Origin of the sequence: Frondihabitans sp. 762G35, from assembly GCF_002074055.1 — a bacterium.
Lineage (GTDB): Bacteria > Actinomycetota > Actinomycetes > Actinomycetales > Microbacteriaceae > Frondihabitans.
Genome location: NZ_CP014619.1, coordinates 3,293,925 through 3,349,328 on the forward strand (window position 1 = coordinate 3,293,925; position 55,404 = coordinate 3,349,328).

Sequence of the window (55,404 nt, forward strand, 5' to 3'; positions counted from 1 at the left end):
CGGCGGAGCACGTCGTCGAGGAGACGTGCGTCGCGGACCCTTGCGAAGGCGAGGCGCTGCCCGTGGACGGGTGAGCGGCGTCGGTCGTTGGAGTCGACGGGGCGGTCGTCGACGGGGCCGCGGCTTCTCCCGCGGGGCTCGTCGCCGAGGCGGGCGACGTCGGAACCGGGACGGTCGTCCCGTTCGTCGTCCGCGCCGAGCAGCCGGTCAGGGCTGCACCGAGCGCGAGCGCCGAAGCGGAGAGGGCGAGGACTGTGGAGAGGCGTTTTCTCGAGGTGATGTTCATGAAGACAACGATCACAAGGAGCACATTAAGCGAGCGTGAGGTCGCCGGAGGGCGGAGTCGCCCGGGTGACCCTATGATCGGCCCGTGCGAATCGTCCGGACGCGGTACAAGGTCCTCTACCTGCTCGGCTTCGGCGCGATCGGCTTCGCGCTGAGCGCGCTTCTCAATGCAGTCGACGGGAGCGGCCTCGCGGCCGCCGTCGCGTCGATCCTGCTGAACGGCCTCCTGGTGGTCGCCGTGCGCTGCTTCCGGGTCCCCGAGGAGGACATCGCGGCACCCCGTCCGTGGTGGCGGATGACGGGCCGCCCGACGGCAGGGTTCCTGCTCGGCACCGTCTACGGCCTCTCCGGCCTGGGTTACGCCGTCTTCGCCGTCCTCGGCCGGCTCCCCGCGGCGACGACACCGGAGGAGGCGGTGCAGGGCACGCCGTTCTTCGTCGTCGTGGACACGCTGATCGCCCTCGCCTGGGCCGTCCTCTACCTCCGGTCGTCGCGCCGGCTGGCCCGCGTGGGCGGCCCCGCCGTCGACTTCCCGGCCGATCGGGTCGGCTTCGGTGGTTCCGTCGTCGACGAGGGGCGCTGAGCGCGGTGCCGAAGGCCGTCTCCCTGATCCGCTCCCCGTCCCTGTACGGAGGCGTCGAGTACGCCTACGCCGCCACGGCTCCGGCGAGCGCGCGGCTCGTGTTCCTGGCCGGCTCCTGCCCCCTCGACCGGAACGGGGCGACGGTGGCTCGCGGCGACGTCGCGGGCCAGGCCGCGGCCTGCCTCGCGAACCTGGTCACGGCCCTGCAGGATGCGGGCGCCTCGCTCGAGGACGTCATCAGCACGCGCATCCTGGTCGCCTCCACGGACCGCAGCGACCTCGGGGCTGCCTGGGCCGTCGTCCGCGAGGCGTTCGGCGAGCACGACGTGCCGAGCACGCTGCTGGGGGTGACGGTCCTCGGCTACGAGGGGCAGCTTGTCGAGATCGAGGCGGTGGCGGCGGTCTCCGACTGATGCGCGGTGGGCGAGCGTCGGAAAGAGCGGTCTTCTCCGCCGCAGAGCGGCCCCTGCGGCCGGTTTCGACCGGAAAGACCACGATTTCCGCCGCGCACCCGAGCGTGCCCAGCGCGTCCCCCGTTCTGGGGACGCACGAGCGTCCCCCCGGGGGCCCCGCGCTGCTACCGTGATCGAACCGCGCGCGATCACCGCGCGGAATCCTCGCTCGGGGTGGGTCGGAGCGGTCGGAGACGTGCTCGACTCACGCCGAAAGTAGTGTCCTGCCCGTGAAGAGCTCCGCTTTTTCCCGCCGTCTCGCCGTCCCCGCCGTCCTCGTCCTGAGCGTCGGCGGAGCCGCCTTCGTCGCCGCGCCCGCGGTGGCGGCGCCCACGACGCAGGAGGCACCGGTCACGGCGAGCCCCGCCGCGACGCCGACCGCGACCGCGACCCCGTCGACCGCACCCGCGCCGACGTCGGCACCGGCCCCGACGCCGACCGCAGCCGCGCGCCCCGGCGCCACCGCGACTCCTGCGGCCCGCGTCGCCGCACCGACGGACCTCGCGCTGACATCCCCCACGCTCGACGCCGATGGCTCCGTCCGCGTGACCGGCGACCGCGTCGTCACGCTGGAGGGCCAGGCCCCCGTCGGCTCGAAGCTCCAGGTCACGAACGGGAACGGCGACGTCATCGCCCGCCTCACGACGACCGCGACGACGTTCTCGATCCCCCTCACCTTCACCACCGACGACGGCTACCAGCAGTACCTCAGCCTCTTCGGCACCAGCGGAGCGAAGCAGCTCACCGAGGTCGACTTCGTGGTGGTGTTCGACGCCCCGACGAGCGCCGTTCCCGCGATCTCGACTCCGTCGGGCGAGACATACCAGACCGTCCCCGCACCGTTCTCCGACGGCACGCCCAACGATCGCGTGGTCCTCGAGGGCACGGGAACCCCCGGCGAGAGCATCTTCCTGTACGTCGAGAGCGACGACCCGTTCTCCGACTACAGCGGCGGTCAGTGGGACGACATCACCGTCGACGACAACGGGAACTGGTCGGGCGACCTCTTCGTCGACTTCGGCACCGTGTCCGTGACCGCCACCCAGGCGAAGATGAACGAGAACTACGAGGAGACGACCGTCGAGTCGGACCTCTCCCCGGCCATCACCTTCACCGTCGATCGCACACCCGGCGCGATCCTCCCGCCGGTGATCTCGACCCCGAACTACGGCGACCTCCCCTTCTCGGCCGACTTCAACCCCGGTAACGGCAGCTACTCCTTCACGACTTGGTCCCCCGCGAGCGCCACACGCGTGTCGGCTCCGGCTCGCACGCAGCACCCGCTCTCGCAGGCCGCCAAGCTGACGGCGGAGCGCAGGATGCAGACCCGCGCGCAGCACCCGGACACCGCCGTCACCCCGACCCAGTCCGCGGTCCGCACCCTCTCCGCGCTGGCCCGCGTGTCGGCCCCGCGCGACATCGATTTCCCCGACACCCTCGACGAGCTCGTCGAGAAGTACGGCATCCCGGTGAAGGGCGTGCCGAGTGCCACCGCCGTCGGCAAGGTCGACATGACCGTCTCGGGGACCGGGACGCCGGGCAGCGACGTCGTCCTCTACGAGGAGAAGGCCCAGCCGGCCCTCGACTACCTGCAGGGCCTCTACCCGACCCTCTTCGCCGACGCCGGCCAGGGCGCGCCGCTCGAGCCGGTGGGCAGGAAGCTCCTCGCCCCCGCGGCCGTCGGCACCGGGGATCCTGCCGCGACGTCCGACCTCCCCACCGACGACGGCACGATCCGCGTCGGCGCAGACGGCACCTGGACGGCGACCCTGTCGCGGGTGCCGGGCAACTACCTGCTCACCTCGTTCACCACCCGTAACGGCGGTGCGGCGACCGCCGACTACTCCGTCGCCGGGAAGGTCAGCCTGGTCCACCTGACGGGGACGCCGCGCGCGGTGGCGGTCGCTCCGGCGGCTGTCACGCAGCTCGCCTTCACCGGGTCGAACCCGGGCTCGGCGATGGCGTGGGCCCTCGGGGCTCTCACCGCGGGTGGGGCGCTTCTCGCAGCGGCCCGTCGTCGGCGCCACCGCGACTCCTGAGCACCACCTCGGCGGCGTCGATCCCGACGTCGCCGGGCGCCGCGAGGTCGCGGTCGAACACGCGTCGGACGGAGTTGCCGGCGAGGTCCTCGAGGCGCACGTCGACGTGCAGGGCATGCGGCGCGGCTCCGGAGGCGGGGACGAAGGTCCAGACGCGGGCCTCGGGATCGAGCGACGCCGCCCCGGGGGTCGCCAGCCCGTGCTCATCGGTCGCCCAGAGGCAGCGGAGCGCCAGCACGGGGTCGAGGGGGCGGTCGAAGACGACGTTCAGGGCATCCTGCGGGCCTTCGGGCCAGGTGACCTGCCAGCGGGCGGGATCGAGGCGGGTCCGGATCGGCGGGGCGACGCGGTAGGTCCGTCGCACCTCGCTCACCAGGCTGGCCCCCGTCGCGTCGCGGATCGTCGCGTCGACGACGAGCGTCACGCTGCCGCCCTCGCGGAGCGGCGGCCCGGCCTGCACGTTCGGCTGGAGGCCGCGCTTGATCCGCCCCGGCTCGAGCAGCACGGTGAGCCGGCGGCGGTCGCGGTCCCAGAGTTCCGGCGGCATGTCGAGGAGCGTCCCGGCCAGCTCTCCCCCGGCCTCGTCGAGCAGCCGGAGCCGCCCGGACGCCGACCCCTCCTCCATCGGTGCGGAGAAGGTCACGGCGAACCGCAGGATGTTCTCGGGCACCTCCCCGACGGAGGGCTCGATCCGCTCGACGACGGTGGTCGGCGCGGCCACGGTGTCCGGGACGACGACGCGCCCCAGCTCCCGCCAGGCCGAGCCGGGCCCGGCCTGCCGCGCGACGACGGCGAACCGGGTTCCCGGAACCGTGGCGAACCGGGGGGTGAACCTCGCCTCGTCGCCGTCGCTCACCCAGGAGCCGGCGGTAACCACCAGCTCCTGCCCCAGGTCGAGCGCCCCGACCGGCACGACCGCGATGCCGTCAGGGAGGTGGGCGCCGCGGACGACGACGGTGCCGTCGCTCCAGGACGCGTCGATCCCGCTCAGAGGTCGGCCGCGCGGAAGGTGTGCAAACGGGTGTCGTCGCCGGTCGCCTGGACCACGACGACGCTTCCGCGGTCGAGGTTCGCCATCCAGGTGACTCCCGGGTGGTCGAGGCTCTCGCGGGGGATGCCGAGCGAGTGCTCGGGGTCGGAGAGGGGGAGGTCGAGATGCTCCTGCCCGTCGATGGACGCCGCCGGGATCTTCAGGAGCGGGTGCCGCGTGTTCGAGACGAGCAGGAACTCCTCGCCGTCGCGCTCGTAGGAGACGATGCTGAACGGCTGGTTCATCGGGCCGAGCTCCGCGACCGTGCGACCGCGGACGAGTCCGCCGCCCCGCAGCGCATCGACCGGGAAGGAGACGACCGGCGTGCAGGTGTAGGTGGCCAGGATGCTCGAGCCGCCGTCGAAGGTCGTGAGCGCGCGGATCGGCGACTGCGTCTCGTACTTGCCGTGGTCGACGTGGAAGATCTCGACCGACGTCTCCGTCACCGCCCCGTCGAAGGGATAGGCGACCTGGCGGAGTCGGGAGGTGAACTCCTCGTTGCTCAGGCCCGCGACGACGAGGGTGCCGTCGAGCCAGGCGAGGTCGGTGATGCTGGACCGCTGGAGCGGCACCTGCGCGATGTCGAGGGTGACGCCGTGGATCTCACGCGGCGCCGAGGCCGGATCGGTGCCGTCCAGCCAGACGTCGGTGCGCTCGTCGTCGGCGGCGGGGGCGTCGTCGAGGGCGAAGGAGGTCGCGGGGAGGTCGTCGAGCTCGACGACGGTCAGGTCGCCGTCGCCGGTGGCGCGGACGATGGCCGTACCCGCTTGCGCGCCGCGTCCGCGCGCGACCGAGAGGTACACGTCGCGGGTCGCAGGATGCACGGCGAGACCGCGCACGACCGCATCCTGCCGCTCGACCCCCAGGAGCGCGGCGAGCTTCGTGCCGAGCCGTTCGACGGCGACCTCCGCCGCGTCGCCCGCGCCGTCCGCTCCCGCGTCGCCCGCGCCGCCTGCGTCAACCGGCAGCTCGAACGCCACGATCGTCGCGCGCGCGACGTCGGCGGCGAAGAGGACGGCCGTTCCGTCGGGCGAGACGTCGGGGCGGAAGAGCAGCGGCCCGGCGGAGGTGAGGGTGCCGGTGGTGGTCGCGGTGTCGATGTCGGTCAGGGTCAAGGGGGGCCTCCCGCCTCGCGGCGGGTCGTGCTCCCGCGGGAGGGATCCGCCTGTTCCGGGCGGGGGCCGGGCGGCCCTCGCCGATCGCGTGAAGGCTACGCCCCGGTCCTGTCGCGGCGCTCGGCGTCCTAGCGGGCGAGCGTCTCGCGGGGCAGCTCGCCGAACCGGTCGACGTACGACGCCGAGAACCGGCCGAGATTGCCGAAGCACCACCGACGGGCGACCTCCGACACCCGCGTCTCGCCGGGTCGGCCGGAGAGGAGGTCCTGGCGGACGCGATCGAGGCGCACGGTGCGCAGGTAGCCGGTCGGGGACGCACCGAGGTGCTCGCTCATCTGGGCCTGCAGCGAGCGCGGGTGGAGTCCGGAGGCGACGGCGATGTCCGCCGACGTGATCGGCTCGTCCGCGTGCGCGTGGACGTACTCGGCGGCCAGGCGCAGACGTCGGGTGCGCTCGGTGCGGATCGCGACGGGCACGTCGACCGCGCGCCAGGGGAACAGGTCGAGGAGGGCGAGCACCAGCAGGGTCTGCGCGGCGAGCCGAGCGGCTCCGGACGACCCCTCGGCGACGATGATCGGCGTCACGTCGCCGAGGACCTTCCGCCAGGCGGCGAGATCCTCGTCGGAGGGGACGGCGTCGTAGTCGAAGACGATCCGCTGGGACGGCCCGCCGTGCCGCTCGGCGGCGATGTCCTCGAGGAACGTCGCGTCGATCTGCACGATGCCGTGCCGGTGCGGCGTCATCGCGAACGAGAACGACGTCTCCGTCGGCGTGAGGAACGGGCGCGCACCGACGCTGGTCAGCTGGCCCCGGGGGTAGTCGATCGTCACGGAACCGGCCTGGAACCACGACACGACGTAGTCGCGCGACCACGGGATGACGCCCTGCAGGTGTCCGCGGAAGGTGCCGGTCTGCACGCTCAGCCGCGCGTCTCCTGCCGTCGCGAACCGGTAGGCGAAGTCCCCGGACGCCGGCCGCGCCCGGAACTGACGCCCGTCCAGGGACTCCTCGAGCTGGCGACGGGCGCCGTCGATGTCGTCCCCGGACCAGGAGCCGCGCAGAAATTCGGTCGCAGGAGTCACGGGGTGATCGGCGAACGCAGCCGGGACGCCGGGGTCGGCCGGTGTCGCGGGCCTGTCCTCGGGGATCTGCTCGGGGGTCGTGTACGTGTCGGTCATGCTCGTCGCTCCTGATCGCGCCCACCCGGCGTCGCACGGTGGTGAATCGTGGCCGAGATGAAGTCGCTGACCAGGATGCCGCAGCTGGCCGGCATTGTCTCCCCCCAGTCCGCGTTACGCGGGACCGACGATGTACCCCGAGCCGGAAGGCCGTGGCGCCTCGGCCAAGGACTCCGCCATCGCCGAGAGTCCGTGCTCGAGCCCGGCCACCTGGGTCGCGTCGAGCCCGGCGGCCGCCCCGGCGATCGCCGCTTGGAAGGCGGTGTAGGTGGTCTCCATGATGCGGTGCCCCTCGGGCGTCAGCTCGAGGAGGAGGCTCCGCCGGTCGCTGGGGTTCTCCGACCGCGTCAGCAGGCCGCGACCCACGAGGGCGGTCGTCACGGAGGTCACGGCCGGGGTCGACATCTCGAGGAACTCGGCGAGAGCCTTGGGAGTGACGCTCCGTCCCTCCGCGACCCGAGAAAGGGCCCGGAGCTCCGTGCCGGACACGCCCGCATCGGCGGCCAGCGTCTTCCGGACCGAGTCGAGAGCGCGGAGGAACTCCTGAGCCGCACCCGGCAGCCCGCCCAGGGTGTGCGTGTCTCCGATGAGGCGATAGACGGGGGGCTCCTCGCTCGGGCCGTCCGTTTCGGGTCGGGACGGCGGTCCGTCACTTATACCGCTCGGAAATTCTTCGAGCAAGGCCCTTTACTCCAGATCCGAGTAGTTCGACAATGTAGTTGTTCCATGTTGGAGGTAACCCGACGAGGGCCACCTCACAGTCCTCGTTCCGATCTGTTCACGGCTGGAGGACGATCCGAAGAATCGTCACCGCACCCGGAAAGATCCGGGTGTTCCGATCATGTCGCGAACGAGCGTGCCGTTCGCCTCGGTGTCCGCACCTGATCCTGAAGCGGTTGCCGAGATGCGCTTTCTCGTCGCCACTCGTCCCGATGACCCCTACATCGGCTCGGCCCATGGCACGGCGCATCACCCCGACGGCACCGAGGTGCCGCGGCCGCCCGAGGTCGCGGCACCTCCCCTCACCGGTTCGGGACGCGAGGAGGCTCCCCGTGGGACGAATGACCTACTCCGCGATCCCCGTCGAGATCGACGACCGTCCCCTCCGGCACCTGGAGATCGTGATCGGCTCCAAGCTCCGCCGGCGGGAGGCGTTTCTGTTCTCCTGGCGGGAACGGCCGGAGTTCGGCAGCGGAAGGGGCGCCCTGTGGGTGGCGCCCGGTGTCCCGCTGCGATTCAGCTATTCGACGCACTCCGCCGGGGAGATCAACGAGCGGTGGCTCCGAGACCTCGAGATCGCGGCGAACGGCCCGCGCGGTCTCGGCCTGACCGCCGAGCCGGCGTACCCTCCGTCGCGCCGCTGACACCCGGCCCGGCTCAGCGGACGGGGTGCGGATCCGGGACGCGCTCCCGCGAGCGCAGACCGATCCCCGACACAGCCGCGCTCACGACGAGGAGCACCACCACGACGACGATCACCCGGTGGAAGCCCGGCACGGTCAGGACGCCGCCGGTGATGACGCCGACGAAGGCGATGGCGACCAACCCCGCCACGCGGGCGATCGCGTTGTTGACGGCGGAGGCGATCCCGGCCTCGTCCGCCCGGACGTCGCCGAGGACCATCGACGTGAGCGGAGTGACGGTGACGGTCATCCCGAGGCCGAACAGCAGGACACCGGGCAGGATCTGCCACCACACGTCGAGCGGTTCGCCCACGCGGAGCATCCACGCGAATCCCCCGGCCGTGATGAGCGGGCCGACGGTCATGAAGACGCGCGGTCCGAACCGACCGGACCAGACCCCGATCCTGCTGGAGAGGGCCAGCGACAGCAGCGTGATCGGCAGCGTCACGAGGCCGGAGACCGTGGCCGGGAGATGGCCGATCTCCTGCACGACCAGGGGGATCATCAGCGTCGCGAGACTCACGGACGCGTAGATGCCGGCGGTCGCGAGGTTGCCGACCGCGAATGCCCGGACGCGGAAGAGCCGCAGCGGCATCATCGGGTGGGCCGCGCGTCGCTCCCAGAGGACGAAGGCGACGAGGCAGAGCACGCCGACGACCAGCGCGGTGACGACCAGCGGGTCGCCGAATCCGATCCGCGTTCCCTCGATCAGGGCGAACACGGGGCCGGCGAGACCCAGGGCCCCCAGCACGGCGCCCGGCACGTCGATGTGCGTCGACCCGTCGACGCCGCGGTGGGCGTCCTTCGGGAGCCTCGCGACGAGCAGCAGCGTGAGGGCGGCGGGCAGCACGACGATGCCGAAGACCCACCGCCAACCCAGCGAGTCGACGAGGGCGCCGCCCACCAGCGGCCCGACGAGGAAGGCGACGCCGGTCCACGCGGTCCAGGTTCCGATCGCCTTCGACATGGCGACCCCGGTGAAGGTCGCCGTGATCAGCGCGAGGCTCGACGGGACCAGGAGGGCTCCGGCCACCCCCTGGAGGGCGCGGGCGGCGATCAGGAGCTCGGCGTTCGGGGCGAAGGCCGCCAGGAGCGACGTGGCGGCGAATCCGATCAGTCCGGCCGTCAGGATGCGCAGCCGCCCGAAGAGGTCGGAGAGCGATCCCGCCACGAGCATGAGCGACCCGAGGGTCAGGAGGTAGGCGTCGACGACCCACTGCTGGAGGGTCACCCCTCCCCCGAGGTCGCGCGCCAGGGCGGGCAGCGCCACCGTCACGATCGACCCGTCGAGGAAAGCCACGAAGGACGCGAGGATCGCCACGACGAGCACCGTGCGTCGAGCGTCTCCGGTCATCCGCTGTCTCCCTCCGCCCGTCGGGGCACGTGCTCTCGGGGCCGTCTCGATCCGGTCGTCCCGGACCAGTATGAGCCGCGGCACCGTCCTTCCGGCGGGAACGTCCGTGCCTCACACTGGCAGCGTGAAGTGGATCGACGACATCGGCCGCGGCGACTGGCTCCGGGAGCGCATCACCGACGACGGCCGCGGCGTCCCGACCGTGGCCGGGAGCGGGTGGGAGGCGTCCGCGCGCATCCCGCACCCGGCGGAGGCGTCCGGCGACGGCACCGCGGCGGGCGCGGCACCGGAGGGGTGGCTGGAGCCGCGGCTCCTGCGCTCCCTCGCCTCGCTTCTCGAGGCGGCGACCTCGACGCCCGACGACGTCACCGTCGGCGTCTGGAACGGCTTCGCTCGCACACGGGAGGGGTCGTCGACCGGTCGCGGCATCGTCATGGTCGAGGGGGACGCGCCGGATGCTCAGCCCGCGCCGACCGCGGCCGAGCGGGATGCCCTCATGGAGCGGCTCCTCGCCGAGGCGAACGCTCGACTGCGGGCGGGCATCCTGCCTCTCGGGCCCGCGGGCACGTTCCTGGAGCTGCCGGGCCGCGAGTACCTCCTCGGGCCGGCCACCGTGCGCGATCTCGCTGACCTCGCCGAGCACGACATCGACCTCTCGGACGGCCTCCAGCTGATCTGGCCCGCCGACCACGCGTGGCTCGTCGCCAGCGACATCGACCTCGACGTGACCATCGTGGGTGGTTCGGCGGCCCTGATCCGGCGGATCGTCGCGCACCCCGACCTTCCGGCGATCGAGGTGCCCGAGGAGGACGGCTCCGACCGCGCTAGGGTGACCGGATGTGGAAGCCGCTGACCGCCGAGCACGAGCCGATCCGCGACGCCGAACTGGCACTGCTCTCCTCGAGCGTGCGACACGACCGGGAACGCCTAGCCGACCTCCTCGCCCCCGACTTCGCGGAGATCGGTCGCTCGGGACGACGCTGGAACCGGGACGAGATCGTCGCGTCCCTCCGTGACGAGGCGCCTCGCGACGTGCCCGACACCTCCGACTGGTCGTTCAACCGGGTCGGCCCCGACCTCGTCCTCGTGACCTACGTCATCCGTCGCGGTGACGAGACGAGCCGCCACAGCTCCCTGTGGCAGACGCCCGGCCCCGTCCTCCGGTTCCACCAGGGCACTCCCGTTCCCGGGCACTAGACGTCGCCACGGCTGCGAGATCGATCTCGGGGCGTGCCGCTCCGGAGCGTCGTGTCGCGGTCACTCCGGGCTGGCGAGCGCGAACGCCCTCCACATCTGGTCGGGTCGTGAGATCAGGCACTGCATGCCCAGAGCAGCACCGCCGACGTCGTCGTGTGCCGAGTCGCCGATCATCAGACACTCGCTCGGGTCCGTGCCGAGCAGATCTGCTGCACGTTGGAAGATGCGCGGGTCGGGTTTCACATACCCGACCTCATAGGAGAGGACCACCGCGTCCAGTGCGGAGGCGATGCCCCAGCCCGAAAGTGCGGGGCGTATGTCCAGAGCGATGTTCGAAACGATGGCCAAGCGGATCCCCGCCTCAGACGCTCGGCGAACGAAGTCCGCCGCGCCGTCGTTCAGCACCCACTGGTTCGGCATCGTCTCGTAGAGAGCGCGGGCCAGGTCGACGGGGACCGCTCCGTCGTGGCTCAGCGTCGACACGAAAGCCTGCCGGTGCACTTCGGGGTCGAGATCCCAGTCCGCGGCGGGGAACGACTTCTTCGCATCGCTCCAGACGTTGCGCAGTCGTTCGACGAGCACCGGCCGTGAGGAAGGACGGCTCGACGTCAGCGATCCTGCATCGTCGACCCATGTCTCGAACGATCGCACGACCGCCGTCGTGTTGTGGAAGTCGAGGAGGACGGCGCGAGGCCGAGCTCTCGCTGACGCGGACGGTCGCGCTTCGCTGGACGACGTCCCGCGTCGTGATCGATCGACGTGCGCGTGGTTGTCTCCGGTTCCACCCATCCGGTCACACTAGGCCAGCCGCGGTGGATGTCCCGCGCGCCATCGACGAGAATGAGCCACACCCCATCCACGCCGCCGCCCGAGGGAGATGCCATGGCCGGATTCACCGGTTTCGCGAGCCGCCGCAACGCCGATCCCGCGCTGCCGCCGGGTCAGTACCTCGAGAAGGGGTTCCCGGTGCTCTCGACCGGCCCCGACCCCACCATCACGGTGTGGGAACTCCAGCTCGCCACCGACGTGGGCAGCCGCTCCTGGTCGTGGGAGGAGTTCCTCGCCCTCCCGCAGGAGGACGTCGCCACCGACATCCACTGCGTCACGAGCTGGTCGAAGCTCGGCACGCACTGGCGCGGCGTCTCCGTCGACACGCTCTTCGAGGGCCTCGCCACCGAGCACCGGTTCGCGATGGCCCACTGCTACGGCGGCTACACGACGAACCTGCCGCTCGCCGACCTGCTCGGCGGCAAAGCGTGGGTCGTTCACGAGTTCGAAGGCGCACCCCTCCGGTCCGAGCACGGCGGGCCGGCGAGGCTCTTCGTGCCGCACCTGTACTTCTGGAAGAGCGCCAAGTGGCTCCAGGGTCTCCAGACCATGGCGACCGACCGGCCCGGGTTCTGGGAGAACTACGGCTACCACAACCACGGCGACCCGTGGAAGGAAGAGCGCTACGCGTGACCGGCTCCTGGCGCCCCGCCGTCTGCGTCGCCGCCCGCACGGAGACTCCGACGGCGCGCAGCATCCGGCTCCGGGTCGACGGCCTCGGCCCCGTCGTCGCCGGACAGCACATCGACATCCGGCTCACGGCCGACGACGGCTACCAGGCGGTCCGGTCGTACTCCCTTTCGGCGACTCCCGTCGGGGGCCCCCTCGGCGTCCCGCTGGCCGACGACGAGGTCGAGATCACGGTCGAGGAACTCCCCGAGGGCGAGGTGTCGCCCTACCTCGTCCAGGGTCTGGAACCGCAGGATGCGCTCGAGGTCCGCGGCCCCATCGGCGGCTGGTTCGTGTGGCGTGACACCGACCCCGACCCGGTGCAGCTCATCGGCGGCGGGTCCGGCGTCGCTCCCCTGGTCGCGATGCTCCGCGCGCGGGTGGCCGGCAGGAGCCCCGTGCCGATGCGCCTCCTCACCTCCGTCCGCACCCCCGAATCCCTCTACTTCGGCGACGAGTTGCGCCGCCTCGCCGAAGTCCCGGGCATCGGGGTCGACGTCGCCTACTCGCGCGAGGCGCCCGCCGGGGAGGTTCGACCGGCGGGGCGCCTCACGGCCGGCGACATCGCGGCCTTCGTCCAGGAGCCCGGCGCCGGGACGGTCTTCGTCTGCGGCCGCACCTCGTTCGTGGCCGCGGTCACCGACCTGCTGATCGCGCGCGGTCACGACCCGGCGAGCATCCGGACGGAACGGTTCGGCGGAGCCTGACCCCGGCAGATCCGGGCGGGGCATCTCCTGGGACGGTCCCGTCAGGCGCTCCAGCTGCGGCGCTTCGTCAACGGCGTGGCGAACGAGTCGATCTTGCTCGTGGAGAGCCCCTGGCGGATCAGGGTCTCGACGAGGGCGGCAGCGGCCGCGACGCCGTCGACGACCGGTACGGGGAGGCGTCCGCGCACGTGCTTTTCCAGCCCGGCCATACCGGCACAGCCCAGGCAGATTACCTCGGCGCCCTTCGTGATTGCTCGCCGTCCGGCCTCGACGAACGCTTCCGCCGTCGCGAACGGGTCTTCGTCGAGTTCCAGGACGCCGAGCCCGGTGTCCTCGATCGCGGCACAGCGGTCGATGAGACCTGCCGTCGTCAGGCTGTCCTCGATCTGTCCGACAGCGCGCCTCACGGTGGTGACCACCCCGTAGCGGCGTCCGAGGGTCATGGCGAGGTGCGCGGCGGCCTCGGTGATGTCGACCACCGGGATGGAGAGGAGTTCGCGAGCACCCTCTCGTCCGTGCTCTCCAAAGCCCGCCAGGACGACACCGTCGATGTCGTCGGACAGACGCTCGAGCGTCTGGAGGACGGCGGCGGCGCTGATGAAACTGTCGTACCACCCTTCGGCGGAGGCCACTCCCCAGGCGGGCGTGATGCCGACGACCTCCACGTCCGGTCCGACGGCGAGCCGAGCGCGTGATGCGGCGGTCTCCGTCATCGACACGGTCGTGTTGCAGTTGACGACGGCGATGCGGATCACGACGCGGCTCCGGCGAACCGGGTGAGCGGGGCCGAGGATCCGGGCGCGACGGCGACAGGGGTTCCGATTCCGCGTTCCCGGGCCAGGTCGATGACGCGTGCGGCGACGGCCAGATCCTGCGCTCCGACACCGACGGAGTCGAACACGGTGATCTCGTCGGCGCTGGTCCTGCCGACGGCCGCGCCCGCGATGACTTCGCCCAGTTCGGCGTAGTGCCCTCCGACCGGCAGGAGCCCCTCGGCCACGGCCACGAGGAGGTCCCCCGACTTGGCCATCGCGGTCGCGCGACTGTCGACGAACACGGTCGCCCGCGCCATAGCCTCCCCGTCGAGCTCTCGGTGGGTCGGCCGCGGCCGAGCACCGACGGCATTGACGTGCTGCCCGGAGTGCAGCCAGGCCCCGAGGACCACCGGTTCGACGGACGGCGTCAGGGTGCAGACCACGTCGGATCGCTCCACGACGTCCTGCGGTCCCGAGGCGACGGAACAGCGCCCCGCGAGGTCGGCGTCGAGCTCGCCGAGGAAGCGCTCGACCGTGGTGGGTGACCGCGACCAGACGACGATGCGTTCGAAGGGTCGCGCGGCGGCGAAGGCCCGTGCGTGCTCGGTCGCGAGATTGCCCGCCCCGACGAGCCCGAGGATCCTGCTGTCCGAGCGAGCCAACCGCCGAGTGGCCACGACCGAGGCGGCCGCCGTCCGTCGGCGCGTGATGGCCATGCCGTCCAGGATGGCGACGCACTCGCCCGTGACCGTCGAGGAGACGAGGATCGTGGACCGCTGCGTGGGCAGACCCCTCGCGACGTTCTCCGGGATGTCGGCCATGAGCTTGACTGCGACGAGGCCGAGGCGGTCGGATCGGACGGCCATGGGCAGGAAGACGGCGTCGTCCGAGCCGGTCAGAGCCACCGGCGCCGGCTGCGTCATGGCGCCGGAACCCAGATCGGCGTGGATGGCCTCGACAGCCCCGACGACGTCGACATCGCCGATGACGGTTCCGATCTCCGCGGCGCCGAGGACGAACGTCATCGGGCGTTCACGGCGGCGGGCGCACCGAGAAGCTCCTCGAGCGAAGGCCTGTGCGTGGTGAGGCCGCCGTCGAAGAGGATGCTCATCCAGCGGTCGGAGGCGTCGCGGTCCACCACGGCGGAGTCCCAGACACCGCCCGCCGCCATGTCGTCGGCTGCGCGGCGCAGGAGCGTGGAGTCCTTGTCCGGCCAGCGAGCAGCCAGAACGGCCTCGATCTCGCTGTCGGCGGCGTGCAGGTTGATCCGGGTCATGGCCGCGGCGATACCGTCCATGAAGCGGTCGATGCGGTCCGTCAGCTCCTCGACTCGCTCGGTGAGGCAGTAGTAGACGCTGTTCGGCATCACTCCGCCCGACTGGAGATGACGGAAGACGATGGTGCCACCGCCCGCTGCCACGAGTTCCTCGGCGGAGACGAGATCGAGGATGATGGCGTCGCCGAGGCCGCCTCGGTAGAGCTCGATCAGCATCGACGTCGAGAGATCGCGGACGAACCTGGTCTTCGAGACGTCGAGACCCGCTTCGCGGATCAGGCCGGCAGTGAACTCGTAGGGGGCGCTACCGCCGGCTCCCGGGGCGAGGACGACCTTCCCCGCGAGCTGATCGAGCGTGATGGGCTCGGTCTCGGTTCGCGACACGATCGTCATGGGGAACCTGTGGTTGAGCTGCCCCACGACACTGAGTCGGCGAGTCGTCCCGGCGTACATCGCGGGGACCCAGAGTCCACCGAGAGCAAGATCGGCGGCACCCGACTCGATGTCGTCGAGCACGCCCGTCCACGGGTCGCGCGCTGTGGCGGCGACCCGGAGGCCGCGCTCGGCGAAGAGGCCGCCCTGGACGGCGACGTACTCCGGCAGGTAGTTGAGGCCGTTGGCGGTGGCGGAGATTTTCAGGGTGTCCATTGTTCCTCCAGGGGAATCGTGGGGTGGGAGGGTGGGCCGGAGGCTCCGGCCCACCCGTTCGGTGTCAGGTCCGGTCGGTCGCCAGGGCGTTCTCGTTGACGTCTTCGAGGGAGATGCCGCGGGCTTCGGGGGCGAAGCGCGAGGCGACGACGAGGATGGCGTACATCACGGCCGCGAGTCCGAAGACGCCGACGAACGCGAAGGAACCGTAGAGGGCGATCGCCAGAAACGGCATGACGGCTCCTGCGATGTTGCCGATGCCGTTCACGATCGAGGCACCGGATGCGCGGATAGCGGTTGGGTAGACCTCGGCCGTCCAGGCCGCGAGGGTCGTGTTTGTCAGCATCGTGAAGAACTGGAACAGCGCGCCGAGCACCAGGATCGCGGCCGTGTCGTTCCCGAAGGCGGCGAAGGCCAGGGCCGTGAGGCAGCCCAGGATCCCGGCCGTCGTGACCATGGCGCGGCGTCCCACCCGGTTCGCGAGCAACGCCGCCGCCGTGCAGCCGAGGAGCGAACCGATGTTCATGATCATCGTGTAGAGCAGGCTCTGCGAGACGGTGTATCCGCGCTCGACCAGCAGGGTCGGCATCAGGAAGTTGAGGGTGACCTGCGATCCGAAGGCCATCCACGAGGCGACCCCGATGGCGATGGTGCGCTTGAGGACGAGACGGTGGAACACGGCAGCGGGCGACGAGTGGAAAGCGACAGGCGGCAGATCGGCGGGCGTCAGAGTCACCGGCGACTTCGCGTCGGCCGCGGGCCGGAGGCTGTTCGACGCGAGGATCGCCAGCGAGCGATTCGCCTCGTCGATGCGTCCCTTCGAGAGCAGCCACCGGGGCGTCTCGGGGAGCCGACGCCGGTAGAGCACGACGAGCAGGGCCGGAAGAGCGAGGATCACGAAGGTCCAGCGCCAGACCTGGCCGTCACCGCCCAGAGGCACGGCGAGCGGTCCGAGCAGGAGCAGGAACAGGCCGTAGGAGATGAAGTTGCCGATTCCGCCCGCCCCGACGTTGATCGTCGCGATGAGACCGCCGCGGTACCGGGTGGCGACCATCTCGGACAGCATCGCGATACCGATCATGAACTCGCCGCCGACGCCGATCCCGACGATGAACCGGCTGACGAGCAGCATGTCGTAGTTGAACGACAGGGCACTGAGGAGGCCACCGAGCGTGTAGATCAGGAGATTCAGCCCGAGCGAGAAGCGACGACCGTACTTGTCGGCGAGCCAGCCGGCCAGGAAGCGTCCGACGAGGCCGCCGAGGACGGTGGCGGTGTTGATCGTCGTGAGCTGGATATCGCCGATCTGGAGCGACGCCTTGATGTTGGTGGCCATCGCACCGACGGAGTTCTGCTCGAGGGTGTCGAAGAACTCCCCCGCCAGGATCAGCATCAGCACCGCGAACTGAGCGCGGGTGAATCCGATCGAGTCGAGGGCGGAGGCGACGCCCCGGGAGGCGTCGGGGGTGGTGACGGGCGGTGTGGTGCCGGTGGGAGCTGTGGTGCGCGTTACAGCAGTCATGGGTGACTCCAGCGGAAAGAGGTGGCGATGCCAGAATTCATTCTGCACCGTACGGACACTCTTTTGTATACGAAAAGGTGTTTCCAGCTGGTTTCGGAGAGGAAACACTTTGTTTCAAGATCTGAAGGGCCTCTGGATTGGGCGAATCGCACCCGTCATTCGGAGGTCGAGAACCTATTTCGTATACGTTCTGTGGCCGAGGGTGTCGAGGATCGCTTCATCTCTTCCGAGGTGCTCGTCCATGAGGAGGCCCGCCTGGACGGGGGATCCGCGCAGGATCGCCTGGGCGACAGCCGCGTGGTCACCCCCGCTTTCGGCCACCTCCTCGCGGGTGACGCGCTCGAAGGCCCAGGCCGTCTGGTGCAGGAGACGCTCGATCATCGTCTCCAGGTGTGCGTTGCCCGAGGCGTGGGCGACGAGCCGGTGAAAGGCGAAGCGGGGCGACTGGGCCTCCACCTCCTGGTCCGAGCGCTGCTCGTCGATGACCGCGCGCAGGAGCTCGGCACTGTCCCCTCCCCGACGTCCCGCGGCCAGCTCCGCCGCCAGGACCTCGAGGCCCCGACGGATCTGCATCAGCTCGATGACCGCCTCAGCCGACGAGTCGGCGACGCTGACACCCTTGAACTTCTCGGCGACGACGAATCCCTCGGTCTCGAGCTGTCGCAGCGCCTCTCGGACCGGCACGCGGGAGACCCCGAAGCGGTCCGCGAGGGCGTCCTCTTTGAGGCGCGTGCCTCGGGCGAGGCTGCCGGCGATGATCTCGGCGCGAAGAGCCTTGAGGACGGATGCGGGTTTGGACTCCACGGGTCGATCCTATTCGCGGCGACCCGAAGGGCTGTCTCGTCACTGCCCGCACAGCGACCCGCACGCGCTAGGGTGTGGCCCAGATCATCTGTGTCGCCCGGGACCCCGTCGGCATGCCCGCGGTCGACCGCCGCGGGTCCGTCCCGCGGGAGCCGTCGCTCGGCCCCCGCCGACCCCGGGTGCCGCATGCCATCGCCTCTTCTCCGCCTCGTCGTCCGTCCGCTGATCGCGCTGTGGGTGTCGACGGGTCCGTCCTCGTGGCGGTCCCGGGTGACTCCCCCGGAGTCGCCCGTGATCTCCTGCGCGGGCCCGGATCCCGACAAGATCCTGCTGACCGGAGACGGCGCCGCCACCGGGCGCGGGGTCGTCACGCACGAGCTCGGTCTCGCCGGGTTCCTCGCGCGCGGCCTGTCCGCCCGCTCGGAGCGCGGCGCGGACGTCACGGTCCTGGTCCGGGGCGACATGACGGTTCGCACCTGTGCCGACGCGATCGACACGGTGGACCTCGCCTGCTTCGACATCGTCGTCGTCTCCGTCGGCGCGACCGAGGCGCTGACGCTGGCCCGCGTGCAGACGTGGCGACGGCACCTCGACGTCCTGCTGAACCGACTGGAGGCGAGCACCTCCGCGGCGACTCCGATCTTCCTGCTCCCCATCCCCTTCTTCGGCAACAACCCCGGCGTCCCGGCCCTTCTCGCCCGCGTCGTCGATCGTCACGTGCAGCTCCTCAACGCGGCGGCGGAGGAGTCCGTGGCAGCGCACGACCGGGTGACGACCGTCACCGTCACGCAGCTCGCGGCTTTCGAACCCGAGGGGTCCCACCTCTACCGGCGGTGGGCGGACGCCATCGCCCTCCGGATCACAGCGGCCGAGGCTCCTGCGCGCCTGCCCCCGCTCAGCACGGATCGCGCCGACGAGGACCGCCGGCAGAGATCCCTCCGCGACATGGACATCCGCGCGGGCGACGACCCGGCCCTGAACCGCGTGGCGGAGGGCGCTCGGACGTTCTTCGACACGAAGATCGCGGCGGTGACCCTCATCCAGAGCGACGTCCAGATCATGAAGGCGGCGGTCGGGATCAACCCGGTGTCGCTCCCCCGGGCCCGCTCGTTCTGCGACGTCACCATCCGCGATTCGAAGATCTTCGTGATCGAGGACGCCCGGTCGGATGCGCGCTACGCGGACTACTCGATCGTCGCGAGCGAGCCGAGGATCCGCTTCTACGCCGGGTACCCGCTCCACTCCCCCGACGGTCAGCGGGTGGGCGCTCTGTGCGTGATGGACTCCGCGCCGAGGCGCTTCACCGCCGAGGACGCCGAGGACCTCCGGGGGTTCGCCGAGGAGGCGCAGGCCCGCCTGTGGGAGCTGGTGGGCGTCTCCGACTCAAGGGGTCTCGGTCGCCGCGGCGTCGATGGCGGCCGCGGCGCGGTGGAGGATGTCGATCATCGCGGGGTCGACGACGCCGGGTGAGTTCGTGACGACGTCTTCGATCGCCGAGTTGTAGAGGCCGAGCATCGAGGCCATCGCTTCCTCGCCGCGGAAGGTCAGCGTGAGGATCTGGCTGCGCCGGTCGGTGGGGTGGGCGATCCGTTCGACCTGCCCCGCCCTCTCCAGGCGATCGACCATGGCGGTGATGGCACCGGTGGAGAGGTCCAGCTCGGCGCTCAGCTGTTTGGGCGTGCACTCCTCGGTGTTCCCGATGACGAAGACGGCCGTGAGTTCGACGGTGGAGAAGCCGAGGTCGTGGGCGAGGCGGTGGCGGATGCGTCGGTGAGCGGCGTCGATCTCGACCAGAGCGTTCGAGAGCGCGGACACAGCGGAGTCGAAGGCGGCGGACCCCGGAGGGGTGATCGTCATGAGCGCCTCCTTCGGTGTCGAGGTGGTGGCAGAAATCATCCGTGTTCTCCTTCGTGTGCGCCGTCCGTGGCTGCGCTCCCAGGCTAGGAGTGCATCCCGCGAGTCGGAAGTCCCCCTTAAAGGGGCGTTTACTCACTCATCGAACTATTGCACAGTTGAGCTATCGCACCGCTGAGCAACCTCACCACCGACTTACCCGATGGCCGACCCGAATGGTCGTCGTGTAACTGAAACGTCGGAACTACCCTCATCCCCATCTATTTCTGGAGTCATCCCGTGTCGAACACCACCTCCCCCGTCAAGGGCAAGCGGATCCGTTTCGCCCCGATCGCCATCGCGACGGGTGTCCTCGCCGCGGTCCTCCTCTCCGCGACCATGACGGGCACGCTGTCCGGCTTCGCGGCCCAGATCACCAACTCCACCAACACCGCCGCGACCGGCGCCCTGACGATGCAGGAGACGAACGCCGGCGCGACCGTCACCTGCTCCTCCACGGACGGCGGCTCGGCGTCGGTCAACACGGCGACCTGCGCCACGATCAACAAGTTCGGCGGATCCACGACGATGATCCCCGGCCAGACGGTCACCACCGCCATGAGCATCAAGAACACCGGCTCCGTCACGGCGAACACCTTCACCCTCACCCCCGGCGCCACCTGCGCGCAGTCGAACTCCGGCGCCATCAACGGGTCCGCCACGGACGTCTGCGCCAAGCTGTCCGTCGTCATCACCAACACGACCGCGAACACGGTGGTCTACTCGGGGACCCTCGCGGCCCTCGCAGGATCCTCCGCCTTCACCCTCCCGACCGTCGCCGCCGGCGGCACCACCGGGTTCACCTTCGCCGTCACCCTCGCCTCGACCGCGGGCAACAGCTACCAGGGCCTGCAGGCGTCGCTCCCCCTCGTCTGGAACTACGCCAGCTAAGCGGTAACCCGGCCGGCCGGGAACGTGCCTCCCCCGACACGTTCCCGGCTTCTTCGCGACAGACACCAGAAAGGACGGCGAGCGACATGAGCACGCAGCAGGACACCGCAGCACCCCTCGTGGGTGGCCTCGTCGCCGATCCCGCCGTCCAGCCCATCGATCTCACCGAGATCACCCGCGCGCCGCGACGCCACCCGCTCGTCACCGTCCTGGCCGTCCTCGGTGTCGCCGTGGCCACGGTCGTCCTCGTCGGGGCGCTCGTGTTCCACCTGCAGGGCGGCGCCTGGTTCATCGTCAAGACCCCGTCGATGGGCACCGCCGCCCCCGTCGGGACCCTCGTGCTGACCACGCCGACCACCGGCTCCGACGTCCGGGTCGGCGACGTCATCGCCTTCCACCCGCCGACGACGCCCTCCGAGACCTACACGCACCGCGTCGTGAAGATCGGCCCGACCGGGCTCCTGTCCACCCGCGGCGACATCAACGGCGCCACCGACCCGTGGCAGCTCTCCTCCCGCGACCTCGTGGGCAAGGCCGTCGTCCTCCTGCCGGCGCTCGGCTGGCTCATCCGCGGACTGCCGATCGCCCTCCTCGGGATCGTCATCGTCTTCCTCGCGACCGCGCGGATGAGGAACGCGACGCACCGTGCCTCCTACCGGATCGCCGGCTCCTCGCTCGCCCTCTCGATCGCCGCCTTCGTCCTCCGCCCCTTCACCGGCATGGTCGTCGAGGCCACCGGTGTCGTGAACGGCGCTCCGACGGCCACGGTGGTCTCCACGGGGCTCCTGCCGATCCGGATCGCCGCGGCGCACGGTACGCACGTCGACCTCGTGACCGGCCAGGTCGGTCAGGTCAGCGTGCCCGCGTCCGCCCACCACGGCTTCTACTCGCTGAGCAGCGCCCTGAATCTCAGCGTCTGGGAGTGGGTCGCCCTGCTCGCCGTGTGCTGCCTCCCCCTGCTCTGGACGACCATCGTCGGACTTCCCGCGAAAGAGCAGGAGCAGGCGTGAGCCCCGCCCGACGCCACCGGGCCGCGACGACGCGCCTCCTGCCGGTCCGCGGCGTCGGTGGCATCCGCGCCGTGCAAGTCGTGCGCGCAGGAGCCCTGGCCACGGTCGTCGCGGTCCTCGCCGTCGCCGCCCTCGCCGCCGTGGCGGGGACGACGCCGCTCGCGATGGCGGGCTTCACCGCCAAAGTGAGCAACGGCACCAACACGGTCGCCACGGCCCAGTACTTCAAATGCGTCGACGCGGCGGCAGCCGACAAGGGCACCGCACTGTTCCAGTACGCGCTCGGCGAGCCCTCCGCCTCGACGACGGCGGCGGACACCTCCGGAAACGCGGCGAACGGCTCGTACCAGGGAGCCATGACCACGGCGACCACGGTGCCCCTCGCCTGCTCGCGGGACGCCGGCGGCGCGTACGTTCTCAACGGCACGACCAGCTATCTCTCCACGCCGACGAAGTACGTCAACCCGACGACCTTCAGCGAGGAGGTCTGGTTCAAGACGACCACGGCCGCCGGCAAGCTCATCGGTTTCGGAACCTCGCAGACGGGTTCGTCGTCGCAGTACGACCGCCACGTCTACGTCTCGACCACCGGGCAGCTCGTCTTCGGGACGTACAACGGCGGTATCCAGATCCTCACGACTCCGAAGTCGTACACCGACGGTGTCTGGCACCAGATGACAGCCACCATGTCGGCGTCCACCGGGATGCGCCTCTACGTCGACGGTGCCCTGGTCGCCTCCAACGCCGCGTACACGGCCCCGGAGAACTACTCCGGCTACTGGCGGATCGGCTACGACAACACGAACGCGTGGTCGAACAACGGCACCAACTACTTCTTCAACGGCTCGCTCCGCTACGCGGCGGTCTACTCCAGCGTCCTCACCGCGCAGCAGGTCCAGAACCACTACGCCGCCGGGCGGTAGCCGGTCGCGCCGAGGCCGTCGGAAGCCGTCTCGGGGCCGTCAGTCCAGGAATCCTGCGGCGCGGAAAGCTCGCCGATAGATGTCGTGGACGACCGCCTCCTTGCGGGCGTTGTAGTCCATGACGCGCTGGGCCGGCCCGTCCGCCGCCGAGCGCTTCGCCGCCGCGTAGAGCTCCCTGTCTCCCGCATCCGCTCGCAGCCAGTTGCGGAACACGACGTGCTTCACCAGCTCGGGGCTGTCGGGGCCGAACACGTGCAGATTGACGGCCTGGTCACCGCTCGCAGGAGCCACGACCTCACTTCCCCGCCGACCGCCGCGCAGCATCCGATGCCCGTGCCACCACGGCTCGCGGACCGTCAGAACGAAGCCCTCCTCCTGCAACGGCGGGAGCCAGCCTCCCTCGTCGGCCGGGTCGGCGACCGTGAGGTCGAGGTCGATGACCGGTTTCGCGGCGAGCCCGGCCACGGCCGTGGACCCGACGTGCTCGATCCGCAGGGCTCGCGGGCCGAGCGCCGCACCGACCCGCTCGATGATCGACTGCGCCAGGAGCGGCCACCGTGGGTCGTACTCGGCGAGCAGGACGGCGGACTGCACCGGTTCGACCACCCAGGGGCTCTCCCCCGGCGGCGCCGCGGTCGGCTCGTCGAGGTTCAGGATCTCGCTGCGGCTCGGCACTAGAACAGCCGCTCCGCGTCGACCGAGTCGTCCAGCCGGCGGACGAGCGCCGGGATCTTCTCCTTGAACGGGAAGAAGCCGCGGGAGGCGAAGGGCCACGCCGTGCTGTCCCAGCGTCGGCGCACGGTGACCAGCGCGATCCCCTCCGCAGCGAGGGCGGAGCGCAGGATGCCCAGCCGCTCCTGCACGGGCCCGACCGGAGCGTACGGCACGACCACCGTGTCGAGCCCCTCGGCCCGTGCCCACCGCACGACCGTCTCGGCCGTCGCGTCGGCCAGCACCTGAGCGGGACGTCCGCTCGCGTCCGGTGTCCGGGCCGCGACGTCGTCGAGGGCGGCGGACGTGAAGGCGTTCACGGCTTCAGAGGCGTCGAACGGCGAACGGTCGCTCGGATCGGCGAAGACAGCGGTCGCCACCAGGTCGTCGGCCAGGCCGAGGTGCTCCGCGAGGAGGCTCCTCGCGTCGAGATCCTCCTCGTGCAGGAGGAGACCGGCGCGCGTACCGACCGCTCCCCCGACGTCGTCGGGGTCGATCGGTGTGCGGGGCGGCAGCGCCTCCTCCGCGAGCGCCCGGGCCGAGGTGGCCAGACCGTCCGGGGAGAACCGGCCGTCCGTGTAGCGCGAGATGTTCGAGGCCGTCGCCAGGTACGTCTTGCCGGACGTCTGCAGGCCGGCCACCCACCGCCACGACAGCGTGTTGGACGCGGCATCCCCGTCGAGGAGGTGCCGGTAGAAGAAGTCCGCGCCGAGCTGCCAGGGCAGGCCGAGCGTGAAGATCCAGATGCTCGCGAACCACATGCGGGTGTGGTTGTGCAGGTAGCCGGTCTCGACGAGCTCCCTGACCCAGGCGTCCATCGCGTCGATCCCGGTCCGCCCCGCGACGGCGTCGGCGTATCCGGATGGAAGCTCGGCGGCCGCGAACCCGGTCACCTCGCGGCGGTAGCGGCGCCAGACCTCGGGGTTCTGCTCCAGCCAGCCCTTCCAGTAGGTGCGCCAGAACACCTCCTGCACGAACTTCTCGGCGGCGCGGAGGCTGTGCCGCTCGAGCACGGCCGCCACGACCTCGTGCTCGGTGACGAGCCCGTGGCGCAGATAGGGAGACAGTCCGGAGACGTTGCTCCGGGACGCCCCGAGGTCGTGATTGCGGTCGCGAGCGTAGAAGCCGCCTGCGCGGGGCACGAACTCGTCGAGCGCCTCGAGGCCGGCCGCTCGGGTCGGGATGAACATGTCTCCATCATGCGACGCGCTGCGGTGTGCGGGCCGTCGGCGGTGCCGCGGCCGCATACGGAGTGGCGGCGTCTTCTGCTCGGTCCACGGACATCGGAGGATAGTGAGGTGGCGAGTTCTCCCTCGTCAGCTCGCCCCTCCCCCACCGACCTTCGATCCGAGGAGCACCATCGTGATCCTGCCCGCCGTCGTCCAGCCCGAGTGGTACCGCGACCACGCCGACGAGGTCGTGCTGGTCGACGTGCGCTGGTACAGCGACGGCCGTGACGGCGAAGCCGCCTACCGACAGGGCCATCTGCCCGGCGCCGTCTGGGTGAGCATCGACGGCGACCTGTCGTCTCCCGCGGATCCCGGTGGGGCGCGCCACCCCCTGCCGACCCCGGAGCACTTCGCCGCGTCGTTGGGAAACCGCGGCATCGGGCAGGATGCCACCGTCATCGCCTACGACGACACCTCGGGATCCACGGCCGGACGCCTCGTGTGGCTCCTGCGGGCACTCGGTCAGCCGGCCGCCCTCCTCGACGGCGGGATGTCCGCCTGGCACGGTGATCTGGAGCGCGGCGACGTCACCCGCGCTCCGGTGACGCGCGATCCTCGGCCGTGGCCCGCTGACCGCTTCGTCGACCAGGGCGCGGTCGCGGATAAGAGCGCATTCGACGTCCTCGTCGACGCCCGCGCCCGTGAGAGGTACACCGGCGAGGCGGAGGTCCCGCTCGACCCGCGGCACGGCCACGTGCCCGGCGCGGTCAACGTTCCCTGGGCATCGAATCTGGACGAGAACGGTTTCTTCCGGCATCCTGCCCTCCTTCGCGAGCTCTACGCGGAGCAGGGAATCGACGTCGACAGCCGGGTCGCCGTCTACTGCGGCAGCGGGGTGACGGCGTGCACCGATCTGCTCGCCCTGGAGTACGCCGGGATCCAGGGCGCGCGCCTGTATCCGGGATCGTGGTCCGAGTGGGGAGCGGACGCCGGGTCGCCGATGGAGACCGGAGATGCGACGGCGACGGCATGAGCGCCGAACCTGTCGTCGTCGGCACCGCCAGGTCTCGGACGGTCCGCCACCACCGTCCCCCGCGATGGCGACGCGTTGCCGCCGCCATGGTGGTTCTCGGCTGGGGCGGGAATCAGTTCCTGCCCCTCATGCCGCTCTACCGCGACGTGATCGGCTACACGCAGGTCGACGTCGATCTCTTCCTTGCGTTCTACGTGCTGGGTCTCGTGCCTGGCTTCGTCCTGTCGGGCTCGTTGTCCGACCGCTTCGGCCGGAAGCCGATCATCCTGGCGGCTCTCGTGATCGCCGCGGCGGGCAGTGCTCTGATCGCGTCCGGCGGAGCAGTCATGATCGTGATGTGCCTCGGGCGCATGCTGAGCGGACTCGGTGTCGCTGCGGCCATGGTCGCCGGGAGCAGCTGGCTCAAGCAACTCGCCGTGGCCGAGGGATGCGGTGCGCCGGGAGCGAGACGCGCCTCGCTGGCGCTGTCGATCGGGTTCGGTGGCGGCGCCGGAATCGCGGGCGTGCTGGCGCAGTTCGTCGCGCTGCCCACCGTCGTCCCCTATGCGGTGCACGTCGTCGCCTGCCTCGTGGCTTTCGCTGCCGTGGTCGGCGTCGACAACACGGAGCGTGTCGGAGTCTCCCGGGGGCTCGGACTGCGCGAGATGTGCATCCCGCAGCACGCGCACGCCACGTTCTGGACGCGGGTCGCCCCGACCGCGCCCTGGATCTTCGGTGCGGCGGCGTTGTCGTTCGCGTTCGGCCCGTCCCTCGTCAAAGATCAGGTCGGCTCGTCGCAGGTCATCTTCGCGACCCTGGTCACCCTCCTCACCCTCGGGAGCGGCACCGCGACCCAGCTCGCCTCGGCGCCGATCGATCGAGTGCTTCGTGGCCGGAGCGGGCCCGTGGGCGCGATCTGCGTCGCGCTCGGTGCCTGCATCCTCGCGCTCGCTTCCGTCACCGGCCAGCCTCTGATCGTCGTGCTGGCCGCGCCGGTGTTCGGCTGCGGCTACGGCCTGTGCATGGTCGCGGGACTGGCTCTCACGCAGTCGCTCGCCCGACCCGAGGAACTCGCCGGACTCACCGCGACCTTCTACGCCCTGAGCTACCTCGGGTTCTTCCTCCCCCTGGCCTTCGCCGCCCTGGCACCGATCGCCACCGGGTCGACGATGCTGCTCCTGACCGCCGCGGTGATCGTCGTCTGCGCTGCTGTCGCCGGTCGGCCGGGTCGTCCGTGACATCGGCGGGAGATGGAGCGGACCGTGCGCGGACCGGATCCGGCCGATCCCCTTCTTAGAGAGGTCTGGGGGGCTTCTTCGCGGGGTCTGAGGCGAGTGCTGGTCGACTTCGACCACCTCACCCATGACCCAGGAGCTGACCACATGGCCAACACCGCCTCATCCGCTGACCTCACCCGTCGCACCATGCTGAACAAGGTCCCGGAAGTGACCGCCGCGTTCTGGATCATCAAGGTCCTCGCGACGACCGTCGGCGAGACGTTCGCCGACTACCTCAACGTCACCCTCGGCTTCGGCCTCACCGTCACATCGGTCGTGATGGCGGTCCTGCTCGTGGCCGCCCTGATCGTGCAGTTCCGCCTTCGCCGCTACGTCCCCGCCGTCTACTGGCTGGCGATCGTCCTGATCAGCGTCGTCGGCACCCTCCTGACCGACAACCTCACCGACAACCTCGGCGTCCCCCTCTGGGTCACCGCCGTCGTCTTCGCGATCGCCCTCGCGATCACCTTCGCCGCCTGGTTCGCCAGCGAGCGGACCCTGTCGATCCACTCCATCCTCACCAGCCGCCGCGAAGCGTTCTACTGGCTCGCCGTCCTGTTCACCTTCGCCCTCGGCACCGCCACCGGCGACCTCCTCGCCGAACAGCTGAACCTCGGCTACCTGCTCTCCCTGGTCGTCTTCGCAGCGGCGATCGCCCTCGTGGCGTTCCTCTACTACGTCGTCGAACTCAACGCCGTCGTCGCGTTCTGGATCGCCTACATCCTCACCCGCCCCCTCGGAGCATCCACCGGAGACCTCCTCTCCCAGGCACCGCAGGATGGGGGCCTCGGGCTCGGCACCACCGGCACCAGCTTCCTCTTCCTCGCGATCATCGTCGCCCTCGTCGGCGTCCTCTCGTTCCGCTCGGTCGCGCGCGAGAAGCGTGCCCGCACCCCCTTGCTGCGCCTCCCCTCCGACGGGCTCGAGTAGCACGACTCCTCCGCGTGGCAACCCCCTCTAGTGGGGGTGACCGCTTGTCGTGTCCACCATGTGGAGGACCCATACAGTGGGAATCAGTTACCCGTGACTCCTGCGAGGACCGCCCGAATCGTTCCCAGCACGGCGGAGTCACGGGGGCTGCCCTGCCCGAACAGGAACGCTCTCCCACCCTCCGACGTCGACCCCGAGCGGGCCCTCGTCGGATGTCGGTGGGTCGTCGTCCGGAAGGAACAGGGCTTCGCGATGAGGAGCGAACCCGCCATGTTCACCAGCCGAACCCGCGCCGAGTTGGCCCGTCCGCTGTTCCGAATGGCTCCGCGACTGAGAGTCGACGTGCGCATCCTCTCGCGCGCGCAGGCCACGGCCTGGGATTGTCCGCGGCGGATCGTCACCGTGCGATCGACGGTCGACACGGTCGGCGTCGCGTGGTTCGAGAACGACGTCTGGCAGATCGGCGCGCTTGTCGGCGAAGGAGCCGAAGAGACGCTCTCGTCCACGCGCGTCGTGTCGGACGTCCACACGGCCGCCGCCGTTTTTGCAGACCTCTTCCGGCAGACGGGTGGATCGCGTTCGGAGATCATCGAGAGCCGTCGACCCCCGGCGCTCACCGCCGCCTGACGCATCCGGCCCTCGATGACACGAGGACCGAGCCTTCGGCGACGTGCACCGAGGAGTCGGACCGGACGAACCCCTACGCCGAAGCGAGGGAGTTGATCATCCAGTCGACACCGAACCGGTCCTTGAACATGCCGAACCGGTCGCCCCAGGGCGCAACCTCGAACGGCACCGTGATGGTCCCGCCCACGGTGAGGCCGTCCCAGTAGCCGGCCAGGGTGTCGGAGTCCGTCCCCGACAGGGAGACGGAGTACCCCTCTCGGTCGCCGGCGCCTGGGATGTGCTCCGGCGCATCGGCGCACATCAGCGTGAGCCCGAGCGGAGTGATCAGCTGCCCGTGCATGACGAGATCCTGCTCGCCCGCACCGACGTGCTCGGCCATGCCTCCCTCGGCGAAGGTCGTGACGGTGGGTTCGCCGCCGAGGACGGAGGCGTAGAACTCCAGCGCCTCGCGCGCCTGACCTCGGAAATTCAGATACGGATTGAGCGTGATGGACATGTGGGCCTCCTCGGTCGGGTGGGGCCGCGACCAGAGAGGTGCACGACCTGGTGAGCTCCAGCACGACGGGCGCGCCACCCGTGCAGCCACCTCACCAGCGGGACTCCACGGACATGATCGTTCAGCACGACTGTGACGACACAGTAGTGGAGAACGATGGCGATCAGGTTCTCAAGCGGGGGAAGAGTTCTTCGGCGGCGGAGCGGTGCACCTCGCCAAGCCTCTCGGATCCTGCGCCGTCGTAGGTGTCGAGGACGTGGTCGAAGCGGGCACTCCACTCCGGGTGTGCGTAGGGGTAGTCGCTGCCGTAGAGGACGTGGCCCGGCTCCGCGAACGCGAGGAGCGACGGGAGCGAGGTCGGCGTGGCGGACAGGGCTGTGTCGAAGTAGAACCTGCGGAGGCCCGCCTGGATGCTCTCCGGGGTGGTGCCGGTATTGAACATCGCGGCGGCGCTGAATCGTTCCGCGGCGTAGGGCAGGAAGCCGCCGGCATGCGAGAGGATCACGCGCAGCTCGGGGTGCCGGTCGAAGACCCCGTGGGCGACGAGGTCCACGGCGGTGCGAGTGGTGTCGAACGGGAAGTCCACCAGGGCAGTGGGCAGCCCGGGCAGCTGCGCCATCCGGGGTGCGGTGGGATGCACGAAGACGACGGCCGAGCGTGCGGCGAGTTCCGTCCACAAAGGCTCGTAGGCGGGATCGCCGAGGTAGCGTCCGTTGGCGTTCGACAGAAGGAGAACGCCGTCGGCGTGGAGCTCGTCGAGTGCTCGCACGGCTTCGGCGACAGCTCCGTCGAAATCCGGGAGCGGCAGGACGGCGAAGTGCCCGAACCGATCCGGGTGTGCCCTGACCAGCTCAGCTTGGTAGTCGTTCAGTTCGCGGGCCAGCTCGCGGGCCGCGGCGTCATCGCCGAAGTGCACACCTGGTGCGCTGATCGACAGGATCCCGGTCTCGATGCCTGCCTCGTCCATCATCCTGATCGCCCCTTGGGAATCCCACTCGGGCATGAGCCAGCCGCCGATGGCCCGGGGACCCTGCCTCGGAGTCGTCCCGCCGCTGGTGTCCCAGGGGTTCCATTGCGCGGACCCGCCTTGGACCGCCTGCGCCCCGGTCTCGGCTGCGCTGCTCAGGGCCCGATCTCCTGCGGCTGCTAGTGCGTCGAAGTAGCGGGGTGGGAGCAGGTGCTGGTGAACATCGATTCTGCCTGGCATGGTGCCGACCTCCTGTTGTGTCATGACTGCTGTCTCTCGGGGTGAGAGGGGATTACCGTGCGCGCTAGGCGGTGACCTCAGCGGGCTTGTCGAGAGCGGCGAGGTCGGCATAGGACGCCGGTGACGCAGTTGCCCGGAGGAAGTCCTCGTTGCGGTGGCCCGCGCCCTTCAGACGAGTGGCCGCCTCTTTTCGGCTGCGGATGAGCATCGCGATCAGGGTGAGCAGGATGCCGGCCACAGCCCAGATCGCCAGCCGGATGATCGGGCCGGAGATGGCAGCACCGTCGAAGTACTGAACCGAGCGCAGCAGGTCCAGAGAGTCCCCTTGCGGGAACACGTAGTACAGGGCCTGGAAGAAGTCGTTGAGAAGGTGGATACCAAGGGGCCCGCCAGAAGACGTGTTGCCGAGGATCACCAGCGCGAGCGTCGTGAGGAGTGCCGCAAGAGTTCCGCCCAGTGCGGCGACGCCGGTCACGGCTCCCCCGATGGCGAGCCCCGTGAGCCAGAGCACCGCGAAAACGGCGCCGGGATTGACGGTCACCGCACCGAGGGCGGTGTCGATCCAGAGGGTGATCAACCCGGCCAGGGCACCCGTGTAGAGGACGAGGACGATGCTGCGCTCGACGAACCGCGACGAGGTGTCGACCGTTCCGAGGATGCGGCCGAAGACCGTGGCACCCAGCGCCGCGCCGAGTCCGGCAAACAGGATCGCGTAGAACTCGATGGAGCCGACGGGGTCCTTCTTTGGCAGGGGTGCGAGATCGGTGGTCGTGCTCGTGGTCTTCAATCGCTGGGCGATGGAGTCGCCGATGCCGGAGACCGCCTGACCGAGGCCACGACCCGCACCACTGGCGATGTAGGTCGTGACGACGGCGTTCTCTCCGGCTGGGGGAAGGACGACGGCGCCGTCCACCTCCCGGTCGAGGACGGCGGCTCGCGCCTTCGCCTCGGACGACACGACCGTGAGGTCGAGTGACCCCTGCTGCTCCAGGGCCACGATCGTGTCCGCATTGCCGGCGACGGCGAGGTGCACATTGTTGGGTGTCGGATTTCCGAAGGCGCTCGAGTAGCTGGTCAGCATCGCCAGGGCGAAAAGCAGGATCCCGATGCCCCCCAGGACCAGGTTGCGGTAGCGGTGCTGGGATCCCGGCCCCTCCGACGTCAGCGCGCCGCCTGCCACCGCTGCTTCGAACTCCGGGTGCTGCGGAGTCTCTTCCCGTCGTGGTGCCGACTCGGTCACGTGCGTCATCTTATCCTTTACAATTGTCCAGTAGTGGACAAATGTACATCAAGGAGTGGGGTCTGACAAGATGGAACCATGTCCCAGGGAACGAGCACGCTGCCACCGGAGGCGCACCGGGTGGACCCGCGTGTCACCCGAACCCGCGCCGCCCTCATCCGGGCTCTGACGACGCTGGTGTCCGAGTCCCCGAAAGGCGAGGTGATCTCGATGAGCGCGGTCGCGCAACGAGCTCGCCTGAGCAGGCAGGCGCTGCACAACCACTACAGCAATGTCGGTGACCTCGCGACGGATGTCTGGATCAGTCGGCTGCTCGAGGGCTGGCTCCCCCTCGATGAGAGCGCAGCCAATCTCGTCGAGGCCCTCACGCGCGCCGTGCAGGAGCGCGGAATCGAGCCGCTGCTTGCCGCCGGACGTGCTGATCGCGACTTCTTCGACAAACTCCGCGCCATCCCCCGTGGCGAGCGGGTCGCCGAGGTTCTTGCCGCGGCGGTCACCACGTGGTTGACGGATGCGGATCGCGACTCCGATCGACCGAAGATCGCACTCACCGGCGACGCCCGGACTTTCACCATCGGCGGCATGGTGGCGTTGGTCTCGACGTGGCAAATGGCCGAGAACCCGCCGGACATCACCGAACAGGTAGCGACTCTTCGGACATTCGCGGCCGCTGCTGCCGCGGCTACCGTCGGCGGAGTCCGGCGGACCTCGGCAAGCGCCACCGCTTTGCGCGGCCCGTCCGGAGCCTGAAGCGCCGGACGGGAACGACGTCAAGCGTCGTAGGCGACGTAGTGCAGTTCGGCGTCCTTTCGCTCCTCGTAGAGCTTCACGTAGGACTGCGCGATGACAGCGGGCTCGGCGTCCGGGCGGCCGCCGCCGATGAGAGCGGTGATCGCCACGAATCCGACGTACACCCCCTTGTCAGCCAGGGCCTTATTGAGGTTCAGCGTCCAGTTCCGGAGTCCAGCCGCGGCGATGTTCACGTTCCCGCGAACCGGCGTCTGTGAGAGCGCGCCGCCACCCGTCGTCACGAGAACTGTTCCGGAACCGGCCGAGATCATCTCAGGCAACGCGGCACCGATGGCGGTGACGGCACCACCCAGGTAGAAATCGATCTGCGGCTGCAGATTGCCCATCGTCACATCCAGAGCGTCGACCGATTCAAGAGTGTGGTCTGCTGGCGAGAACTCGAGGACGTCGATAGGACCCAGCGCTGCTCGGATCAACTCGATCGCCTCCTTGAGCGTCTCGGGCTCGCGGACGTCAGCGGTGAAACCACGAGCGCGGATGCCCTCGCTACCAAGCATCTCTGCAAGTGCGTCGAGCTTGGACCGGTCGCGGGCAACGAGGGCGACATCGAAGCCCTTCTGCCCGAAAGCGCGAGCGATCTCGAGGCCGAGGCCGGGGCCGGCTCCGATGATGGTGATCAGGGGCATGATGCATCCTTCCGTAGCCCACCGCGGGGCCGGCATTCTGTAGCGGTAAGTTGAGGTGGTCCTCACGTGCGCCCAGCATATGTTGAGGCCGCCCTCAATTTCTACTGGAGTTGCTGTGAGTACCACGCCCGGCCTGCGTCGAGACGCTCAGGCGAACCTCGACAAGCTTCGGGCGGCCGCCATAACGGTGTTCTCGCGGCGAGGTCTTTCGGCCCCGCTCGAGGACATCGCCCGGGAGGCCGGCGTCAGCATCGGCACGCTCTACAACCGCGTCGGATCCCGAGAGGAGCTCATCGACGCTGTCGTCCCGGACATCGCCGGCGCGAAACTCCGGACACTCCGGGAACGGACGCTGGCTCAGGAGTCTGCTCGGGCGCAACTGGAGACGTTCATCGCGGAAATGATCGACCTGCAGCTCAGCGACCCGGTTATGAACGACGCGATGCTCCGGCGCTACCCCGACGCCGTTCTCCTCATCAACGCCTGCGAACGCTCCATGGCACTCGGCGCGGAACTCGTCGAGAACGCCCACGACGCCGGCGTGCTCTCGAGGGACTTCACCCCCGACGACCTCCTGACCGTCCTGTGGCTGGCCGCCCTGGCCAGCCACGATCCTGCCGCTCCGGACGGATGGCGCCGCGTCGTCGACCGCAGCGTCTCCGCCGCCTGGATCGCGGAGGCCTGACGGTCACGCTCCGAGCAGAGCTGGCGGTGATGCCGCGCGTGCGCTACATTCCGAACAGAGGGAAAAATCCCGTTCGGCTTCGGCTGGCGGAAATGCGCACGCGTCTCAGGGGAGCCGCCACTTCTTCCTCGAAGGAGTGCGCCCATGTCCGTGCAGACGATTTCCCCTCCCCACATCACCGCCCCGCCGGAGCGGCTGCAAGACGCGTGGGTCGCCCTGGCTGGGCTGTCGGCCGTGTTCCTGTTCGAGATGCTCGACAACTCGATCCTGAACGTCGCCCTTCCTACCATCGGCCGCGATCTAGGCGCCACGACCGCCGCGCTCCAATGGGTGTCGGGAGCGTATTCGGTCGCCTTCGGCGGCCTGATGCTCCTGTTCGGTGCTGTAGCCGACCGGTTCGGCCGGCGCCGAGTCATGCTCACCGGTCTCGCTCTCCTCGCCATCGCAAGCATCTTGACCGTGTTCGTCACGTCGACGGAACAGCTCATCGTCGTCCGAGCGCTCCTGGGAATCGCCGCTGCAATGACGACCCCGGGAACGATGGCATTGGCTTTCCGCCTCTTCACCCGAGAGGATCTCCGGATCCGGGCGTTGACCGTGATCTCCACCGCGGGACTCGTCGGTCTGGCCATCGCACCGACTGTCGGCGGCTTCGTGCTCGCAGTCGCCCCCTGGCAAGCGCTCCTGCTGGCCACGGCTCCCGTCGCCGCCCTCGCCTTCGTCGGCATCCGTGTCGGCGTCAGCGCCGATCAGAGAGCCGACCTGCACCGCGATCCGATCGACGTCCTCGGCGCGGTCCTCGGCAGCGTGATCGTCATCGGGGTCCTCGTCACACCCACGCTTTTCGTCACCCGGGCCGGCACGAGGCTGTCCTGGGCGTCGGTCGCGGTCACAGCCCTCTCGGTCGCCGCATTCGTGATCCGAGAGCGGTCAGTCCGCTTTCCACTCCTCGACCTGCACCTCATCGCCACACCCCTGGTCTCCAGCGGACTCGCCTACAAAGCGGCGGCGGGTCTTGCCATGGCGGGCCTGTCATACCTGGTGACTTTGCAGCTGCAACTCCTGTGGGGGTGGTCGCCGGCTCTCGCCGCCGTCGGCACGCTGCCCCAGGTCGTCGTCCTGCTCGCCAGCGGGCGGTTCGTAGGGCCGTTCGTCACCCGGGCAGGTCTTGTCCGTGCCGCGTGGATGAGCGCCGCCTCGGTGGTCGCCGGTCTCGCCGTGTTCGCGACCCTCGCCCGTTTCGGCTACGTCTGGGTCGCCCTCGCACTCGTCCTCGTCGCAGCCGGGATGAGAGTCGTCGGTGTGGTCGCCGGCAACAACGTCCTTCGAGGCCTGCCAGAGAACCGCACCTCGATCGGTGCCGCCCTCGTCGACACAGCCAGCGAAATCGCGACCGCCGTCGGGATCACCGCCACCGGCACCATCCTCGCCGCCCTTGTGACGGGCAGCATCACCAGCGGGTCCTGGACGCCGACGCGTGTCGACTCGTTCGAGACCGCCCTCACGGTCGGCGGCCTGACCATCACCGTCGCGGCCGCAGGCCTCGTCGCGCTCGGCATCTTCCGTGCCCGCAACACCACCACCCCGGAGCCCACTCATGTCTGACCACACCATTCGCCCCCCGTTCGATCCCGAACTCCAGACGTTCCTCACCGCCCTCGAGGCTCGAGGACCCTTCTCCCTGTCGACCGAGATGCTGCCTCGCATGCGACAACTCGACACCACCGAAGAAGAACTCGATGCACGGCTCCGCACCCGTGGTTACGAACGTCGAAGCGTCGCCGTTCCCGGGCACCTGGGCGACCCCATCCAGCTGGCCATCATCCAGCGCATGTGCCGCACCGGTTCGAGGGCCGCCGTCTACACGATCCACGGTGGCGGGATGATGTTCGGTCATCACCTCGGCAACCTCGACTCCTACGACGACTGGCTCCTCGACCATGACATCGTCCTCCTCAGCATCGACTACCGTCTCGCCCCCGAATACCCCGACCCCCATCCCGTCGAGGACTGCTACGCCGGCCTCGTCTGGGTCACCGCCCACGCCGACGAGCTCGGCATCGACCCCGACCGGATCGTCATCGCCGGGCAAAGCGCGGGCGGCGGGCTCGCCACCGGCACCGCACTCCTCGCACGCGACCGGAAGGGTCCGGACTTGTTGGCGCAGATCCTCGTGTCGCCCATGCTCGACGACCGCGACAACACGGTGTCCACGCGCCAGATCGACGGGGTCGGAGTTGCTGACCGGCAGATGACTCGCTTCGGCTGGGACGCCTACCTCGGACCTCGCCGCGCCACCGACGACGTCTCCGTCTACGCCGCACCCGCCCGCGCCGAAGACCTCCACGGTCTGCCCCGGACCTACATCGACTGCGGCAGCACCGAGGTATTCCGCGACGAGACCATCGCCTACGCCAGTGCCCTCTGGGCCGCAGGAGTCGACGCCGAACTGCACGTCTGGCCAGGCGCCTTCCACGGATTCACCAGCATGATGCCCCACGCCGTCATCTCGAAGACCGCGACCGCCGCCCTCGGCGACTGGACACGACGAACCCTCGGACCACCCGCGCCGGTCGCAGAATTCTCAAATCAGGCGCCCCCGGTGTCTCGTCACGGAAGTGGGTCGAAACGGATGGGCCTCGGGACCGACGAGCGGGATTTCCGCTTCGCGGCGCCCCTAGCCGCTGATCAGGTCTCTGGCAAGTGAGGCGCGTGAACGCCAGAGCGACGCCACAGGGCCGTCGGACCGGGTCGCGTTGGGGTGCACCCCAGAGCAGCAGTTTGGCCGGAGCCACACGACAGGTTCAGGTTCGTGCCGAGAAGGTTTCTCGGCCGGCGATTGTGAGGGCCAGGGCCGCGACGCCGAGGACGGCCATGAATGCGCCGAGGATCAGCCCGCCGGAGACGTTCAGAAGCACGGCCCCGACCAAGCCCGCAGCGAAGATCGCGAGATTGAAGGCGACGGGCAGGAAGGAGTTGGCGAGGTCCGACTGGGCACCGCCGGCGATCGAGAGGGCGCTCTGGAGCTGAGGGGATGCGCCCCCGAATGCCAGCCCCCAGAGTCCGGCAGCGAGCAGGACCGCGACCGGGGAAGCGTGCTCGGCGACGAGCACGCCTGCCGCGAGGATGAAGACGGCGATGCTCGCTTGCAGCAGCAGCCGGGGGTGGTGGTCGATCACGAGGGCGGTCACGATGACACCGCCGATCGAGGCGACCCCGTAGACGAGGAGCACGAGGTCCGCGGTGAGACCGCTTCCGCTGTCACGGAGGAACGGTGCGATGTACGTGTAGAGGGTGTTGTGTCCGAGCATCCAGACGAAGATCACCAGGAGCACGATCGGGATGCCCGGCAGCAGGAACACCCTTCTCAGGGGTTGCCGGTGCGCTCGGGGTTGTCCTGCCAGTCCGGGCACGATGATCGCGATCACGCCGACGAGGACGACCCCGAGGGCGGAGAGCCCGGCGAACGACCACCGCCAGTCGAAGATGCCGCCGATGAAGGAGCCGAGCGGGGTGCCGAGGGCGAACCCGACCGGCGCACCCGTGGCGACGACCGCCAAGGCGAGACCGCCACTGTTGGCCGGGCTGATCCTGCGGCCGTACGCGGCGAGTATCCCCCACAGGATCCCGGTGAAGGCGCCGCCGACGAACCGGGAGACCAACGCGATGACGACGTCAGAAGACACCGCGGTGACGGCGTTGGCGAGGACGAGCCCCGAGAGGGCTCCGAGAAGGAGCGGCTTCCGGCGGAAGCCCTGCGTGTAGGTGATCGCAGGAACGGTGACGACGACCGTCCCCAATGCCCAGATGCTGATGAACTGACCGATGACCCCTTCGCTGACACCGAGGTCTCGCGCCATCACGGGAAGGAGGCCGGCAGGCATGGTCTCTGCGGACAGCAGAACGAATCCGACGGCCGCCAGCGAGATCAGCGGGAGCCACGGCATCCGTTCCCGGGTCGCCGGTGTGGCAGCCGAGGGGGCCGGGGCCGGTATCGAGGTGGTCAATTCTTTCCCGTTGCTAGAGGCGGATGAGGACTTTGAGGGCCTCGCGGTCATCCATCAGCGTGTAGGCGTCGGAGATCCGGTCGAGGGGCATCTCGCGGTCGAAGACGCGGCCGGGGTCGATGGTGCCGTCGAGGACCTGCGGGATGGCGGCCTCGAGGTAGGTGCGGACGGTCGCGGGCCCGCCGGTGAGGGTGGCGTTCTTCCCGAAGAGGGAGCTCATGCCGATCGCGGCTTCTTCGTACTGGGGCACGCCGACGCGGCTGATGGTGCCGCCGGGGCGGACGATGCCGACGGCCTGCTCGTAGGCGGGCATGTGCCCGACCGCTTCGAGGACGACGTGGGAGCCCTCTCCCCCAGTGATGTCCATCACCCTGGCGACACCCTCATCGCCGCGCTCGGCGACGACGTGGGTGGCGCCGAATTCGCGGCCGAGGTCGGTGCGGTCGGTGTGACGGCCCATGAGGATGATGGTCTCGGCTCCGAGCTGCTTCGACGCCAGGACGGCCGAGAGGCCGACGGCGCCGTCACCGATGACGGTGACGGTCTTCCCGGGTCCGACGTCGCCGCGGATGGCGGCGTGGTATCCGGTCAGGTAGACGTCGGAGAGGGTCAGCAAGGACGGCATGTAGGACTCGTCGGTGCCGGCGGGGATCTTGACGGCGGTGCCGTCGGCTTGGGGGACGATCAGCTTCTCGGCCTGGGTGGCGGAGGGAGCACCGTCGAAGAAGCCGCCGTGGATGCAGGAGGTGGTGATGCCCTCCTGGCAGAAGGCGCAGGTCCCATCCGACCAGGCGAACGGGACGATGACCGTGTCACCCACGGTGAGGGTGCGTACGTCGTCGCCGATCTCCTCGACGACGCCGATCGCTTCGTGGCCCATCCTGCGGCCCTCGGGGGTGTCCTCGAGGTCGTGGAAGGGGTGCAGGTCCGATCCGCAGACGCACGCGTAGGTGACGCGGATGAGCGCTTCGGTGGGGTGCTGGATGACGGGGTCGGGGACCTCGACGACTCGGACGTCGCCGGACTTGAACATGAGGGTGGCTTTCATCACTGTTTCTTTCGATCGGTCCGCTGCTACAGCGGTTGCTGGGTCCGTTCTGGCGGGGCCGGCGCTCAGTCGGTGGGGGTGCCGTTGTAGTCGTCGTCGGTGATCTGCTCGAGCCACGTGGTGGTCTCGGCCGGATCGTCAGCGGCTTCGAGGATGGCGATGTGCTCCATGAAGGTGCCGCCGCTGGAGGCGTGGAAGTGCTCCTCGCCGGGGGCGATCGAGATGGTCTGCCCGGGGTGAACGTCGACGACGTGTCCGTCACGGGTGCCGAACCGGGCGATGCCCTCGGTGACGTGCAGGAACTGGCCGCGGGCGTGGTGATGCCACGCCGTCCGGGCGTCGGGCGCGAACCGCACCTTTGCCACGGTGGTGCGCTGGTCGTCGGTCTGCGGTGCCACGATCGGGTCGACCCACACCTGCCCGGGGAACTGCTCTTCAGGGTTCAGGCTGGTGGGTTTCTGCGGCTGGATCTGCATGAGGGCGGTTCCTTACTTGTCGTCGGTGAAGAGGTTCTTGGCGACGCCCATCGCGGCCATGCCGCGCGGCCAGCCTGAGTAGAGCATCACGTGGATGATGGCCTCGATGAGTTCTTCCTGGGTGACGCCGTTCTCGACGGCGCGGCCGAGATGGAAGCCCAGCTGCTCCGTGTTGCCCTGCGCGGTCAGGACCGCGACGGTGACGAGACTGCGGTCACGGGCGGACAGCTCGGGGCGGTTCCAGACGTCGTCGAAGAGGACGTCGTCGGTGAGGGCGGCCATCTTGGGGGCGAAGTCGCCGAACAGGGCACGACCGCCACCGACCTGCTTCTTCTGTTCCGGCATGACGATCTCCTTCTCCTCCTGTGAACTCCACGAACTGGGGCTCACCACCTAGCCAACGCGGGCCGGGAGCGGAAAGGAATGCCCTGCTGTGACGTGTACTGACAGGGCACCCCTCGGAGCCCCTGAGCCTCAGGCGGCTCGGTCGCCGATCAGGATGGTGCACGACCGGTCCCGAGGCGGTCACAATGGGGTCATGGCACGCATCCTTGTGACAGGCTCCGCGGACGGACTCGGCCGGGCGACAGCCGACGTCCTCCTCAGCCAGGGCCACGGCGTCATCGTCCACGCCCGGAATGCCGACCGCGCGAAGACGCTGACCGACCTTGTCGATCGCGGTGCCACCCTCATCGTTGCTGACCTTTCAAGGCGGCAGGAAGTCCTTGACGCCGCACACGAGCTGGAGGACGGAACGACGGTCGACGCGGTCATCCACAACGCCGGCGTCTACTCCGGCCCCGATGTCATCCCCGTCAACATCGTCGCGCCGTACCTACTCACCGCACTGCTGAGAACCCCGACCAGGCACGTCTACCTCAGCAGCGGTATGCACCGTGGCGGGCACATCGATCTCGGCCGGCTGGACTGGGACGGCAACAAGCCTTCCGGCAGCTACTCCGACAGCAAACTGCTCGTCACCACCCTCGCCCTCGGGATCGCTAGACGGTGGGCACCCGCGGTTCTGGCGAACGCAGTCGACCCGGGATGGGTGCCGACGAAGATGGGCGGCGCCGGCGCGACCGACGATTTCGACCTCGGCCACCGGACTCAGGAACGACTCGTCACCGACCAGGGGCTGACCGTCACCGGGGGTTATTGGTTCCACGGGCAGCAGCAACAGCCGCACCCGTCTGCGCAGGACCCCGACGTTCAGGATCAGTTGCTGGACGCCCTCGCCGGAGCAACTGGGATAGAGCTACCGCGTCGCTGACTCTTGACCCTCGGCGGTCTCGGGGGCGTGCATGGGGGCATTCCACGACGCGAGCAGCCGCAACCGCTCGGCTGTGGTGGACCCGGGCTCGGCCGTGTAGACCATGAGGACTAGGCCTGGGTCTGCGGTGATGACGAGCTCTTCGTAGGAGAGGATCAGTTCCCCGACCTCGGGGTGGTGGAACCGCTTCGTCCCGGAGCCATGCGAGCGGACGTCATGGGCGCCCCACAGCTGACGGAACGTGTCACTGCGCGTGGACAGCTCACCGACGAGATCCTGCATCTCCCGGTCGTGAGGGTCCCGCCCTGCGTCTGCCCGCATGACCGCGACGCACATACCCGCGAACATCTCCCAATCCGGGTAGAAATTGCGGGACTCAGGGTCCAGGAACTGGAACCGGGCCAGGTTAGGGATTCCCGACCCGTCACCGATGACAGAGGTGTAGAACGCCCGAGCCAACGCGTTGGTTGCCAGGATGTTCTGCCGTTGATCGCGGACGACAGCGATTCCGTCCGTGATGACGGACAGCACCTGCTGCAGGCTCTGACGGTGCACCTGGTGAGCGGTCCGACGCCCACGCGGCCTGGCCGCGAGACTATCTCCGTCGGCAGCTCGCGCCAGATCGAAGAGGTGGCTTCGCTCGGGGTCCGTGAGCTGCAGAGCTCGAGCCACAGCCTCGAGGACGCTGGAGGAGGCACCGGCGATCATGCCGCGTTCCAATCGGGCGTAATACTCCACACTTACGCCGGCAAGCGTGGCGACTTCGCCCCGACGAAGGCCCTCCACGCGACGACGCCCACCGGCAGCAAGGCCAACCTGCTCAGGGGTGAGCCGTGCGCGCCTGGACATCAAGAACTCGCGAACGTCCTCTTTGTTATCCACAACCCAGACACTACGACGACCGATGACGATAAGGCACTCCCTGTCAGGGAACGGCTTCGACCGCTCGATCTGGCACGGAGATCGGCTCGAAAACGGGTGAGCAGAACGCTCGAGCGTCGCATTAGCGTGTGTCCCAGGACAACACGACGGGTTAGTTCAGATGAGTGGCTAGAAGACGATGTCAGTCTTGATTCGTGAGGCGATTGCATCCCGCAGGGGGCGGACGGAATCCACGTCCCAGTTCTCCGGATTGGGGAAAGACCACTTGAGCACGCGGCCCCTGGGCGTACTCGGGAGGTTCAGGCCGGGCTTCATCAGAACGACGACGTCGGCCTCGTCGAGATCCGAGGTCGTCACGACGCGGGGTGTCCGTCGACGGATGTCCATCCCCAACTCCGCAATACTCGCCGCGACCGCCGGGTTCACTGCCGTGTCGGGTGAGATTCCTGCGGAGGTGACGGTGTAGTCGTCTCCGGCGAGGTGTTCGAGGAGGGCAGCGCCGAGTCGGGAGCGGCCGGCGTTGTGCTGGCAGATGAACAGGACGGTGGGCTTGGTGTCGCTCATGCGGTGACCGCCTGACGGTGCTCGCGGGACCACGCCTGCGTGGCAACCTGCACGGCATCCCATGGGGAGCCGAGCGGCGGTGTGTAGGAGAGGTCGAGTTCGCTGACCTGCTCCACGGTCAAACCGGCGTGGAGGGCGACGGCGTAGGTGTCGACGCGTTTCGCAGTTTCGGTGCCGAGGCGGCCGACGAGCTGCGCGCCGAGGAGACGCCCGTCGCGGCTATCGCCGGTGACGCGGATCGAGATCGGCTGCGCGCCCGGATAGTACTTCTTATGGTCGTCGGCGATCGCGGTCGTGCTTACGGGGGCGAATCCGGCGGCGAGGGCTTCGTGCTCACGAAGACCGGTGCGGGAGGCGACGAGGTCGAAGACCTTCACGACCTGCGTGCCGACGGATCCTGCGAACCGGGCAGAACCGCCGAGGGCGTTCTCTCCGGCGACGCGACCCTGCTTGTGGGCGGTCGTGCCGAGGGGCAGGTAGGTGGTGCCGAGGAGGCGGCGGTGGGTGGTGACCCCGTCGCCGGCCGCGAACACGTCTGGCAGGCCGGTGCGCATGGTGTCGTCCACCACGACCGCCCGGCCAGCTCCAAGCATCGCGCCGGCGCGAACAAGGAGGTCTGTGTTCGGGCGCACACCGACGACGACGAGTACAACGTCAGCCGTAGGGACTGCTGTCGGTCTAGTTGACTCCTCTTGTTGGGGTTTTCAGGCCTCGTCATCGGCCCGTGAGTTGATTATCTCGAACTCGATCGGGGTGAGGCGTCCGAGTCGTCGTTGTCGTCGTCTCCGGTGATAGGTCCGCTCGATCCAGGTCACGATCGCGAGCCGAAGTTCCTGCCGTGAATGCCACCGTTGACGGTTCAGGACGTTCTTTTGCAGAAGCGAGAAGAAGGACTCCATCGCGGCGTTGTCGGCGCACGCGCCGACCCGACCCATGGACCCCGTGATCCCGAACTCCTTGAGCTGCTCCACGAATTTTCTGGACCGAAATTGCGAGCCTCTATCTGAGTGCAGCGTCGTCCCAACGGGTTCTCGAAGTGCGACGGCGTTCCGAAGTGCCGCTACCGCCAGCTCGGCTGTCATCCTCGAGTCGATCGAGTAGCCCACGATCCGGTTCGAGCAGACGTCCTTGATCGCGCAGAGATACAGCATGCCTTCGTCGGTCCAGTGCTCGGTGATGTCGGTCAGCCACAGCTGGTTCAGCTTCGTCGCGGTGAAGTCGCGGAGCACGAGGTCGTCGTGGACGGGCGGGCCGGCCTTCCGGTTCAGGCCCCGTTTCTTCGAGTGCAACGACCATAAGCGTTGCTCGGAGCGCAGACGCCACACACGCCGCTCAGATGCTTTCAATCCGGCTTCGGCTTCGATCTCGTCGGAGATGAATCGATACCCGAATCCGGGGTCGTCGTGGTGCAGATCGATCGCGGCGTTGGTGAGGTGAGCGTTGTCCCAATCTCGCTGGGAGACAGGATCAGTTCGCCATTTGAAGAACGCTTGTTTGCTGAACCCCAGCACCCGTTCCCCCACCAGGAGCCTCTGGCGGGGGCGCCCCCAGGTCACCGCGATCGGGATCCGATCAGCGGCAAGGTCAAGGACCAGCGGGAACATCATTTGGGGAGTGATGCCTGCGACAGATACGCGGCCGCTCTCCGCAGGATCTCGTTCTCTTGCTCCAGGAGCTTGATGCGTTTCTTCGCTTCGCGCAGTTCGGCCTGATCGGCCTGGGTCACCCCGGGTTTGACGCCGTCTTCGACGTCGGCGATCTTGAGCCAGCGTTGCAGGCAGGACTCGGAGATACCGAAGTCTTTCGCGATTCGGCTGACCGGGGCTTCGCCCCGACGAGCGACCGCGACGACATCGCGACGGAACTCCAATGGGAATGCTTTGGGCACGTTGACCATCCTTCCGTGAGAACCGAAATCCTCACAGCGCAGGAGTCAACCAAACCGACAGCAGTCCCGACCGCCTCACGAACGATCTCGGCTTCCTTTTCTTCGGAGATGTCTTCGCTGCCGAATGCGGAGATGACGTTGCGCGGATGGACCCACAAACCGATCAGCTGACGGGTCGCCAACAATGGGTCTTTGATATCCAGGCGTCCCACCCGATCAAGCTCTCCAAGCTCCTGGGTCAAGCGGGCGTTGAAGTCGGCGGGCGCACCATCAGTCCAGGCCCGCCGCAGCTCGGGGCGGCGCGGCGCTTCAGCGATAATCAGCCGACGAAGAACGGCAATACGCGGATCACGGGCCGCTCCGATCACCGCATGGAACAACCCGTCCTTATTGGTGAATTGCCCAAAGACGGTCTGTTTACGGACTCCGGCATCAGCGGCCACCGCCTCCATCGACGTGCCCATCCGGTAACGTGCCGGCGCACACAACAACTCCCCGGCCAGACACTGTCACTCCGATTTCCTCGGGGCAGTGACCATGGCCGGGAAGGGCTCACGTTCACCGACTCCCCCACCCCCCCCAATCACAACATGTAAGACGGGTTGTGTCGTGCATCCGAGCCTCAAGCGATGAACGTTTGGCCATGGAGCCGAGGTGCTCTGGGGTGTACGCCAAAGCGACACGCGCCACGAGAAACTTCGCGGAGGGGTCGCGTTTATCGCCCCTTCATTAGGAATGTCATCGCCCCGGGTAAACGCTCAACCGCTGCTAGATTTCGGGTCGTGGAAACGTCGACCCGCGGCAGTGCTGTTCCTTGCGTGTCGCATGTTCCGGCGTTGGCGCCCTGGTGCGAGTTGACCCGTCCGTTCGAGGTGCGGGATCATCGCCTTGTCAGAGTTCGATCCTGTCCGTCTCGGGGTCAGGGAACGTCGAGGAGCATTCGGATGTGTACGAGGGCCTGCTCGCACTGGAACTGTTTTTTGACGTATTACGGGGTCTTCGTATGACGGTGCCGAAGCCTACGTTGGCCGCCTATCTCAAGGCCAGACGATCGCTCGTGCGACCTGAAGACGTCGGTTACCCTCCTGCCGCGACCCGAAGGGTCGCAGGACTTCGTCGGGAGGAAGTCGCTGAGCTTGCGGGCATCAGTGTCGAGTACCTCATTCAGTTGGAACAGGGCCGCGTCTATCAAATCTCTGACGCCGTTCTAGTCAATTTGGCGGACGCCCTCCAACTCGATGCATATGGGCGCGAGTACCTCTTCCGGTTATCCCGTGTCATTCCGCTGGCGACTCGCACCGCGACAAACCTCGCTACCGCCACAGATCAATTCTTGGACGAGTGGTCGTTTACCGCGGCTTATATGTTCGACGCGAACCTCGACATTGTTGCGGTCAACCCTTTGCTGCATGCACTGGCTGGAGGCTTCGCCGAGGTAGGAAACAACCTGGCCGAAATGATGTTCCTGATGCCTGCCGAACATCGCGGACTAGGCGAATGGGCCACCACCGCCAAGGGAACGGTAGAGGCCTTGCGCTACTGGGGCGACACAGATGATCTTCGCTTTCAACGGGTCGTGGGAGGTCTTCTGGAGCGTGACGCCGACTTCAAGCGGATCTGGTTCGAGTACGGTGCAAGACCCATCACCACCGGAAGCTCACCGTCGCCCGTTGAAGGCTATGGCTTCGTCGACTTCCCCTGGCACGTCATTCAAACGCCTGAGGGACACCACGTTGTCGTGTGGGGCCGAAAAAAAGGGTCCTTGGCAGACGAAATTATTGGACGCCTTCAAGCGAGGCTGCTTTCCGGTGAATCTGAAGGCGAGACCAACGTCGGAGTAATTCGAGAAGCGACAAGCGCAGATCGGGAATCGGACTCCGCCTGAGGGTAGTAGCACCGCCATTACCTAGGGGTTTCATGAAGCCCATACGGTCTGAGCGTGACCACCCTGACGCCACCGCCGAAGATCGAGTCCAGGCCGCAGGGCTCCCCGTTGGGTGAGTTTCTCCGGGCTCGACGGGACTCTCTGTCACCGAGCGACGTGGGGATCATGGATGGCTCTAGGCGGCGGGTTACCGGGCTGCGGCGGCAGGAAGTGGCACGCGTTGCTGGTATCAGCGCCGAGTACTACTTGCGTCTCGAACAGGGAACAGATCGTCAGCCTTCTCGTCAAGTCCTCGTAGCGCTCAGCCGTGGCCTCCGTCTAGACGCCGACGGCACTCGTTATCTCTTCCGGCTGGCTGGCCAACTCGACGTCACGCCGCCGCCGGAAGATAGCCCGTGTCTCGCCGCGGATGTGCTCGAGCAGTGGTCGTCCACGCCGGCCTACGTCGTTGATCGCCACCAATTCGTCATCGGCATAAACGACTTGGGTGTCGAGCTCCTTCCGTTTTTGGCCACACCGGGAACCAACTTGCTCGAGCAGACGGTACTGGCCTCCCTCGACTCGGCCGAGGACCGGAACGATTACTGGAACGCCGCTATCCAGACTCAGGTCGCCGCGCTGCGATTCTGGTGCGACAGCTTCAATCCACAACTCCGCTTACTCGTCGCCTCGCTCTCGGCGAAGTCCAAAACGTTCCGCGATGCCTGGGCCCGCCACGAAGCACATCCGGCGCGAACTGGCGCAACGCTCGCGGAAGTCCCACCATTCGGGTTCCTGCCCTTTCGGTGGCAAGTTCTGGAACTGCCCGAGCAAGACCAGTTTCTCTTCGCCTACTCCGCGGACTCGGGAGCGCCCGAATCTGCGGCGGCGTTGGACTTTCTCCGGGCCAAGATTGCATTACGGCGAGCAGTCGCGGCATCGAGTCGACTTTAGTGTGACCCGGGAAGGAGCACGACAGTAGCCGGTTGACGAAGAAGGGTTGTAGTCACTCATCACACCGAGAGGAATGAAGAAATGACTCAGACCCCCACCATCATCCTGGTCCACGGCGCTTTCGCCGACGCCGCTAGCTGGGCCCCCGTCACCCGGGAGCTCCTGGACCGCGGTCACACCGTCCTCGTGCCGCCGGTCTACAACCGTAGCCTTGCCGAAGACGGCGCCTCGGTCCGCGCTTTCGCGGAGAAGATCGACGGCCCCGTCGTCCTGGTCGGTCACTCTTACGGCGGCGCCGTTATCACCGTCGCCGGTGACGCCGAGAACGTCGTCGGTCTCGTCTTCGTGGCCGGCTACGTCCTCGATGAGGGTGAAAGCCTCGGCCAGCTCCAGGGCGGCTTCCCCGACTCCGACCTCGCCGCGAACCTCGTCTACACCCCGTACCCGGTCGCCGGAGCCGACGACGGCACCGACGTCTCGGTAAAGATCGATGCGTTCCCGCCGGTCTTCGCCGAGGGAGTTGACCCGAAGACTGCGCAGGTCCTCGCCGTCTCCCAGCGCCCGCTGGCGGGTGCCGCGTTCGGTGAGCCGGCGTCCGTGGCGGCGTGGAAGACCACGCCGGGCTGGGGCATCGTCTCGGCCAACGACCACACCATCAACCCCGAGGTCGAGCGCTTCGGATACAAGCGCGCCGGCTTGCGGAACGTCATCGAACTGCCTTCGCCGCACCTCGTGATGCACACCCACCCCTCCGAGGTCGCTGACGTCATCGAGACCGCCGTCCGCGAGACCACCAGCAACTGACCCTCCCCCCGCAAGGCTCACCTAGAAAGGACGCCACATCATGGCTGCCAACCCCCAAAACATCGCCCTGGAGCCTGCCGCGCAGGAGTTCAGCGAGGCGACCTCGAACCCGCCGTTCCTTTACCAGCTGACTCCGGAAGAGGGCCGGAAGGCCGTGGACGGCGTTCAGGACTCCGAGATCTTCAAGCCCGAGATCGACGAGGAATGGATCACTGTCGAAGGCGGACCGACCGGTTCCGTCCCGACTCGCATCGTCAAGCCCAAGGGCGCAACCGGCACCCTGCCGGTGATCCTTTACACGCACGGCGCCGGCTGGGTCTTCGGCGATGCCCACACGCACGACCGGCTCGTCCGCGACCTCGCGGTCGGAACCGGCGCCGCCGTCGTATTCCCCGAGTACGATCGCGCCCCCGAACACCAGTACCCCGTTCAGAACGAGCAGTCGTACGCAGTCGCCCAGTGGGTCGTTCAGCACGGCGCTGAGAAGGGCCTCGACGGGTCCAACGTCGCGATCGCCGGCGACTCTGTCGGCGGCAACATGGCCATCGCCTTGAACCTCATGGGCGATGAGCGCGGGGACGTGTCTTTCAAGGGCGCGGTGCTGTTCTACCCGGTCACGGACGCGAAGTTCGACACCGAGTCGTACCAGGAGTTCGCCGAGGGGTACTTCCTCGCCCTGGACGGCATGAAGTGGTTCTGGGACCAGTACACGACCTCCGAAGAGGACCGTGCGCAGATCACCGCGTCGCCGCTGCGTGCCACGGAGGAGCAGCTGGCGTTCTTCCCGCCGACCCTCGTGATCAACGGTGAAGCAGACGTCCTCCGCGACGAAGGAGAGGCGTTCGCCGCGAAGCTCCGCCGTGCCGGTGTCGAGGTCACCCAGGTGCGTTACGCCGGGATCATCCACGACTTCGTGATGGTCAACAGCATGCACGACACCCACGCCGCCAAGGCCGCTGTGGCACAGGCCGTCGCGCACCTCAAGGCAGCCCTTTTGGCCTAGCCGCCCTGGACAGGCGCGGTCCGCAACCCGAAGTGCGGACCGCGCCCTCCCGATTTCGCACGTTCCGAATGGAGATCCCGTGACCGACCAGGCGACACCAGAGGGATCTCGTGAGCTGCCGACGGCAGACAACGCCGCACAGTACCTCCACGATCGACCTACAGCGTTCTTCAACGCCATGCTGACCGAGCACTTCGTGCTCCAATCGGTCCGCGGCGTCACCGTCTCGGAATCCTCCACGCGGGCGTCGATCTACCTGATGACCCTTTCCAGCAGCCTCGTCGCCTACGGCTTTCTCGCCCGCTCCAGCTACGCGACTGGATACCTCGCGGTCGTCATCCCCGTCAACGTTCTCCTGGGCATCTTTACCTACGTGCGACTCGTTCAGACGTCGCTCGAGGACGTCGCCGCCCTTGAAGCCATTCAAAAGATCCGGCGCTGGTACGGCACCCTGCTGCCGGGAGCGGAAGCGTATTTCCCGCTTCCGAGCGGTCCACGAGCGCCGAATGAGATGCTTGACATCGGCCGCCGCACGTCGTGGAGCGGGGTCTTCTTCACGCTGTCGTCGGCTATCGCCGCGGTCAACTCGATCGTCGCGGGCGCCGGCGTCGCCATCATCCTCACCGCACTGACCATCCCACCGGTGTCCATCGGAATCGGCATTGGAGTCACTGTCGTCCTCGCCGCACTTCATGGCGTCTACCAGGAGCGCCGCTACGCGCAGCTGATGCGCCTCGTCACGACTCACCCCGAACCATGAGCGCGGAGACGGCAGCCCGGACCGGGCCGACTCGCGGTGGTGCTCTTGCACCGTTGACTATTCCGGTCTTCCGCGCATTGTGGCTGGCGGTGCTGGTGAGCAACATCGGCAGCTGGATGCAGACCGTGGGAGCGCAGTGGCTCCTCATCGACGAACACGCGTCGCCGGCCGTGGTCGCCCTCGTCCAAACCGCGGCCAGCCTCCCGGTGCTTCTTATCGGTATTCCTGCTGGCGTGATCGGTGAGTTCAGCAACCGTCGCCCACTCCTCATCTAGGTGCAGGCCTTCCAAGTCGCCGTCGGCGTCCTTCTGACAGCGCTCACAGTCGCAGGCGCCATGACCCGGCCCTACTGCTCGTCGTGACGTTCCTGCTCGGCGCAGCATCTGCCCTGCAATTACCTGCGTATCAGGCGTTGGTCCCCGAGATCGTGCCCCGCAAGTCGATCACCGACGCGGCCGCGCTCAGCTCCGTCGGCGTCAACCTCGCCCGAGCGGTCGGTCCTGCATTGGCGGGGCTCGTCATCGCTCGACTGGGCGTCCCGTTCGTCTTCGCCGCTAACGCCCTGTCGTTCGCCCTGTTCCTCATCGTGCTCCTGGCCTGGCGCGGCTACCAACGACCGGATACCCGAGTCGAGCCGTTTATCGACGCCACCCGCGCGGGCATCCGCTACATCCTTCACGCTGGGGTCGTCCGCCGAGTCCTGGTGCAGCTCGCATGCGTGATGGTCCCCGCCAACGCTCTGTGGGCGCTCCTCCCACTGATCGCGGCCGGCCCGCTCCGGCTGTCCTCGTCCGGCTATGGTCTCCTACTCGCTGCCGTCGGCCTCGGATCGGTCGGAGGGGCGTTCCTCATGCCCGCGATCCGCACCCGACTCGGCATCGGCGGGACCGTTGCCGTAGCTTCCGTCATTTTCGGTGCCACCTCGATCGCCCTCGTCCTAGTGCCGTCTCTCCCCGTGGCTCTTGCCGTCCTCATCGTGGGAGGCGTGGCATGGATCGGTGTGGTGACGACATTGAACGGCACCGTGCAGTCCTTCCTCCCCGCGTGGGTGAGGTCACGCGGGCTCGCCGTCTACCAACTCGTCCTGTTCGGAAGCACCGCAGTGGGCTCCGCCCTCGCCGGCGCCGCCTCGTCCCTGTTCGGGGTGCTCCCGGTCATGGTGGCCGCGGGCGCACTCACAGCAGTCTCCGCCGTGCTCCTCGCCGCCCGTCCCTTCCCGTCTCTCACCGGCCGCGACCGCGCGCCGATGCCCTCCACGGACGTGCCGCCCGTAACGGAACACGACCCCGCCCTGCAAGGCGATGTTCTCGTCCTGGTCCGATGGCAGGTGGCCGCAGGCCATGTGAGGGCGTTCCTCACGTCGATGGACGCCCTGGGGCACAGCCGCCGGCGCACGGGCGCCCGGGAATGGACTCTGCACCGCGACCGCGACCACCCCGACACCTGGGCCGAAGTCTTCCGGGTCGGGTCCTGGCAGGAGCACATCGACCAACAAACCGTTCGACGCACCGGAGACGATGCGGGCATCTTCAGCGCCGTCCGCGAGCACGCCTCGGACGACCCCGACATCGAGTACCTCATCACCCCCGACCGAACAGAGACCCCTCATGTCTGACACCGACCAGCACGCCACCTTCGACCCCAGCGACTTCGACATCGTGCCCGCCCGCACCTTCGACGACCTCCGCGTCGGCGAAGTCTTTCGAGCGCCAAGTCGAACCGTCACGAGTGCCCACGCCTCCGCGTTCCAGGCCGTGTCAGCCGACAACCACCCCGTCCATTACGACGACGAATGGGCGAAAGCCCATGGTCACCCTGCACCGGTGGTCCATGGACTTCAGGTCCTCGCCTTTACTGCCCCCGGAGCCACCCTTTTCCCACACGTCATCGGCGAGGTCTTCGTAGCATTTACCGGACTGTCCTGCCAGTTCCACGCCGAGGTGCACGCCGGCGACACGCTCTACTCGCAGATCACACTCACGCAGCTCATCCCCGACGGTGACAAAGGCACGGTCGTCGCCGACGTTACGGTTCACAACCACCGCCGCGAGCTTGTCCTCTCGGGACAGCACGAATACGTACTCAAGCGCTGACACAAACGCCTCGGCGAAATCAGCGTCGACGACACGGAATGAAAAAGTGATTCATGCGTTTGCATGGATACCGAGTTGAGGAGAACAGCATGAGTACCACAGAGGGTTTGCACCACGTCACGGCTATCGGCGGCGAACCGCAGCGGAACATCGATTTCTACATTCGCGGACTCGGCCTGCGCTTGGTGAAAAAGACTGTCAATTTCGACGATCCCAGCACTTATCACCTCTACTACGGTGACGACGCGGGCAACCCCGGTTCACTGATGACGTTCTTCCCCTGGCGCGGAGTCCCCACAGGCCGTATCGGGTCAGGCCAATCCACCTCGACCGCCTTCTCTGTTCCTGAAGGAAGCCTCGGCTGGTGGCAGAAGCACTTCCGCACCCTCGGTGTGGAATCCGATATCACCACCATCAGCAGCAGCGAAGAACGCCTCGCCCTCCGCGACCCCGATGGTCTCCGGCTGGAGTTGGTCGCCTCGTCCCTCGTCGACCCCAGGAACCCGTGGGACTCCGCATCGGTGCCAGCCGAGCACGCCATCCGCGGACAGCACTCCTCCGTCCTGACCGTCGCCGACCCCGCAGGGACCCTGAAGGTCCTCACCGAAGAACTTGGGCTAGAAGTCTTCTCCGCCGAAAACGGCCGGTTCCGCCTCGCCGCAGCAGAAGAACGCCCCGGAAACATTGTCGACGTGATCGCCGACCCCACGGGGCCCACAGGCCTGACGGCAGGTGGCACGGTTCACCACATCGCCTTCCGCACTCCCAACGCGGAAGCGCAACGTGCATACCGCGAGCAACTCGTCGGTCACGGCTACCAGGTGACGGAAATCCTCGACCGTCAGTACTTCACCTCGATCTACTTCCGCGAACCCGGCGGGGTCCTGTTCGAAATCGCCACCGATACTCCCGGCTTCGACGTCGACGAACCCCTCCTCGAACTGGGCCGTAGCCTCAAACTTCCGCCGTGGCTTGAACCCTCTCGCGAAGACATTGAGCACGCCGTCATCCCGGTGACCATTCCTACGGAGAACAACCCCGACGCCGTCACCGAAGATGAACCCCAATGAGCGAGAGCACCGCCGGGCCGGACTGGCCACATATCTTCATTCCCGGATCCGGACCCGTCGTCCTGGCACTGCACGGGACAGGCGGAACCGAAGCCGACGCAGCACCGCTCGCACAAACCCTGCTCCCCAAGGCCGCCGTCATCGCACCACGTGGCCGCGTCCTCGAACAGGGCCTGTCCCGCTGGTTCAGACGGGAGGCAGAAGGTGTCTTCGACGTCGACGACGTCATCAAACAGGCCCTCCTACTCAACGACTTCATCGTGACGATCACACGCGAACACGGCCTCACCGGCCGAACCGTCATCGCCATCGGCTTTTCGAACGGCGCGAACATGAGCCTCGCCCTCGCGATGCTCCACCCCAAGACCGTCCACGCGGCCGTCGCCTTCTCTGGCATGTATCCATTCGGGGACAAAGAGGCGCCCCGTGATCTTTCGGAAAGTCGGTTCCTGCTCTTCAACGGCCAAAGCGACGCGATGGCACCCCAAAGCAGCGTGCACCTCCTCATCGACCAACTCCTCCTCCGACACGCGCACGTCGACTACCGACTCCGCCCAGGCGGGCACGGCATAACACCAGACGAACTAGCCACAGCCCGCGGCTGGCTTGAAAGCTCGAACCACCCCTAGCAGCCGCGTTCAGCCATACCCTCCGCGGTCTCGCCATGCTCAAAAGGTCGAGGTTGCAAAGCGCTGGAAACGGTTTCCCGGGATGGGTGATTTCGAGAGCTAGCCGGCTAGGTCGTCCCGTTTCGCCGAAAGCGACGATCTAAGTGGCAATACGAAAAAGCCGTCCGATCGGCGCGAAAAATTCCCGCATTGTCGCGTTGGGCTGTACCTCAAAGCGACATCAGGTCCCGCTCAGTCCGACCCGGGACGCACGTTTGTCGCCCGCTCATCGCCCGTTACGATCGCCCGGGGTAAACGTACGTCCCTGGATCTACGGGCATACGAAGTACCTGCCAACCTGGCCGGCACGAAGGGCGTCGGTCGCGCGCCCTCCGGGGGTCGGGGGCTCATCGTCGCAGTCGGCCTCGGGGCCACCGGCGGGGAGTGGACGGAGGGTGCCGGCGCCACCCGAACGGCGCCGGCCCCACCATCATCATCAACACTGGCTCACCCGAAGAGCCACCGGACCATTCGAAACTAGGCGTGCAGCGGCACCGCCGCTAGTCGGTGAAAAAGCCGACACCCGTAAGTGGCACACGACCCGGCCTCGTGGCCGGAGAACGATCTTCGCGCCCCGTGACTCCGTCGATGTGCTGTCGTCGGGACATCCGAAAGCCCTGCGATGCCCGATGAAGCCGGGGCGATCGCAAGGCTCTGCGGGTGATCCTCGACGGAGAGGCGCGGAGCACTTCACACCACGGCGCGGACACGTCCGATTCGGGTCAGACGGTCACGAGCAACCGTGCGGGACGGTGAAGCAACCCCAACGTACATGCCCCCTAAAGGAGGGACACTCCCCCCGTTCTGGGGATACCCGCCTCGCCTCCCGCGCTGATCCTCTGATGAGGGGCTCTGTCAGTCGAGGGTCTGCTCCTCCCCCGTGCAGTCAGGGCTCGGCCCGGTCTTTCCCGGTGCGCTCCCGCAGGTATTCCGATGTGGTTCCGCCGTCACGAATGTGCTCGAGCAGGTCAACGTCAATGAAAGCGGCGGCCGCGATCTCGTCCGTGCCCGAACCTGCGCTGAGGACCGCGCGGGCAAGCTCGTCAACGGTGCGCGCCGCCTGGTCGGCGGCACGAGCAAGCAGGGCGGCGTACTCGGTGTGCAACCACAGGTCGTTCATCTGAGCATCGTCGAGGGGCGTCGTTCCGGGCATGCCCCTCACCCTGCCAGAGCCACCGGCCCAGACCAGGGTATGACCGCCTCACGGAGGCCGATTCGGACCCGCAACCAGCAGACGGCGGCCCCCGCACTGGGGTCGGCGCGATTCATGAAACCGCATAGGGTCACGAGAGGGTCGTCGTAGGGGCGCACCACGACCACAACCATTGAGGCCTTTTTTGAGTATCGCTCCCGCACCGGCCGCCGACACCGAACGATCCGACGACGACCTCCTCGTCCTCACCGCCGAAGGCAACAAGCAAGCATTCGCCGTCTTCTACGACCACACCTCCTCCCGCGTATACGGCCTCGTGAAACGGGTTCTCATCGATCCCGCCCAATCCGAGGAAGTCACCCAAGACGTCTACCTCGAGGCATGGCAGAACGCGTCCCGATTCGACCCCACCAAAGGCAAAGCCCTCTCATGGCTGCTCACGATGGCGCACCGCCGAGCGATCGACCGGGTTCGCGCCTCCCAATCCAGCCGGAACCGCGACCTCGCCGTCGGAGTCCGCGACTTCGAAGAAACCCGCGACGATGTCGAGGAAACCGTCGAGATCACCCTCGAACACCAACGCATCACCAAAGCGATGCGCACCCTGACCCCCAACCAGCAGCAAGCCCTCGAACTGACCTACTTCCAAGGCCTCACCAACACCGAAGCAGCCCTGAAAGCCGGAGTGCCCATAGGGACGATGAAGACGCGACTTCGAGACGCGCTCATAGCCCTCCGCACCCGGGTAGGAGCATCCGAAGCAGCCTAAAGCCGCTGCCCATTGCGTAGCTGTGGGCCACTATTTGTTCTCAGGTGCTATGCCGAGCGATCGGCGCAACTCGTCTTCTCTGGTGCTGGCCAGCTCGTCCCCGCGCTGCATTAGGAATCGTAAAGAGGTGTGAGGTTTTCGCCAGAACCGAGCGGAGAAGCGTTGCGGGCGTTTTCGCGTGGCAGGCGCCTCGCTGGCGCTATTGCAGGTGATGGCGCTTATCGGGTGCGACTCGATTGAGCCGATATCTCGGTGCATGACCGTCGCCGACAGGAGCGCTATGGGCCCCAGAATTCCCTACTTCCATGCAGGCTGGCAAAGCCTCTCATCGATGATCGGTAGCAGATGGCCAGACCACGCCGCACGATCAAGCGACCAGAAAGACGACATCAAACCCTGGAAAGCGACATTACATTTTGGAAACCACACAACAGATGTAGGGTCCGGCGATTCATTGCAGTGACAACAAACCCCTGATCAGAGGCCAATGTAAATTCAACAACACTTGTCGTTTGCTGAATTAAGGGCTCTCAGGCTCTAAGACCGAAACCCGCGGCTCTCCAGCTCTCTGGCCAAAAGGATTTCGACAGGCTGGGACGCTTCGGTTGATCCCACGCGAGACAAACTCTCGGTGACGGCCAAGACCTCAACGGCAACGCTCTGGGCTCTGAGGGTCGCGAGGTGATGGATAAGGTCACCGTCGCTCCATTGCGTGAAGTCGGCGCCTGCGTCACGCCAGGCGGGCCAGGAAATTACAGCGCGAGCCACGGATCGGA

At 68.1% G+C, this 55,404-nt stretch carries 61 protein-coding genes and 1 pseudogene (2 of these 62 running past the window's edge); 32 read left to right on the forward strand and 30 right to left on the reverse strand.

From position 1 onward, the window contains the following. Positions 1 to 286, reverse strand: partial view of a DUF4232 domain-containing protein gene (locus AS850_RS15635; protein WP_119869960.1) — the 5' portion only. Its footprint begins 413 nt before the window's first position; only the first 286 of its 699 coding nucleotides appear in the window; its start codon is at positions 284 to 286; its stop codon lies beyond the left edge, outside the window. 84 nt (positions 287 to 370) lie between these two features. On the opposite strand from AS850_RS15635, the gene AS850_RS15640 reads away from it, so the two are divergent. The 3 genes from AS850_RS15640 (at position 371) to AS850_RS16610 (ending at position 3,359) form a co-directional block, all read left to right on the forward strand. Next, on the forward strand, positions 371 to 868 hold the full coding sequence (locus AS850_RS15640; protein ID WP_119869961.1) for a hypothetical protein: 498 nt from the start codon (positions 371 to 373) through the stop codon (positions 866 to 868). A gap of 5 nt (positions 869 to 873) precedes the next feature. Next, positions 874 to 1,281: a RidA family protein gene (locus AS850_RS15645; RefSeq protein WP_119869962.1), complete on the forward strand. Its 408-nt coding sequence runs from the start codon at positions 874 to 876 to the stop codon at positions 1,279 to 1,281. A 269-nt stretch (positions 1,282 to 1,550) separates the two neighbouring features. Further along, positions 1,551 to 3,359, forward strand: coding sequence for a hypothetical protein (locus AS850_RS16610; RefSeq protein WP_164088490.1), 1,809 nt, complete (start codon positions 1,551 to 1,553; stop codon positions 3,357 to 3,359). Here the strand turns inward: AS850_RS16610 and AS850_RS15660 are convergent. The 4 genes from AS850_RS15660 to AS850_RS15675 form a co-directional block, all read right to left on the reverse strand. Beyond that, positions 3,301 to 4,272 (reverse strand): hypothetical protein, encoded by a 972-nt coding sequence (locus tag AS850_RS15660; RefSeq protein ID WP_119869963.1) that lies wholly within the window; start codon positions 4,270 to 4,272, stop codon positions 3,301 to 3,303. The two genes, AS850_RS16610 and AS850_RS15660, sit on opposite strands and share 59 nt — an antisense overlap. Positions 4,273 to 4,346: 74 nt before the next feature. Then, positions 4,347 to 5,504: a hypothetical protein gene (locus tag AS850_RS15665; protein WP_119869964.1), complete on the reverse strand. Its 1,158-nt coding sequence runs from the start codon at positions 5,502 to 5,504 to the stop codon at positions 4,347 to 4,349. Between the two features lie 128 nt (positions 5,505 to 5,632). Continuing rightward, the gene (locus tag AS850_RS15670) at positions 5,633 to 6,682 is read right to left on the reverse strand and encodes a helix-turn-helix domain-containing protein (protein ID WP_119869965.1); all 1,050 of its coding nucleotides are present in this window, start codon (positions 6,680 to 6,682) and stop codon (positions 5,633 to 5,635) included. A 114-nt stretch (positions 6,683 to 6,796) separates the two neighbouring features. After that, positions 6,797 to 7,363 carry a MarR family winged helix-turn-helix transcriptional regulator gene (locus AS850_RS15675; protein WP_119869966.1) on the reverse strand — a complete coding sequence of 189 codons (567 nt, stop codon included), beginning with the start codon at positions 7,361 to 7,363 and terminating at the stop codon, positions 6,797 to 6,799. 380 nt (positions 7,364 to 7,743) lie between these two features. On the opposite strand from AS850_RS15675, the gene AS850_RS15680 reads away from it, so the two are divergent. Continuing rightward, on the forward strand, positions 7,744 to 8,046 hold the full coding sequence (locus AS850_RS15680) for a DUF7882 family protein (RefSeq protein ID WP_119869967.1): 303 nt from the start codon (positions 7,744 to 7,746) through the stop codon (positions 8,044 to 8,046). A 13-nt stretch (positions 8,047 to 8,059) separates the two neighbouring features. On the opposite strand, the gene AS850_RS15685 is transcribed toward AS850_RS15680, so the two are convergent. Continuing rightward, a complete protein-coding gene (locus AS850_RS15685) occupies positions 8,060 to 9,439 on the reverse strand; it encodes an MFS transporter (protein ID WP_119869968.1) in 1,380 nt (459 codons plus the stop codon). A 124-nt stretch (positions 9,440 to 9,563) separates the two neighbouring features. On the opposite strand from AS850_RS15685, the gene AS850_RS15690 reads away from it, so the two are divergent. Next, positions 9,564 to 10,292 (forward strand): hypothetical protein, encoded by a 729-nt coding sequence (locus AS850_RS15690; RefSeq protein WP_123955555.1) that lies wholly within the window; start codon positions 9,564 to 9,566, stop codon positions 10,290 to 10,292. Then, entirely contained in the window at positions 10,277 to 10,636 is a 360-nt protein-coding gene (locus AS850_RS15695; protein WP_119869970.1) for a nuclear transport factor 2 family protein, read from the forward strand. Before AS850_RS15690 ends, AS850_RS15695 begins: the two co-directional genes overlap by 16 nt. A gap of 60 nt (positions 10,637 to 10,696) precedes the next feature. Here AS850_RS15695 and AS850_RS15700 read toward each other — a convergent pair whose 3' ends face one another. Continuing rightward, entirely contained in the window at positions 10,697 to 11,287 is a 591-nt protein-coding gene (locus AS850_RS15700) for an HAD family hydrolase (RefSeq protein WP_164088491.1), read from the reverse strand. 231 nt (positions 11,288 to 11,518) lie between these two features. Between AS850_RS15700 and AS850_RS15705 the strand changes: the two genes are divergently transcribed. Together AS850_RS15705 and AS850_RS15710 are read left to right on the forward strand one after the other, a co-directional pair. Beyond that, positions 11,519 to 12,097, forward strand: a complete 579-nt coding sequence (locus tag AS850_RS15705; protein WP_119869972.1) for a molybdopterin-dependent oxidoreductase — start codon at positions 11,519 to 11,521, stop codon at positions 12,095 to 12,097. Next, entirely contained in the window at positions 12,094 to 12,840 is a 747-nt protein-coding gene (locus AS850_RS15710) for an FAD-binding oxidoreductase (RefSeq protein ID WP_119869973.1), read from the forward strand. Before AS850_RS15705 ends, AS850_RS15710 begins: the two co-directional genes overlap by 4 nt. A gap of 41 nt (positions 12,841 to 12,881) precedes the next feature. Here the strand turns inward: AS850_RS15710 and AS850_RS15715 are convergent, their stop codons facing one another. The 5 genes from AS850_RS15715 to AS850_RS15735 form a co-directional block, all read right to left on the reverse strand. Then, a complete protein-coding gene (locus AS850_RS15715) occupies positions 12,882 to 13,595 on the reverse strand; it encodes an aspartate/glutamate racemase family protein (RefSeq protein ID WP_335589175.1) in 714 nt (237 codons plus the stop codon). Beyond that, positions 13,592 to 14,620, reverse strand: coding sequence for an ornithine cyclodeaminase family protein (locus AS850_RS15720; protein ID WP_119869974.1), 1,029 nt, complete (start codon positions 14,618 to 14,620; stop codon positions 13,592 to 13,594). The genes AS850_RS15715 and AS850_RS15720 overlap by 4 nt, the downstream gene beginning before the upstream one ends. Further along, positions 14,617 to 15,519 (reverse strand): ABC transporter substrate-binding protein, encoded by a 903-nt coding sequence (locus AS850_RS15725; RefSeq protein WP_119869975.1) that lies wholly within the window; start codon positions 15,517 to 15,519, stop codon positions 14,617 to 14,619. Before AS850_RS15725 ends, AS850_RS15720 begins: the two co-directional genes overlap by 4 nt. Before the next feature lie 64 nt (positions 15,520 to 15,583). After that, entirely contained in the window at positions 15,584 to 17,041 is a 1,458-nt protein-coding gene (locus AS850_RS15730) for an MFS transporter (protein WP_236940767.1), read from the reverse strand. 174 nt (positions 17,042 to 17,215) lie between these two features. Next, a complete protein-coding gene (locus tag AS850_RS15735; RefSeq protein WP_119869976.1) occupies positions 17,216 to 17,845 on the reverse strand; it encodes a GntR family transcriptional regulator in 630 nt (209 codons plus the stop codon). Positions 17,846 to 18,031: 186 nt separating this feature from the next. Here AS850_RS15735 and AS850_RS15740 point away from each other — a divergent pair, with 186 nt between their 5' ends. Further along, complete coding sequence (locus AS850_RS15740) at positions 18,032 to 19,315, forward strand: GAF domain-containing protein (protein ID WP_119869977.1); 1,284 nt, start codon at positions 18,032 to 18,034, stop codon at positions 19,313 to 19,315. Here AS850_RS15740 and AS850_RS15745 read toward each other — a convergent pair. Next, positions 19,229 to 19,741, reverse strand: a complete 513-nt coding sequence (locus tag AS850_RS15745) for a MarR family winged helix-turn-helix transcriptional regulator (RefSeq protein WP_119869978.1) — start codon at positions 19,739 to 19,741, stop codon at positions 19,229 to 19,231. The genes AS850_RS15740 and AS850_RS15745 overlap by 87 nt on opposite strands. 237 nt (positions 19,742 to 19,978) lie before the next feature. Here AS850_RS15745 and AS850_RS15750 point away from each other — a divergent pair, with 237 nt between their 5' ends. The 3 genes from AS850_RS15750 to AS850_RS15760 all read left to right on the forward strand — a co-directional run bounded on the left by AS850_RS15750 (position 19,979) and on the right by AS850_RS15760 (position 22,562). Continuing rightward, complete coding sequence (locus AS850_RS15750; RefSeq protein WP_119869979.1) at positions 19,979 to 20,629, forward strand: hypothetical protein; 651 nt, start codon at positions 19,979 to 19,981, stop codon at positions 20,627 to 20,629. An 86-nt stretch (positions 20,630 to 20,715) separates the two neighbouring features. Beyond that, on the forward strand, positions 20,716 to 21,639 hold the full coding sequence (locus AS850_RS15755) for a signal peptidase I (RefSeq protein ID WP_119869980.1): 924 nt from the start codon (positions 20,716 to 20,718) through the stop codon (positions 21,637 to 21,639). Beyond that, on the forward strand, positions 21,636 to 22,562 hold the full coding sequence (locus AS850_RS15760; RefSeq protein WP_236940768.1) for a LamG domain-containing protein: 927 nt from the start codon (positions 21,636 to 21,638) through the stop codon (positions 22,560 to 22,562). Before AS850_RS15755 ends, AS850_RS15760 begins: the two co-directional genes overlap by 4 nt. Before the next feature lie 39 nt (positions 22,563 to 22,601). Here the strand turns inward: AS850_RS15760 and AS850_RS15765 are convergent, their stop codons facing one another. Together AS850_RS15765 and AS850_RS15770 are read right to left on the reverse strand one after the other, a co-directional pair. After that, positions 22,602 to 23,237 (reverse strand): GrpB family protein, encoded by a 636-nt coding sequence (locus AS850_RS15765; RefSeq protein ID WP_119869981.1) that lies wholly within the window; start codon positions 23,235 to 23,237, stop codon positions 22,602 to 22,604. Further along, a complete protein-coding gene (locus tag AS850_RS15770; RefSeq protein ID WP_119869982.1) occupies positions 23,237 to 24,463 on the reverse strand; it encodes an FAD-binding domain-containing protein in 1,227 nt (408 codons plus the stop codon). The genes AS850_RS15765 and AS850_RS15770 overlap by 1 nt, the downstream gene beginning before the upstream one ends. 172 nt (positions 24,464 to 24,635) lie before the next feature. Here AS850_RS15770 and AS850_RS15775 point away from each other — a divergent pair, with 172 nt between their 5' ends. The 4 genes from AS850_RS15775 to AS850_RS15790 all read left to right on the forward strand — a co-directional run bounded on the left by AS850_RS15775 (position 24,636) and on the right by AS850_RS15790 (position 28,288). Beyond that, positions 24,636 to 25,475 (forward strand): sulfurtransferase, encoded by an 840-nt coding sequence (locus tag AS850_RS15775; protein WP_216819795.1) that lies wholly within the window; start codon positions 24,636 to 24,638, stop codon positions 25,473 to 25,475. Further along, complete coding sequence (locus AS850_RS15780; protein ID WP_119869984.1) at positions 25,472 to 26,692, forward strand: MFS transporter; 1,221 nt, start codon at positions 25,472 to 25,474, stop codon at positions 26,690 to 26,692. Before AS850_RS15775 ends, AS850_RS15780 begins: the two co-directional genes overlap by 4 nt. A 144-nt stretch (positions 26,693 to 26,836) precedes the next feature. Continuing rightward, the gene (locus AS850_RS15785; protein WP_236940769.1) at positions 26,837 to 27,661 is read left to right on the forward strand and encodes a COG4705 family protein; all 825 of its coding nucleotides are present in this window, start codon (positions 26,837 to 26,839) and stop codon (positions 27,659 to 27,661) included. A gap of 270 nt (positions 27,662 to 27,931) precedes the next feature. Next, a complete protein-coding gene (locus AS850_RS15790) occupies positions 27,932 to 28,288 on the forward strand; it encodes a hypothetical protein (protein ID WP_123955556.1) in 357 nt (118 codons plus the stop codon). Positions 28,289 to 28,361: 73 nt separating this feature from the next. Here the strand turns inward: AS850_RS15790 and AS850_RS15795 are convergent, their stop codons facing one another. The 3 genes from AS850_RS15795 to AS850_RS15805 form a co-directional block, all read right to left on the reverse strand. Continuing rightward, positions 28,362 to 28,784 carry a VOC family protein gene (locus AS850_RS15795; protein ID WP_119869986.1) on the reverse strand — a complete coding sequence of 141 codons (423 nt, stop codon included), beginning with the start codon at positions 28,782 to 28,784 and terminating at the stop codon, positions 28,362 to 28,364. Between the two features lie 163 nt (positions 28,785 to 28,947). Beyond that, positions 28,948 to 29,991, reverse strand: coding sequence for an amidohydrolase family protein (locus AS850_RS15800; protein WP_216819797.1), 1,044 nt, complete (start codon positions 29,989 to 29,991; stop codon positions 28,948 to 28,950). 64 nt (positions 29,992 to 30,055) lie between these two features. Beyond that, the gene (locus tag AS850_RS15805) at positions 30,056 to 31,240 is read right to left on the reverse strand and encodes a hypothetical protein (RefSeq protein ID WP_123955557.1); all 1,185 of its coding nucleotides are present in this window, start codon (positions 31,238 to 31,240) and stop codon (positions 30,056 to 30,058) included. Between the two features lie 69 nt (positions 31,241 to 31,309). Between AS850_RS15805 and AS850_RS15810 the strand changes: the two genes are divergently transcribed. Next, entirely contained in the window at positions 31,310 to 31,981 is a 672-nt protein-coding gene (locus AS850_RS15810) for a TetR/AcrR family transcriptional regulator (protein WP_119869988.1), read from the forward strand. A gap of 20 nt (positions 31,982 to 32,001) precedes the next feature. On the opposite strand, the gene AS850_RS15815 is transcribed toward AS850_RS15810, so the two are convergent. Next, positions 32,002 to 32,667, reverse strand: coding sequence for an SDR family NAD(P)-dependent oxidoreductase (locus AS850_RS15815; RefSeq protein ID WP_119869989.1), 666 nt, complete (start codon positions 32,665 to 32,667; stop codon positions 32,002 to 32,004). Between the two features lie 115 nt (positions 32,668 to 32,782). Here AS850_RS15815 and AS850_RS15820 point away from each other — a divergent pair, with 115 nt between their 5' ends. From AS850_RS15820 to AS850_RS15830, 3 genes are all read left to right on the forward strand, one after another. Beyond that, positions 32,783 to 33,352: a TetR/AcrR family transcriptional regulator gene (locus AS850_RS15820; protein WP_119869990.1), complete on the forward strand. Its 570-nt coding sequence runs from the start codon at positions 32,783 to 32,785 to the stop codon at positions 33,350 to 33,352. Between the two features lie 144 nt (positions 33,353 to 33,496). After that, on the forward strand, positions 33,497 to 34,957 hold the full coding sequence (locus AS850_RS15825) for an MFS transporter (RefSeq protein WP_119869991.1): 1,461 nt from the start codon (positions 33,497 to 33,499) through the stop codon (positions 34,955 to 34,957). After that, positions 34,950 to 36,059, forward strand: coding sequence for an alpha/beta hydrolase (locus tag AS850_RS15830; protein WP_119869992.1), 1,110 nt, complete (start codon positions 34,950 to 34,952; stop codon positions 36,057 to 36,059). The genes AS850_RS15825 and AS850_RS15830 overlap by 8 nt, the downstream gene beginning before the upstream one ends. A gap of 97 nt (positions 36,060 to 36,156) precedes the next feature. Here the strand turns inward: AS850_RS15830 and AS850_RS15835 are convergent, their stop codons facing one another. From AS850_RS15835 to AS850_RS15850, 4 genes are all read right to left on the reverse strand, one after another. Beyond that, positions 36,157 to 37,359, reverse strand: coding sequence for an MFS transporter (locus tag AS850_RS15835; protein WP_236940770.1), 1,203 nt, complete (start codon positions 37,357 to 37,359; stop codon positions 36,157 to 36,159). A 13-nt stretch (positions 37,360 to 37,372) separates the two neighbouring features. Further along, complete coding sequence (locus AS850_RS15840; protein WP_119869994.1) at positions 37,373 to 38,407, reverse strand: zinc-binding dehydrogenase; 1,035 nt, start codon at positions 38,405 to 38,407, stop codon at positions 37,373 to 37,375. Positions 38,408 to 38,472: 65 nt separating this feature from the next. Further along, on the reverse strand, positions 38,473 to 38,883 hold the full coding sequence (locus AS850_RS15845; protein ID WP_119869995.1) for a cupin domain-containing protein: 411 nt from the start codon (positions 38,881 to 38,883) through the stop codon (positions 38,473 to 38,475). Between the two features lie 12 nt (positions 38,884 to 38,895). Next, positions 38,896 to 39,228, reverse strand: a complete 333-nt coding sequence (locus AS850_RS15850) for a carboxymuconolactone decarboxylase family protein (protein WP_119869996.1) — start codon at positions 39,226 to 39,228, stop codon at positions 38,896 to 38,898. A gap of 193 nt (positions 39,229 to 39,421) precedes the next feature. Between AS850_RS15850 and AS850_RS15855 the strand changes: the two genes are divergently transcribed. Then, entirely contained in the window at positions 39,422 to 40,156 is a 735-nt protein-coding gene (locus AS850_RS15855) for an SDR family NAD(P)-dependent oxidoreductase (protein WP_119869997.1), read from the forward strand. Here the strand turns inward: AS850_RS15855 and AS850_RS15860 are convergent. From AS850_RS15860 to AS850_RS17090, 5 genes and pseudogenes are all read right to left on the reverse strand, one after another. Continuing rightward, positions 40,142 to 41,038, reverse strand: a complete 897-nt coding sequence (locus AS850_RS15860; protein WP_119869998.1) for a helix-turn-helix transcriptional regulator — start codon at positions 41,036 to 41,038, stop codon at positions 40,142 to 40,144. The genes AS850_RS15855 and AS850_RS15860 overlap by 15 nt on opposite strands. Before the next feature lie 168 nt (positions 41,039 to 41,206). Beyond that, on the reverse strand, positions 41,207 to 41,602 hold the full coding sequence (locus AS850_RS15865) for an arsenate-mycothiol transferase ArsC (protein WP_119869999.1): 396 nt from the start codon (positions 41,600 to 41,602) through the stop codon (positions 41,207 to 41,209). Further along, positions 41,599 to 42,234 carry an FAD-dependent oxidoreductase gene (locus AS850_RS17010; protein ID WP_236940771.1) on the reverse strand — a complete coding sequence of 212 codons (636 nt, stop codon included), beginning with the start codon at positions 42,232 to 42,234 and terminating at the stop codon, positions 41,599 to 41,601. The genes AS850_RS15865 and AS850_RS17010 overlap by 4 nt, the downstream gene beginning before the upstream one ends. A gap of 72 nt (positions 42,235 to 42,306) precedes the next feature. Then, positions 42,307 to 43,490, reverse strand: a protein-coding gene (locus AS850_RS15875) for an IS3 family transposase (RefSeq protein WP_236940772.1) whose coding sequence is annotated in 2 segments (ribosomal slippage) — positions 42,307 to 43,223 and positions 43,223 to 43,490 — 1,185 coding nt in all. Because the reading frame shifts where the segments join, the coding sequence is not laid out codon by codon here. Between the two features lie 122 nt (positions 43,491 to 43,612). Next, positions 43,613 to 43,954: pseudogene (locus AS850_RS17090) on the reverse strand (TetR/AcrR family transcriptional regulator); the annotation flags it as partial. A 482-nt stretch (positions 43,955 to 44,436) separates the two neighbouring features. On the opposite strand from AS850_RS17090, the gene AS850_RS15885 reads away from it, so the two are divergent. The 10 genes from AS850_RS15885 (at position 44,437) to AS850_RS15930 (ending at position 52,667) form a co-directional block, all read left to right on the forward strand. Continuing rightward, positions 44,437 to 45,375 (forward strand): helix-turn-helix domain-containing protein, encoded by a 939-nt coding sequence (locus AS850_RS15885; protein ID WP_119870000.1) that lies wholly within the window; start codon positions 44,437 to 44,439, stop codon positions 45,373 to 45,375. A gap of 54 nt (positions 45,376 to 45,429) precedes the next feature. Next, positions 45,430 to 46,308, forward strand: coding sequence for an MmyB family transcriptional regulator (locus AS850_RS15890; protein WP_236940774.1), 879 nt, complete (start codon positions 45,430 to 45,432; stop codon positions 46,306 to 46,308). Between the two features lie 81 nt (positions 46,309 to 46,389). Then, positions 46,390 to 47,112 (forward strand): alpha/beta hydrolase, encoded by a 723-nt coding sequence (locus AS850_RS15895; protein ID WP_119870001.1) that lies wholly within the window; start codon positions 46,390 to 46,392, stop codon positions 47,110 to 47,112. Positions 47,113 to 47,152: 40 nt separating this feature from the next. Then, positions 47,153 to 48,115, forward strand: a complete 963-nt coding sequence (locus AS850_RS15900; protein WP_119870002.1) for an alpha/beta hydrolase — start codon at positions 47,153 to 47,155, stop codon at positions 48,113 to 48,115. A 79-nt stretch (positions 48,116 to 48,194) separates the two neighbouring features. Further along, a complete protein-coding gene (locus AS850_RS15905; RefSeq protein ID WP_123955558.1) occupies positions 48,195 to 48,875 on the forward strand; it encodes a hypothetical protein in 681 nt (226 codons plus the stop codon). Continuing rightward, positions 48,872 to 49,150, forward strand: a complete 279-nt coding sequence (locus AS850_RS16890) for an MFS transporter (RefSeq protein WP_119870004.1) — start codon at positions 48,872 to 48,874, stop codon at positions 49,148 to 49,150. Before AS850_RS15905 ends, AS850_RS16890 begins: the two co-directional genes overlap by 4 nt. Positions 49,151 to 49,233: 83 nt before the next feature. Further along, a complete protein-coding gene (locus AS850_RS15915) occupies positions 49,234 to 50,490 on the forward strand; it encodes an MFS transporter (protein WP_164088493.1) in 1,257 nt (418 codons plus the stop codon). Further along, positions 50,483 to 50,968 carry a MaoC family dehydratase gene (locus AS850_RS15920; RefSeq protein WP_119870006.1) on the forward strand — a complete coding sequence of 162 codons (486 nt, stop codon included), beginning with the start codon at positions 50,483 to 50,485 and terminating at the stop codon, positions 50,966 to 50,968. The genes AS850_RS15915 and AS850_RS15920 overlap by 8 nt, the downstream gene beginning before the upstream one ends. Positions 50,969 to 51,057: 89 nt before the next feature. Next, the gene (locus AS850_RS15925) at positions 51,058 to 52,038 is read left to right on the forward strand and encodes a ring-cleaving dioxygenase (protein ID WP_119870007.1); all 981 of its coding nucleotides are present in this window, start codon (positions 51,058 to 51,060) and stop codon (positions 52,036 to 52,038) included. After that, complete coding sequence (locus AS850_RS15930) at positions 52,035 to 52,667, forward strand: alpha/beta hydrolase (protein WP_119870008.1); 633 nt, start codon at positions 52,035 to 52,037, stop codon at positions 52,665 to 52,667. Before AS850_RS15925 ends, AS850_RS15930 begins: the two co-directional genes overlap by 4 nt. A gap of 925 nt (positions 52,668 to 53,592) precedes the next feature. Here AS850_RS15930 and AS850_RS15935 read toward each other — a convergent pair. Further along, a complete protein-coding gene (locus AS850_RS15935; RefSeq protein WP_123955559.1) occupies positions 53,593 to 53,859 on the reverse strand; it encodes a hypothetical protein in 267 nt (88 codons plus the stop codon). Between the two features lie 184 nt (positions 53,860 to 54,043). On the opposite strand from AS850_RS15935, the gene sigK reads away from it, so the two are divergent. Next, a complete protein-coding gene (gene sigK / locus AS850_RS15940) occupies positions 54,044 to 54,628 on the forward strand; it encodes an ECF RNA polymerase sigma factor SigK (protein ID WP_236940775.1) in 585 nt (194 codons plus the stop codon). A 537-nt stretch (positions 54,629 to 55,165) separates the two neighbouring features. On the opposite strand, the gene AS850_RS16360 is transcribed toward sigK, so the two are convergent. After that, positions 55,166 to 55,404, reverse strand: the 3' portion of a protein-coding gene (locus tag AS850_RS16360) for a hypothetical protein (RefSeq protein ID WP_123955560.1). Its footprint extends 265 nt past the window's final position; the window shows 239 of its 504 coding nt (coding positions 266–504); its start codon lies off the right edge, out of view — the gene reads right to left on this strand; its stop codon occupies positions 55,166 to 55,168.

What these genes read in the sequence shown, in the direction of transcription:
- AS850_RS15670 (WP_119869965.1), bottom strand. Translation starts at nt 6,682, where the DNA reads ATGACCGACACGTACACGACCCCCGAGCAGATCCCCGAGGACAGGCCC.
- AS850_RS15680 (WP_119869967.1), top strand. Translation starts at nt 7,744, where the DNA reads ATGACCTACTCCGCGATCCCCGTCGAGATCGACGACCGTCCCCTCCGG.
- AS850_RS15685 (WP_119869968.1), bottom strand. Translation starts at nt 9,439, where the DNA reads ATGACCGGAGACGCTCGACGCACGGTGCTCGTCGTGGCGATCCTCGCG.
- AS850_RS15695 (WP_119869970.1), top strand. Translation starts at nt 10,277, where the DNA reads ATGTGGAAGCCGCTGACCGCCGAGCACGAGCCGATCCGCGACGCCGAA.
- AS850_RS15705 (WP_119869972.1), top strand. Translation starts at nt 11,519, where the DNA reads ATGGCCGGATTCACCGGTTTCGCGAGCCGCCGCAACGCCGATCCCGCG.
- AS850_RS15720 (WP_119869974.1), bottom strand. Translation starts at nt 14,620, where the DNA reads ATGACGTTCGTCCTCGGCGCCGCGGAGATCGGAACCGTCATCGGCGAT.
- AS850_RS15725 (WP_119869975.1), bottom strand. Translation starts at nt 15,519, where the DNA reads ATGGACACCCTGAAAATCTCCGCCACCGCCAACGGCCTCAACTACCTG.
- AS850_RS15730 (WP_236940767.1), bottom strand. Translation starts at nt 17,041, where the DNA reads ATGACTGCTGTAACGCGCACCACAGCTCCCACCGGCACCACACCGCCC.
- AS850_RS15740 (WP_119869977.1), top strand. Translation starts at nt 18,032, where the DNA reads ATGCCATCGCCTCTTCTCCGCCTCGTCGTCCGTCCGCTGATCGCGCTG.
- AS850_RS15745 (WP_119869978.1), bottom strand. Translation starts at nt 19,741, where the DNA reads ATGATTTCTGCCACCACCTCGACACCGAAGGAGGCGCTCATGACGATC.
- AS850_RS15755 (WP_119869980.1), top strand. Translation starts at nt 20,716, where the DNA reads ATGAGCACGCAGCAGGACACCGCAGCACCCCTCGTGGGTGGCCTCGTC.
- AS850_RS15770 (WP_119869982.1), bottom strand. Translation starts at nt 24,463, where the DNA reads ATGTTCATCCCGACCCGAGCGGCCGGCCTCGAGGCGCTCGACGAGTTC.
- AS850_RS15780 (WP_119869984.1), top strand. Translation starts at nt 25,472, where the DNA reads ATGAGCGCCGAACCTGTCGTCGTCGGCACCGCCAGGTCTCGGACGGTC.
- AS850_RS15785 (WP_236940769.1), top strand. Translation starts at nt 26,837, where the DNA reads ATGGCCAACACCGCCTCATCCGCTGACCTCACCCGTCGCACCATGCTG.
- AS850_RS15790 (WP_123955556.1), top strand. Translation starts at nt 27,932, where the DNA reads ATGTTCACCAGCCGAACCCGCGCCGAGTTGGCCCGTCCGCTGTTCCGA.
- AS850_RS15795 (WP_119869986.1), bottom strand. Translation starts at nt 28,784, where the DNA reads ATGTCCATCACGCTCAATCCGTATCTGAATTTCCGAGGTCAGGCGCGC.
- AS850_RS15800 (WP_216819797.1), bottom strand. Translation starts at nt 29,991, where the DNA reads ATGCCAGGCAGAATCGATGTTCACCAGCACCTGCTCCCACCCCGCTAC.
- AS850_RS15805 (WP_123955557.1), bottom strand. Translation starts at nt 31,240, where the DNA reads ATGACGCACGTGACCGAGTCGGCACCACGACGGGAAGAGACTCCGCAG.
- AS850_RS15810 (WP_119869988.1), top strand. Translation starts at nt 31,310, where the DNA reads ATGTCCCAGGGAACGAGCACGCTGCCACCGGAGGCGCACCGGGTGGAC.
- AS850_RS15815 (WP_119869989.1), bottom strand. Translation starts at nt 32,667, where the DNA reads ATGCCCCTGATCACCATCATCGGAGCCGGCCCCGGCCTCGGCCTCGAG.
- AS850_RS15825 (WP_119869991.1), top strand. Translation starts at nt 33,497, where the DNA reads ATGTCCGTGCAGACGATTTCCCCTCCCCACATCACCGCCCCGCCGGAG.
- AS850_RS15830 (WP_119869992.1), top strand. Translation starts at nt 34,950, where the DNA reads ATGTCTGACCACACCATTCGCCCCCCGTTCGATCCCGAACTCCAGACG.
- AS850_RS15840 (WP_119869994.1), bottom strand. Translation starts at nt 38,407, where the DNA reads ATGAAAGCCACCCTCATGTTCAAGTCCGGCGACGTCCGAGTCGTCGAG.
- AS850_RS15845 (WP_119869995.1), bottom strand. Translation starts at nt 38,883, where the DNA reads ATGCAGATCCAGCCGCAGAAACCCACCAGCCTGAACCCTGAAGAGCAG.
- AS850_RS15850 (WP_119869996.1), bottom strand. Translation starts at nt 39,228, where the DNA reads ATGCCGGAACAGAAGAAGCAGGTCGGTGGCGGTCGTGCCCTGTTCGGC.
- AS850_RS15855 (WP_119869997.1), top strand. Translation starts at nt 39,422, where the DNA reads ATGGCACGCATCCTTGTGACAGGCTCCGCGGACGGACTCGGCCGGGCG.
- AS850_RS15865 (WP_119869999.1), bottom strand. Translation starts at nt 41,602, where the DNA reads ATGAGCGACACCAAGCCCACCGTCCTGTTCATCTGCCAGCACAACGCC.
- AS850_RS15895 (WP_119870001.1), top strand. Translation starts at nt 46,390, where the DNA reads ATGACTCAGACCCCCACCATCATCCTGGTCCACGGCGCTTTCGCCGAC.
- AS850_RS15900 (WP_119870002.1), top strand. Translation starts at nt 47,153, where the DNA reads ATGGCTGCCAACCCCCAAAACATCGCCCTGGAGCCTGCCGCGCAGGAG.
- AS850_RS16890 (WP_119870004.1), top strand. Translation starts at nt 48,872, where the DNA reads ATGAGCGCGGAGACGGCAGCCCGGACCGGGCCGACTCGCGGTGGTGCT.
- AS850_RS15920 (WP_119870006.1), top strand. Translation starts at nt 50,483, where the DNA reads ATGTCTGACACCGACCAGCACGCCACCTTCGACCCCAGCGACTTCGAC.
- AS850_RS15925 (WP_119870007.1), top strand. Translation starts at nt 51,058, where the DNA reads ATGAGTACCACAGAGGGTTTGCACCACGTCACGGCTATCGGCGGCGAA.
- AS850_RS15930 (WP_119870008.1), top strand. Translation starts at nt 52,035, where the DNA reads ATGAGCGAGAGCACCGCCGGGCCGGACTGGCCACATATCTTCATTCCC.
- AS850_RS15935 (WP_123955559.1), bottom strand. Translation starts at nt 53,859, where the DNA reads ATGCCCGGAACGACGCCCCTCGACGATGCTCAGATGAACGACCTGTGG.